This window comes from Mesorhizobium sp. M8A.F.Ca.ET.165.01.1.1 (assembly GCF_004792065.1).
Classification (GTDB): domain Bacteria; phylum Pseudomonadota; class Alphaproteobacteria; order Rhizobiales; family Rhizobiaceae; genus Mesorhizobium.
Genome location: NZ_SRTH01000011.1, coordinates 56,237 through 113,343 on the forward strand (window position 1 = coordinate 56,237; position 57,107 = coordinate 113,343).

The following is a 57,107-nucleotide window of genomic DNA, read 5'->3' on the forward strand; positions in this document are numbered from 1 at the left end:
TTTTGGCGGAATTGACAGTTTCTGTTTCGAGCCGTGTCAACTGCGTCTTATCACGCATGTGCAACTCCACTTTCCCAGCCAATGTCAGGGGCACCTGTCGTAAAGCCTCGCGGTAGGATAGCCTTGCCGGGTTGTGCAGATCGCATTAGGGATGGTGTCGAGGCCCGGCTCACGCCGGGCCTCGTCCGCTTGGCAGGGGGGACCGAAGAATAGGACTTCCATTCCTATTCTCCGCCGCCAAGCGAATGGACATAAACTGCAAGTTCCTTGACCTTGATCTCGCCGAGACGGCCAACCCAGGCCGGCATGACGCCCTGTTTTGGCGCACGGACCTGTGCGGCGATGGCTGTCTCACCGGATCCATAGAGCCAGATCGCATCGGTCAGGTCGGGGGCGCCGAATTCCCTGTTGCCTTTTGCATTGTCGCCGTGACAGGCGACGCAGTTCTCGGCAAAGACCTTGGCGCCGGGTTGGATCAGACTTGCATCGCGGACCTTGCCGGAAAGGCTGGCCACGTAGGCGCTGACTTGTGCGATCTGGTCGGCGGTAATGATGTCGCCGAAGGCCGGCATTTCCGACAGGCGCGTGTCCGGATCGGATGCGAAGCGGATGCCGTGCGTAATCGTCTGCTGGATCTGCTCGGCCTTGCCGCCCCATAGCCAGTCGTCGTCGTTGAGATTGGGAAAGCCCTTGGAACCTTGGGCGCCGGAGCCGTGACATTGTACGCAATTGACCTTGAAAGCGGCGCCACCGGCGGCGATTGCGAATTCGCGCAGGCCGTCGTCCGCGGAGATCTCCGAGACGCTCTTGGACTCCACCGCCGAGATATATTTGCCCTTGGCGGCCTCAGCCGCAGTCAGCTCGTTCCTGACCTCGTTGCGGCTGGAATAGCCGAGCACACCCTTCGTCGCCGAGTGCAACAGAGGCCATGCTGGATAGGCGATGGTGTAGCCTATCGCCCAGACAATGGTGACGTAAAAGGTGATAACCCACCATCTGGGAAGCGGGTTGTTTAGCTCCCGGATGCCATCCCATTCGTGGCCGGTGGTCGAGACGCCAGAGATTTCATCGATATGCTCGTCGCTCATGATCACTCGTCCTCGAGCGGAATGCGGGCCGCTTCGTCGGCCAGCCTTCGGCTGCCGGGGCGTAGGGCAAAGGCGATGCACCCCACGAAGAACAGCGCCATCGCAACCAGGCCCCAGCTGTCGGCAAACGCCCGCATCAAATTGTAGGTCATCAGCGTTCTCCTCAGCGGTAGCCGGCGGCTTCGTCGTAATTTTTGAAGTCGACCAGTGTGCCAAGCATCTGCAGGTAGGCGAGCAGGGCATCCATTTCGGTGACCTGTTGCGGGTTGCCGTCGAAGTCGCCGATCTTGGCTTTTGGGTAACGCGCCTCAAGGCCTGATGTGTCGGCATTGGGATCGGCCTGCGCCGCCAGATCCGCATTGGCGTGGACGATCATGTCATCGGTGTAAGGGACGGCTACAAGCCTGTTGGCGACCAGATGCGTTGAGAAATCCTTCACGTCGATCGGCGTGTCTTTCAGGAACCCATAGCTCGGCATGATCGATTCCGGCACCACCGAGCGCGGGTCGGTAAGATGCGCGACATGCCATGCATTCGAGTAGCGGTCGCCAACTCTGGCGAGATCCGGCCCGGTGCGCTTCGATCCCCACTGGAAGGGGTGATCGTACATGGACTCGGCAGCTAGGCTGTAGTGGCCATAGCGCTCAACTTCGTCGCGGAACGGCCTGATCATCTGGCTATGACAGAGGTAGCAGCCCTCGCGCATATAGATGTTGCGCCCGACAAGTTCGAGCGGCGAATAGGGGCGCATGCCTTCCACCTTCTCGATCGTATTGTCGAGATAGAAGAGAGGCGCGATCTCGACGATGCCGCCGACCGTCACCACGAGCAGCGAGCCAACGAGAAGAAGCGTGGCGTTCTTCTCGATGATTGCGTGTTTGTCCATCAAGCCCATTACCTGGCTCCTGATCGCGCAGGTCGGATGGCGACGGGGCTCGGCATCGGCTCCTCCTCGCGCTGGTGGCCGAGGATGGTCCTGGTGATGTTCCAGGCCATGATCAGCGCGCCGGAGAGGTACATGGCCCCACCGATGGCGCGCATGACATAGTAGGGGTGCATGGCGGCGACGGTCTCGGCGAAGGAGTAGACCAGGAAGCCCTGCTCGTCGTATTCGCGCCACATCAGGCCCTGCATGACGCCGGATACCCACATCACCGCGGCGTAGACAACGATACCAAGTGTCGCCAGCCAGAAATGCCAGGTGACCAGCCGCAACGAGTAGAGCCGTTGCCGGTTCCAGAGCTTCGGCACCATGTAGTAGATTGCGCCGAACGAGATCATGCCAACCCAGCCGAGCGCGCCCGAATGGACGTGGCCGATCGTCCAGTCGGTATAATGCGACAGCGAATTGACCGCCCGGATCGCCATGATGGGGCCTTCGAAGGTCGACATGCCATAGAAGGCGACGGCCATCACCATCATGCGTATGATCGGATCGGTGCGCAGCTTGTCCCAGGCGCCGGACAGCGTCATCAGGCCGTTGATCATGCCGCCCCAGGACGGCATCCACAGCATGATCGAGAACACCATGCCGAGCGTCTGCGCCCAATCGGGCAAGGCGGTGTAGTGCAGGTGATGCGGCCCGGCCCAGATGTAGAGAAAGATGATCGCCCAGAAATGGACGATCGACAGCCGGTACGAATAGACTGGCCGGTTCGCCTGCTTGGGCACGAAATAATACATCATGCCGAGGAAGCCGGCGGTGAGAAAGAAGCCGACCGCGTTGTGGCCGTACCACCATTGCGTCAAGGCGTCCTGGACCCCTGAAAAGGCGGAGTAGCTCTTGGAGCCCAGGAACGAGACTGGTATGGACAGGTTGTTGACCACATGCAGCATCGCGATGGTGACGATGAACGACAGGTAGAACCAGTTGGCCACGTAGATATGCGGTTCCTTGCGCTTCAGGATCGTGCCAAGGAACAGAATGAGGTAGGCGACCCAGACGATGGTCAGCCAGACATCCACATACCATTCGGGTTCGGCGTACTCGCGGCCCTCGGTGATGCCGAGCAGGTAGCCGGTCGCGGCCATGACGATGAACAGCTGGTAGCCCCAGAAGACGAACCAGGCCAGATCACGGCCGAAGAGGCGGGCGCGGCAGGTGCGCTGCACGACATACAGAGACGTGCAAAGCAGCGCGTTGCCGCCGAAGGCGAAGACGACACCGGATGTGTGCAACGGCCGCAAACGACCGAAATTGAACCAGGGCTGGATGTTGAGATCGGGGTAGGCGAGCTGCAGCGCGATCACCACGCCGACCAGCATGCCGACGACACCCCAGAACACGGTGGCGATCGCGCCGTAGCGGATCGGACCATCCATGTAAGCGGATGGGTCAATCGGAGCTGCTGGCTTGAACTCCGTGTTGCGCAACAGGATCGCAGTGAAACCAGCCACTGCGAAGAACAACACCCACATGTGTCGGCGGAAAGGTTCATCCACGCCGAAGCCGGCGGCCACCAGGGCCGCAAAAGCGAACACGCTTAGAAGGACGATCTCTGTGCCGAATTTCATTGCAGATCCCGATCTCGAATCTGGTGGATGCCAAATCCGCAGCGCACTAATCGCGCAGCCGCCGCCCCCTCGCCCTGATCTATGTCAGGCCGCAAGATTTTGTGTCGGCGGCGCAATCAGCAGGTGGCGAATGAACGAGGAACGCAGCGCGGGCTCACCCCCCTCATGGAAGGCGTTCCCTGGGTTGGGCGGGCGCAGACGCGATCGCTGAGGCGAAAGCTGAGGCCCTGCGCGCGTTGGATGCTATTGCCGATGCCCTGCCAAACGTTGTTCGGATCCCATTGGAAACGAACGCGATCGTTCCGCCGAGCCGTGGCAGATTAAGGACCATGCTTCGCCGGTATGTGCCGAAACACACCTGGCGATTGGTCACGTTCCTATCAAAGCCCGAAAGCTGTTTGTCTCGACCGTGACGCCGCTTCGTCGAAGGCGCGGCAACATCGCATTAAAAGGCAAACACGGCCCGCCCCGGAGTCATGCGACATGGCCTCGCCGCTTAGGGCCGCTCGCGTCCGCCGCCACAGCGCTTCTCCAGACGGCTTATGCTGTCCACCGTCACATGGCGTGCGTTCTCAATCCGAATCACCCCGTCAGCCCGCAATCGCGTCAGTTGGCGGCTCACGGTCTCGTTGGTGATTCCAAGGAAATCAGACATTTCGACACGCGTCAGCGGCAGATCGAAGGACGCCGACCCGGAAGCCGCATCGAGACTGGAATCGATATTCCGGGCCATCATGAGGAGAAAAGTCGCTACCTTTTCCGGAGCTGTCTTGCGCCCCAGCGTCACCATCCACTCGCGCGCCTCATCGAGTTCATTCAGCGTCTGTTTGAGCAGGCGATGCTCGAATTCCCGTGACGCCTTCATCATCCGTTCGACGGCCGCTCGCGGAAACGAACACAGCGTGACTGCTGTTGCCGCTTCCGCATTGATCGAGCTTTCCACCTTGAAAGGACGTCCCAGAAAATCCGGTGCAAACTGGAGACCGACGATCTGCTGGCGCCCATCCGACAGGCTCTTTGATAGCTTTACAACGCCTGAAAGCACGTTGGAGTAGCTGTCGACGTTCTGTGCCTCGCCGGTCAACTCCATTCCTGACTCGATCCGGCGACGCGAGCAAGTCTTGGCGAGCCCAACCAAATTGTCTGGATCGAGCGCACCGCAGACACCGCGACGCCGTGCCTCGCAAGGGAAGCAAAGAACAGGAATGCCGGAACTATGAATGTCTTGCCGAAAGGTCATGCGTTCGCCTTACCCGATCCTAACTGCCGGCAGGATACCCATCCAGGGTAGAGAAATCCTGCGGCGGTTTGTCCATGAGCGCGGCTGATCGAGATCAGGGTCTGCTTCAGCGATGCGTGCAGTGTTCCGGCGGGCAACACGGTGAACGCGAGATGCAATCGGAAATAGCTGTCAAACTCAGCGAGAACGTCCCACGCTACACCAGCTATCCGACGGCGCCGCATTTCCATTCGGGGATCGATGCTGCCATTTACCGTGGCTGGTTGGAGACGCTGGAAAGCGGCGACGAAATCTCGCTGTACCTGCACATTCCTTACTGCGACAAGCTCTGCTGGTTCTGCGCCTGCCACACCAAGCAGACGCACCAATATGAGCCGGTGGCCGCTTATCTGCGCTCGCTGAATGCCGAAATCGTCACGATTGCCGGTCTGCTGAGCGGCAAGGCACATGTCCGTGCAATCCACTTCGGTGGCGGTTCGCCAACTATTCTGAGGCCCGATGATATGGTTGCTCTTGGAGCGGCCTTGCGGGACAGCTTCGACTTTCTCCCGGATGCTACGGTCAGCATCGAAATCGAAACCAACGACATGGACAAGGCGCGCCTTGATGCACTTGCTCAAATCGGCGTAACCCGGGCGAGCCTCGGCGTGCAGGATTTCGATCCGCAAGTGCAAAAAGCAATTAATCGTGAGCAGAGTTTTTTGCAGACCAAGGCAGTCGTCGACGGGGTTCGTTCGCGGGGCGTCGAATCGGTCAATCTGGACCTGCTCTACGGGCTCCCGAATCAGACACGCGAGACGATCTGTTCCACGGTGGCGCAGGCACTGACCTTGGAGCCAGACCGGATGGCCCTGTTCGGCTACGCACATGTGCCCTGGTTCAAGAAGCATCAGACGATGATCGACGAGGCATGGCTGCCGAGTCCCACTGAGCGTTTCGCCCAATCTCAACTCGCGGCGCGGGCAATTGTCGCCAAGGGATATGAGGCAATAGGACTCGATCATTTCGCGAAGCCCGACGATGCGCTGGCCATAGCGGCCCGCGCAGGGGTTTTGCATCGCAATTTTCAGGGCTACACTGAGGATCGCTGCCCGACACTGATCGGACTTGGCCCTTCGTCCATCGGTCGTTTTCGCCAAGGCTACGTGCAAAACATGGCTTCGACTGCCGGGTACGGGCGCATGGTTGCGGATGGCGGGTTGGCTGCCGTCCGCGGCGTTGCCCTTTCCGACGACGATCGCGTCCGTGGCTGGATCATCGAGCGGCTGATGTGTGATTTTGCCTTCTCGGCAGTCGATCTGGTGGAGCGGTTCGGCAAAGCCGGCGAGCAGCTCCTTCATCGCTCGAGGTCCATCGCACTCCACGATCCTGCCCGAGCGCTTGAATTCGATGGTGACAGTTTCCTCGTACGGACTGAAAGTCGCCCCTTCATTCGAACCATCGCGGCCAAGTTCGATACATATTTCAAAGGGGGAACGGCGAGGCACTCGGTGGCGGTCTGAGCAAAGCACAGTGCGCTCGCCGTTTGGTCGATCGGCGAACCAGCTGCGTTCGTTTTGACCGCTCATAGGCGACTACCGCATCAAATCGAAAATGCAAACTTAGGCTGTTGCGCGGTATCTCCTTCCACATCCTCTCTTGCGCATACCTACATTCCAAGGGGTTTGATCCTATGCTTCGCGAGGAGCAGGTAGGTCGCGACAGCTAGGCAATGTTCCAGCTGCCCTAGCGGAGGAGTCACGATTTTCCGGCAAGCTCCGTCGGCAGACGTTCTTTTCTGGCCCTGGCAAAGGCTCGGTCGCCTTCCAGAAACGCCGCCAGCATGAAAGGGATGAGTTCTGCCACGGTTTCAGACTGACCATAGGTCTGACGGTAAAGTGCAGCATACTCCTTGAGTGTTTGGCTCAGCTCCGCGCTGACGGTAATGGTGATCTTCGAAGCTGTTCGGTCCGGAAGTTTTCCAAGTTTCAGGTCAGCCATGATAACTCCTGCTCAACTGGCGTATGGCCGCAGCACGATGTCCTTGTGCACGATGACGCGCAGTGGCCAACCTGGGCGGACGACGATGGTGGGCTGGATATTGAGGTTTTTTTCGGTGATGCGCTGGCCGGCTCGACTGGCGTTCTGCTGGGCTGATTCCCGGATCGCCTTGACCAGATCGCTCTCGTTTTCGCCGAGGCTGAATTCTGTGCCGACACCGAGCAATGTGGCAAGCGCCACTCCCTTGATCATCTGCCAAGTGTGGAAATCGACTTTGTCTTCCAGCCCTGCGTAGCCGGCGGTGTCGCTCGCGGGCAGATTGTCGATTTCGGCCGACGAGCCGTCGGGCAGCAGAATGCGCTGCCAGACCAGCAGCGCTCGCTTTTGCCCGAACGCGACGACGCTGTCGTAGACGCCGATAAGACGTGAGCCCTGCGGAATCAGCAATATGTTGCCCGTGACCGTGTCGTGCACATTTTCGGTGACTTGCGCGACGACAAGGCCCGGCAAATCGGAATTGATGCCGGTGATCAGGCTGGCGGCAATCACGCTGCCAGCCATCAGTTGATATGGCGAGATCGGCGTCTGAAGCGCATGCGGATTGTAGATCCCGCCAGTGCTCCGCTGGCTGAGAAAATCAAGCTTTCGCTGCTGATTGTTCTGGTCGCCTTCCGCCGCCGCCACCGAGGCTGACGCGCGTCCTGCTTCGGATTGGGGAAGCGCCTCAAATGGATGCTGAGCAGTTTGCACGCTCTCTCCGACATCTGTCTGTTGAGCTCGATTTTCGACGCGGAAAAGCACCCGCGATTCACGCGCTTCGATCGCCTGCTGCGCTAGACGCTGCTCCTCGGCCGAGATGTCTTGGCCCGGCACGATGCCGAGCTGGCGCTGCCGCTCGAGGATGGGGCGGCCGAGGTCGCCCGGCAAAGGTAGCCCAAGGACGGGAGGCTTTGGCTTCATGCCGGAATAGTCATGGGGAAGCGTATCGAGTCCCTCGGCGGTTGGTTTGCGCTCAGTGTTGTAGAGATCTTCCGCCTGATCCCTGATGCGAAGGGCCGGCCCCTGGAGGGCGATCATGGTAACGCCGAAGACAGCGCCGGATCCGAGCGCTGCGATAGCGATGATCACACCGCGCCTGAACCGCACCACGCGGCGGGGAGAGGCCCGAAGCTGCAGTTCCTCGGGATCCAGTTTCGGCGGGATGCCAGAGCGGGAATTTTCGATCATGAGCCCTCACCTCGCCGGCTGCCGCGAAAGAGCGAGATCCGCCGTTGCGGTTGCCTGCCGTCAATCCTGCTGATGCGGATCACCTGCTGCCGCTTGGTGCCGAGGCGAAGTTCGGCCGCGGCGAAGAGCCGATCGACGATGTAATAGTTGCCGCGCACGCGATAGTTGACGAGCTCGCTGCTCCCATCTGCGCCGACGATGAAGAGTGGTGGCGCCTCGCCCTGATCTATGCGACGAGGGAACTCAATATAGACCTTGCTGCCGTCGTCGAAGGCTCGCGTCGGTCTCCAGGGCGGTGTGTCGCCACTGATTGAGTAGCGAAAGCGAAGGTTTTCGAGCGCGATGTTCGACGCGACCGGTGTAACTGCCTCGGCTTGAGCATTGCGCTGGCGAAGCGCGATGATCTGGTCTTGGCTGTAGGTCCAGGAGATTGCCGCCATTGCGGTCTTCTCGGTGCTTTGAAGCTGCAAATGATAGGTCCGCCGGTCCGTCGTAATGACGACATTGGTGGCAAGACCCGGCGCGAAGGGTTTTACCAGAACATGGGTGCGCTGATTGTCACCGGTGCCGCTTGCGGTATCGCCAATGACCCAGCGCACGGTGTCGCCAGCCGACACGGCGGTTAGTTTCTCGCCCGGCTGCAGAGCGATGTCGGTCACGCGCTCCGGCGCGGCATAGAGTTGATAAAGCGCGCCATCGGTGAAGGGGTAGACTTGCACTGCATTAACATACCCGTACTTGGTGGGTTGCTGGGTCGCGGCTTTGTTGGCATCAGCGACGCGTTCTTCAGGAGGGCGCTTGTCCTCGGCCTTGCCGGGCTCGGGCTGCATTTGGCCAGGCAGCGGCAGTGGTTTTGGCACCTCGACAATTCTAATCGGCCTCTCCGGCGCTTTTTCGATCGCGGCCGGTTTGAAGTCGGCAGCGTCATAGGAAATCTCAGGCGGCGGCACCTTCTTCGATGCACAAGCGGAAACGACCGCTGCCGACACCGATAGGATCAGCACGGCACGAATCGGTGACATTTTACCTTTCATTGGTGGACTCCGTCGGAGAAAGGGGGGCTGGGACGGCGCTGTCGAGCTCGCGTGACCAGTCAATGGCATTGATGAAGACGCCGAGCGGATTCTTGCGCAGCTGATCCGTATTGCTTGGCGAGCGGATCACGATCGTGAGGATCGCAGTCCAGCGCATCGTGCTGGCAAGGCTTCCGCGCTCAAACACCTGCTCGGTCCATTTGACCTGGAATGAACTTTCGGAGGCTCTGACCACGCTGGTGACCTGTACCGAAACACTGCGCGTTCCGATCTGACCGAAGGGGTCGTTCGCCTTGGCGTATTCGTTGAGGAAGAGCGCTGCGCGATCGCTAGCAAAGTCGTACGCTGCCAACCAGTTCTGCCGAACCAAAACCGGATCGGTGGAAACGGAACGGACATTCTGGATGAAGCGGCCGAGATGCCAGGCGATCTGAGCATCCGAGGGCTCATAATTCCGGACCGCCGGCGCGACGGCGCGCGTCTCGCCGAAGCCATCGACCTCGACGACATAAGGCACGACACGGCTTTGCATCGACTGCCATACGAGTCCGCCGGAAAGCCCGGTCGCCAAGGCCAGGCAGCCAAGGGCCATGATCCGCCAGTTCCTGGCCTGCAGTCGAGATGAGCCGATGCGCTCGTCCCACAGTTGGGCGGCTTTTTGATACGGCGTGACCGGTTCGGGTGTTTTGCCGTAACGGTGCACGGGTCGCTTGAAGAGCATCTAGTCATCCTTGTCGTTGAGAGAGGGGTTGGCGCTGCCTCCCGGCCGGTCTCCGTCTCGGACAGCTTGCATGGCAGCGTGGCGATTTGCCCGGGCGGTCTGTTCAGAACGTAGGCGCCTTGCCCACGTCGGCGCCGAAACAGTGGCCGAACCGGCAGAGCGTTCGGTCATTGACGCTGTCGGCGCGCCGCCGGTCGCGGTCCACGCGGCATCGCGCCCGGCATCGGCGTTGCGCCCAACACTTGCAGTGGCGGATCGCGCTATGCGTATAGCGGCGCCGCCAGCTGCACTGGTTACACCATGCATTCCAGCAGCCACACCGGAGAGGCCAGCGTCGGGCGAGGTTGCGCGCCCGATCTGCCATGACGTGGAAGCAGCCGATCCCATTGTTGTGCCGGCTCGGATGGCGGCGAGACCGCCGCTGGTTGCCATACGCGCGCCAGCAAATGCTGTGCCTCCAGCAACGAGTGATACACCCGCTGCCGCCGCGGTCGTGCCGAGGGCGGCGCCCGCCCCAAGCTGCGGTGCGCCTGAGACAAGACCCGACGCGATCCCCGGCCCAAAAATGCCAAGGCCAAGCAGTGCCAGTGCGCCCAGTACCTGGGACATGGCACCGGCAAGATCCGGCTCCTTGCCTTGCAATGCGGAAGCGAACTCCCCGAAGAGCGTGGAGCCGATACCGACAATGACGGCGAGCACCATCACCTTGATGCCTGACGAGATAACATGGCCGAGCACGCGTTCGGCCAGGAACGCTGAACGGTTCCAAAGTGCGAATGGAACCAAAACAAAACCTGCCAGCGTGGTGAGCTTGAACTCTAGGATGGTGATGAAAAGCTGGATGGAAAGGATGAAGAAGGCGATGATAACCAGGAACCAGGCCATCAGCAGCACGAAGATGGTCAGTGCGTTGCCGAAGATTTCCGGGAAGCCCAGGAGCTGACTGGCTTGGTCAAGCATTGGCCAAGCACCTTCGAAACCGGTCGCGGCAATGCGGCCCGGGCGCAAGAGATTGTCTGCCGACAGATTGCCGGCCGACGCCTTAATCCCGAGACCGGCAAAAGAACGATAAACGATATCGGCGAGGTTCTTGAAATTGTTCAGAATGAAGGCGAAGACGCCAACATAGAGCACCTTGCGGACAAGCCGGCCGAGAACGCTGGTTTCGTCGCCGAGCGCCCACGCCAGGCCGGCAAGTGTGATGTCAATGCCGATCAGAATGGTAGTGAGGAAGGCGAGGTCGCCCGATAGCAGACCGAACCCGCTGTCGATGTAGCGGATGAAGGTCTCCATGAAGCGATCGATGACGCCAAGGTCGTTCATGCCGCTGCCTTTCTCGTCGTGATGAACTCGTGATTAATTGCCGGGATAAGCCGAGCCGGTACCCAAGAACCGCTTCGTCATCTCGCGGGCGGCTTCGTCTGACTGGGCCTTGCGGGCGGCATCCTCGGCCTCAGCTCGAAACTGCGTTGCGAGCAGCGTCTGGATCTGCATCTGCTGTTTTGTCGAAAGCGCCATCAGCTGGTTGGTGGCCTGGCTTGCCTGAAGCGCACCGGCCGCCCCTTGGCTGCGGTTGACGAGATCGGCGAGCAGATCGCCGTCGGCGCGGACGTTCTCGACGATTTGCGACTGGACACCCATGGTCTGGCGGAACGCCTGCATGGCGGTTTGCCAACGCTCCCGCGCAGCACTCGCCACATCGCTGACTTTGATCGTGGCGTCGTAGCTTTCCGGATATTGGCTGCGCCACTGGTCTTGAAGCTTGCCCAGATCAAAGCTGAGGCCACTCGCCTGGTCCATCAAGCCGTCGATGCGATGGAGCGAACCGGTGAGTTGGCCAACGGAAGAGAAATCCAGACGCTGAAGATTGCGCGCCATGTTCTGCAGCATGGTCGCCTGATTCTGCAGCGACTGGATTTGGTTGTTGATCTGCTCCAATGCGCGCGCGGCCGTCAGCACGTTCTGCGCATAATTGGACGGATCGAACACGATAAGGGCGTACGCGGGCTGCACATAGTCGGCCATAGGCTTGGCGATCAGGGAAACGGTGATCAGGCCGGAGAGAAGGCGTCGCCGCATCATGAGAATTGCTCCTTGTCTGGTTGAGGGAATTGCTTGAGAAGTTCGCCGGCCCAATCGAGGCCGCGCGCGATCAGGAACTGCGAGGCAAAGCTGCCTTGCCCGTCTTCGGACATGATCCTGTCGATCAGAGTCTGCGTGGCCGGATCGGAAGCACCGCAAAGCGCAAGAGCGATGGGGCCAAGCTCGAGCTCGAACAGACGGTTGCCGCGGCGCGATTGCAGATAATACTGACGCTTCGGCGTGGCGCGGGCGATCAATTCGATCTGCCGCTCGCTTAAACCGAAGCGCTCGTAGGCTGTGCGCGCCTGGGGTTCCACGGCACGATCATTGGGAAGGAAAATGCGCTGCGGGCAGCTTTCGATGATTGCCGGCGCTATGCCAGAGCCCGCGATATCAGCCAGCGACTGCGTAGCGAAGACAACCGACACGTTCTTCTTTCGCAGCACCTTCAGCCATTCGCGGATGCGGGCGGCGAACAGCGGATTGTCGAGATAGACCCACGCCTCGTCGAGCATGATCAGCGTGGGCCGTCCGTCGAACCGTTCCTCAAGTCGCTGGAACAGATAGGTAAGCACCGGCAGCAAAGCGCCTTGGCTGTGCATTAACTCCTCGGTCTCGAAACACTGCACATCCGACAAGGCCAGCCCATCATGATCGGCATCGAGCAGGCGGCCGAAGGGACCGTCGAGCGTGTAGGGCATCAATGCGGTCTTCAGCGCATTGGATTGAAGCAGGACCGAAAGACCGGTCAGTGTGCGTTCCTGCGCCGGCGCGGTGGCAAGGCTGGCCAGCGCTGACCAAATAGCCTCCTTCACCTCCGGCGTGACGGTGACGTTCTCGTGGGCAACAAGGCTGGCGATCCATTCGGCCGCCCAGCTTCGGCTAGCCTGGTCGTTGATGCTGCGCAGTGGCTGAAAGGCAAGGGAACCGTCCGCTCCTAGCGCGTGGTGTTCTCCACCCATGGCAAGTGTTGCAGCACGGGCCGAATTGCCTTTGTCGAAGACATAAACCTGGGCGCCGGCATAGCGCCTGAACTGCAGAGCAATCAGAGCAAGCAGAACCGACTTGCCGGCGCCGGTCGGACCAACAACCAGCATGTGGCCGACATCTTCGACGTGGGTGGAAAGCCGAAACGGTGTCGACCCACTGGTCTCGGCAACGAAAAGCGGTGGCGCTTCGGTTTGGGTGACTTTCGCGAGATGCTCGTTTGTCGCAGGACCGGCCCAAACCGACGACAGCGGCATGAGATGGGCAAGGTTCAATGTATGAACGAGCGGTTGGCGAACGTTAGCGTAGACATGGCCAGGCAATGAGCCGAGCCAAGCCTCGACCGCATTGACGCCTTCTCGGATCGTGGTGAAGCCGAGCCCATTGATGATGCGCTCGACCGCGCGAAGCTTCTCTGCAGCGGCTTGGCGATCCTCGCCCCACACCGTCACGGTGGTGGTGAGATAGCCGAAACTCACATGATCACCGCCCAATGCCTGAAGGGCTTCGTCGGCATCGAGCGCCTTGTTGTCGGCATCGTTATCGACAAGCGGGACCGGCTCGTTGGTAATGACCTCGCGTAGGATTGCCACGATCGATTTGCGCTTGGCAAACCACTGCCGGCGCAATCGCGTCAGCGTCTTCGTGGCTTCCGTTTTCTCGAGCGGAATGAAGCGCGTCATCCAGCGATAGGCGAAATCCTGATGATTGAGGGTATCGAGGATTCCGGGCCGGGTGAGGTTCGGAAAGCCGAGGATGGTCAGTGTGCGAAGATGCTGCTCACCCAGCATCGGCTCCAGGCCACCGGTAAGCGGCGCATCGACCAGGATTGCATCCAGATATATCGGCGTTTCCGGGGCCATGATAGGATGGCGACGAGGCGAAATCGTGCCGTGGAGGTAGGTCAACGTCTGAGCATCATCGAGGACGCGTACTTCGGACATGAAACCCGAGAAGAGATCGAGCACGCGGTTGGTCTCGTCACGGAACCTCGCCAGATCCTGGCGCCAGTCTCTTTCTCCTCGGGAATAATGAGAGTCGACGAGCGCGCTTTCTGCGCGCGCCTGGGCGTCCGGCGGTGGCATAAACACCAAGGTCAGATGATAGCGGCTCTCGTAGTGCGCTACCTTCCCCTCGAAAGCAGCGCGGCGTTCTTCGTCGACCAGCCACGACGCGGCGTCAGGAAAATGCGAGTTCGGATAGCCCAGCGCTTCTGTGCGCTCGGCCTCAAAGAACAATGCCCAGCCAGAGCCAAGGCGTCTGAGAGCATTGTTCGCCCGGGCGCAAATGCCGACGAGTTCAGCCTCCGTCGCACTTTCGAGATCCGGGCCGCGGAACCGCAACGTCCGCTGAAAGCTGCCGTCCTTGTTGAGCACGATGCCGGGCGCCACCAAGGCAGCCCAGGGTAGATGGTCGGCAAGCCGGTCGGCTTTGCTTCGATATTCCGAAAGGTTCAGCATGCAAGCCACCCCTTCAGACGTAGGTGGCGCACAAGCACGCTGGCGAAGTCCGGATCGCGTCTTGCGGCAAACACCGCTAACGAGTGGCCTGCGATCCAAAGCACCAGACCAGCAATCCATTGCTGCAAGCCGAAGCCAATGGCCGCGGCCACTGTACCGTTGAGGATCGCCACCGCGCGCGGAGCCCCGCCGAGCAGGATCGGCTCGGTCAGCGCCCGGTGGACCGGTACTGCGAAGCCCTCGATATGCTGCTCCCCGGCGGCCATCAGACGAGCGCCCCACCACCGAAGGAGAAGAAGGAGAGGAAGAAGCTCGATGCCGCGAAGGCGATTGACAGACCGAAGACGATCTGAATCAGGCGCCGAAAACCACCGGCGGTGTCGCCGAAGGCAAGCGTCAGGCCGGTGGTGATAATGATGATCACCGCAACGATCTTGGCGACCGGTCCCTGCACGGACTCCAGGATCTGCTGCAGCGGCTGCTCCCACGGCATGCCGGAGCCGGCGGCATAAACCGGGGCCGTGTTAAGAAACGCGAGCGCTGTGGACGAAAGAAAGCGAAGCTTCTTGCGCATGAGGAAGGCCTTTCAAAGCTGCTGGAGTTGCGAAAGCGTGAGCGGGGCAACGGCGTAATCGCCGCTGCCGTCGAGACCGGTGACCTCGGCGATTGCGTCGATGTGGCGCGACGAGCCGCGTCCCGCTATGAAGACGATCAGATCTATCGCCTCAGCGATGAGCCGGCGGGGAACGGTGACCACCGCTTCCTGGGCGAGTTGCTCAATGCGATAGAGAGCCGAGCGCGCGGAATTGGCGTGTACGGTAGCGATGCCGCCTGGGTGCCCGGTGTTCCATGCCTTCAGCATGTCGAGCGCTTCCGCGCCCCTCACCTCGCCCACGATGATGCGGTCCGGCCTGAGCCTCAGCGTCGAGCGCACGAGATCGGCAAGGGTGACCGAGCCCCGCCTTGTTCTCAGGGCAACGCAGTCCCTGGCCGCGCACTGCAGTTCGCGTGTGTCCTCGATCAGGATCACCCGATCGTCGCATTCGGCGACTTCAGCCAGCAGAGCGTTGGCGAGTGTTGTCTTCCCCGAGGAAGTGCCGCCGGCGATCAGCATGTTGCGCCGCTCGCGGACGGCCTTTTTCAGCGCATCGGCCTGCAGCGGCAGCATGATGCGTTCGGCAACATAGTCGGCCAGGGTGTAGACTTTCGCGGCGGGCTTGCGGATGGCAAAACATGGCGCCAACACCACAGGTGGCAGCAGGCCTTCGAAGCGTTCGCCAGACGGCAATTCGGCACTGACGATCGGGTTGTCGGCGTGCGCCTCGGCGCGCACGTGCGAAGCAACCAGGCGGATGATACGTTCTGCCTCGGACGGGTGCATGTGAACGTCGGTATCGACCCGACCTTCGCCTAACCGGTCGAGTCGCAGCGCGCCGTCGGGATTGACCATCACCTCGATGACGGACGGATCGGCCAGGGCTTCGGTGATTGCCGGACCCATGGCGGTGCGCAGCATGACACGCCGCCGGTGGTCGGCCTCGGGATGAGAGCTCATCCTTCCCCTCCCCCACCATTGTCTTTGCTAAGCGACTTTTTGCCGGAAGCGATCTGGCGGCCGACCTTCTCAACGAATTTCTCGAAACGCTCTTGGGCAATAGCCTGCGTTGCCCGATCCGGGACCGGCGTGTGGGCGTGAAGGGTGATCGAAAAGCGGATGAAGAGCGCCAGGCTCTCCAGGATCACCTCGGAATCGCGCCTGACGTGGGCAAGATCGCGGGAGAGCCGGTCAAGCCTTACGCCGTAGCGCCGATCGAACTCGCTCTCGCCACGCCGCTCGATGAACGCCTCGATCGCCTTCGCCACGATCGCTGATTTGGTCGTTGACGGATCGCGACTGAGGTTGTCCAGTTTCTCGCTGAGCTCCGGCTCAAGCAGAAACTGATGGCGAATGCGGTGCGGCTTCATGCGGCTCGTTCCGACGGCCCGGCGTTGCGCCGGCGACGGGAGAAGCATCGGCCAGACGCTCAAAATTGCTTATGGCCGTTATCTACGCTGAGGTGCGCTCTGCAACTCAGCGGACTTCAGAAGCCGGGAATGACATCGTCGCCCCTGCCCTCGTTGATACCGTAGGCGCGGGCCGCAGTGGAAATCCGATCCATGACACGCTTGTCCGCGAGCGCTTCGCTGTCATCGTCTGCGGGCTTGTACAGATCGGCCTGATCGGGCTCTTGAGAGACAACAACGTCTTCTTCGGGCAGGCTTGGATGGCGTTGCTGCTGAACGCCTCCCTCGTCTTCAACTGGCGCGTCGGCGCTTTCCTCGTCCGCAGCAAGTCGGCTATCGACGCTGCACACTTGTCCAGTCCAGCCGTCCGGGCGTGATGCAGGGCAGTCCGCATAGGGTCCGTCGTGCAGCACCGGCGCAGGCAGCACCCGATCTGTGAAATTCTGATCCTGATAATAGCGCAGCTTCTTGGCGCGGATCGGCGGCAACCCAGAAACCAGGACCAATTCGTCTGACGGCGGCAATTGCATCACCTCGCCTGGCGTCAGGAGCGGGCGCGCGGTTTCCTGGCGGCTCACCATGACATGTGAAAGCCAGGGCGCAAGCCGATGGCCCGCATAGTTGCGCATCGACCTAAGTTCGGTTGCGGTGCCGAGGGCATCCGAGATGCGCTTGGCCGTGCGTTCGTCATTGGAGGAAAAGGCAATTCGCACGTGGCAATTGTCGAGAATAGCATTGTTCTCGCCATAGGCCTTTGAAACCTGGTTCAAAGATTGTGCGATCAGATAGGAGCGAATGCCATAACCTGCCATGAAGGCGAGCGCCGTTTCGAAGAAGTCGAGGCGACCGAGCGCCGGAAACTCGTCCAGCATCATGAGCAGCTGATGCTTACGGCTCTTCTTCGGGTCCCCCTCCAGACGCTCCGTCAACCGCCTGCCGATCTGGTTCAAGATCAGTCGCACCAAAGGCTTGGTGCGCGAGATATCCGAAGGCGGCACGACCAGATAGAGCGACAGCGGTCGCTCTCCATCCACTAGGTCAGCGATGCGCCAGTCGCAGGACGAAGTGGCCGCCGCGACCGTTGGATCACGATAAAGCCCAAGAAAGGACATGGCGGTCGAGAGGACGCCTGAGCGCTCGTTTTCCGACTTGTTCAGGAGTTCGCGAGCCGCCGAGGCCACTACGGGATGGACCTGAGGGTTATGCCCCGTCCCGAGATGGTTTGTCGTCATCATCCGCCGTAGCGTTGCGGCAAACGAGCGTTGCGGGTCCGACAGGAAGGTGGCGACGCGGGCTAGCGTCTTGTCCTCTTCAGCGTAGAGCACGTGCAAAATGGCGCCAACTAGGAGTGAATGGCTGGTCTTCTCCCAGTGATTCCGTCGCTCCAGCGCGCCCTCGGGATCGACGAGGATGTCGGCGATGTTTTGAACGTCCCGGATCTCATCTGGGCCTTTGCGCACCTCCAGCAGCGGGTTGTAGCGTGCCGATCTCGGGTCGGTCGGATTGAACAGAAGGCAGTACGAGAATTTCGACCGCCAGCCGGAGGTCAACTGCCAATTTTCGCCTTTTATATCATGAATGATGGCAGACCCGGTCCAGGAAAGTAGCGTTGGAACAACCAGCCCCACGCCCTTGCCCGAACGCGTCGGCGCAAATGCCATGACGTGCTCCGGGCCGTCATGGCGCAGATAGCGATCGTTCAGCCTACCGAGGAAAACGCCCGCCGGCCGTAACAACCCTGCCGTCTCGACCTCATGAGTCGTGGCCCACCGTGAAGACCCATAGGTCGTAACCGACCCGCGCTGTCGCGCGCGCAAAAGCGAGCCTGCGATTGCGGCGGCACAGCCCAGGAATCCGCTGGCGCCTGCAAGCGTACCGGCTTTGTCGAAGACCTCCGGCGCATAAGCATCGAAGTGGAACCACCATTCAAACAGCTTCCACGGCTTGTAGATTGGCCAGCCGGCGAAGAGAAACCATGGTGCGCCGAGAGGCGTCTGGTAGGTCAGCATTTGAGCGCACCATTGGGTTGCCGTCCATACGCCGATAATGACAATTGCGCACACAACGGCGATCTGCCCGATCAGTAGCTTCGTAGGTGTCATCGGCTTGGCCCGCTGAACAACGCGACCTAGCATCGCGCGGTGCAGCCGGGACAGGAATGTTCCTCACATACGATTTGGGAGCAATGAACGACTTCCTACTATGCAGGTCGGTCAGCACGCGTGTTGCGCCTTCACGCGACACCATCCTCTCCATTCACCCTGAGGCCCGGCGCCGCCGACAGTTGCGTGACCGCTCCTCCGCAAAGTTATCTTCTGCGTTCAGGGAGCCAGGGCGCCTGGGCTGGCTGATGAACACCGTCCGCTCGCGCATGTGGGGTCGAATTGATTTGTGCCCAAGTGGAGGCAGGCTCATCATTCAACAGTTGCCGCAGTTCCCCTGGCTCGAACGCCATCATCGGTGGGGAAGCGGGTTCATCCTCCAACAGCTGCCGCAGTTCCCCTGGCTCGAACGCCATCATCGGTGGGGAAGCGGGTTCATCCTCCAACAGCTGCCGCAGTTCCCCTGGCTCGAACGCCATCATTGGTGGGGAGGCAGGCTCGTCCTCCAACAGTTGCCGCAGTTCCCCTGACTCGAACGCCATCATTGGTGGGGAGGCAGGCTCGTCTTCCAACAGTTGCCGCAGTTCCCCTGACTCGAACGCCATCATTGGTGGGGAGTCAGGCTCGTCTTCCAACAGTTGCCGCAGTTCCCCTGGCTCGAATGCCATCATCGGTGGGGAGGCGGGTTCATCCTCCAGCAGCTGCCGCGGCTCTTCCTCGTGCGGCAAGCGCCTCCTTAGCCGGTCTTGCAGCGCCTGCCGATCGGCAACGAGGTTGTCGAGGGGCAGCGGCTCGTGGTCTGGCCGCTGCCCTTTCACCAATCGTTCAACCAGCGCCCACGTGCCCTCCAGGACAAATACGCCGCAATCATAATGGTTCGTCTGTCTGGCCATGGGGGCTGGCGCCAAGGTAGCATTCAGCAGTCCTGCGAGCTGTTTTGCAGGCACGTCGTTATATCCCTCTCGCTGGAGGGAGTCGTAGTGATAGGCGAACCGCCTTTCGGGGTCGCGGCGATCAACGAGCAGCAGCGACCAATGGGTGCCGGGGCTAGTAGCCGTGCCATTATTCACTGGCAAGAACAGGAAGTCGGCTGTGGCGTTGTTTTGATTATAGATGGACTGCAATATGCCTCGAGCGTCTTGCGGCGACGTGTGTCGCAGTAGATGGGATACGGAAGGATCCACCAGCCGAGTCCGGGCAGCGAGCGCCGGATTGATCCCCTGCAGTTGCCGCTCCAGCAAATTGTAATCTCTCTGGACATGGGCGTCGCTCAGCCATTCGGCGGCGCCGAGCACCCGCCCCGTTGCAACGTTGGACGGGGCTGTCGGATCGAGCGCCCCGATCTGAGCCCCAGAGGAACTGGTCGTCAGTGTGGTCACATCAACCAGTGGAAGGCCGCGGTAGGTGCCTGGCAGCTTAGCGGTTGCTGGCGAGGCGGGTTGGGGAGCTCTTGCCGGTGCCGCTGGCCCAGCTTCAGCAGCGGCCCCAACGCGCCTGGTGACTGCGTCTGCCGGATGAGCAGCAAGGACAGTTTCGCGCCCGAGCACAATGCGCGGCAGGATATCCCGGAGGTGAGCCAATGCAGAACCGATACTTAGTCTATTACCATAGGAGACAGCCTTGAAGCTCTCAACATCTTTATCCAGCGATTTGTCGTGAATCCGAGCGGCAATCCCAGGCTTGTTATTTTGACGCAGATACTGGCTAAAATGTCTAAGAAAATTTGTATAGCCGCCCACGGTATCTGGATTCCGTCCGGTCGCAGGCGCTGCCAGGTACTCCTTGGTCGAAGCGGCTCTGTAATCTCTAATGAGCTCGGCATCGTCAGGATAGGGGATCACGAGAGGGCGACCCATAATCGGGGCTCCGCTTGTCGACTTCTTGAGGTAACGCAGTGCGCCAGCCACGGTGGAGGAACCACCCGTACTCTCGTACTCCTTGAGATCCTGATCCAGCGACGAATGGTAAAGCCGAGCAGCAAACCCTGGCTTGTTGTTTTGAAGGAGCCACCGACTAAAGCCGAAAAGAGAATTTACATTGAAAGTGACCGTGTTCGCGCTGGCCTTACCCGCGTGGAATGCTGCCCTCAGCCCTTCGATAGCGGTCGCATCGTTGGAATAGACAGGACGCTTGTCGGAACCGTTGGGGACTACAATTGGACGATCCGGCTGCACTGTCGAGGACATCGAACCACCACCTCCGGGATGCGGTGCTGGGGTGGATTCGTGTTCATCCCTCTGCCTGACGAGCTGCGCCTCAGATTCCGGTGTAGCCACCTTATGAGGATCCTGCATCGGTTCGATCCCCTCCATCTCCTGCTGCAACCAAGCCAAAGCTTGGCGAGCGGCGGCTTCATCAACCGCGGAGGATGTCTCCACACCTCTGGCGGACGCCGGCAGAGCCTGCTCCGCCCGCCGTCGAAAGAGCTCTGGCGAGGCGGATTTCTCCGCCCACAATCTGGGCTGCGTAGCGAGTCCCCGTCCAGATTTATGTGGCACCGCCTCGCTTGGCAGCGGGCTGCTCCTGTCCCGTGCAGCTACCAGCCCCTCCGGGGCGCCCTGGTCGCCGTGGCGCCAGTTCAAGTGAGGGACGGCCTCTCCAAAGTCGGGTGCTTGGTGTTGGTGCGCGGTTGGGGCGAGAGACAATGGTAGATCGGTGCCCTCCTTATAACCTACCGGCAGGAGCTCCTCTGGCCAATCGAATCCCTGCTGTGGTGCGGTATGCTGAGCAGCGTCGCCACGGGGACGAGCCTCCATGCTGACCGCGTTTTCCAGATGACTCCCGAGTATAACGCGCGGCGGGTGCTTGCGGATATAAACCAGTGCAGATTCGATCGGAGCTCCACGAGTAGAGGAGGCGGCCTTGTAGCTCTCAACATCTTTATCCAGCGATTCATCGTAAATCCGGCCCGCAATCCCGAGCTTGTCATTTTGACGTAGGTAATGACTGAAATGGTTAAGAGCAGTTGCGTAGCCGCTCGCGGATCTGAAATGTCTAGTGAGCGCGGCGTCGTCAGGATGGGGGTTCAGGACAGCGCGACCCACAATCGGGGCGGCTCCGCCTATCGGCTTCATCAGTTGACGCAGTGCGCCAGCCACTGTGGAGGAACCACCCCTACTCTCGTACTCCTCGAGATCCTGGCTCAGCGACGGATGGTAAAGCCGAGCAGCAAACCCTGGCTTTTTGTTTTGAAAGAGCCAACGACTAAAGCCGAAAAGAGAATTTGCGCTGCGAGTGACCGTGTCCGGCCTGGCTTTACCCGCAAGGAGTGCAGACTTCAGCCCTTCGATGGCGGTGGCATCGTTGGAATAAACAGGACGCTTGTCGGCACCGTCGGGGGCCACAATTGGACGATCCGGCTGCACTGTCGAGGGCATCGACCCATCGAGATGCGGCGCTGGGGTGTATTCGTGCTCATCCCCCTGCATCGCGAGCTGCGCCTCCCGTTCCGATGTACCCACCTGATGGGCAGGGAGTTGCATCATCGCGCGAGCGCCTGAGTCACCAACCTGACCTGGTTGCCGCTCAGTGACAGCATGCTGCAGATTGCTTTGGATCCTCTGCCTCTTCGTTGGTCTCAACTCACCTTTGCCATGCGAGCCATTGACGAGGACATCCTCGCCTGGTGCACTCATCAACTCATCCGCCGCCTGCAATTCGCCCAAGTGCTGCTCAAAACCGGCTTGGCCGGCTTGTCCGCTTGCTCGTGCGGTACGGCGTGCTGCACCTGCAGCCAAGCTGCTACGATGAATGTCCAGTTTGTACGGGTGCACGCTAGCCTCACTTCCACAGATCACATGAGCAACCTACTCAGGCAAGCTTTCGAAAGGCTGACGAGGTCCGCCGCCGCGGAAGGCGAAGGCTGGTTTTCTGCTCAGCGGTTGACGGCCTAGCGTGTTGCGGCCGCGCCGGGTATCACGCCAATCAATCTGAATAGTCGATGCGTCAAACGAACCAGGATAGGATTTTCGTAGCGGGGCTGCTCTACTCACTCTTGTCCTGAGGTAGAATTCAACCATATCGCCGAGCAACTGGATGCCGATTGGATACCCGATCCGGAAAGCTTCAGCTCATATGTGACGCGAGGATGAGAATCGTGGCAGCTCCAGACCGACGGGCTGCCACCCACAGCGGCGATGACCGACGAGGGTCTTCTATTGCCAAGGTAATCGTCCGTTCGGGGACCTATGTGTTCCTATGCTCGTCGAGCGGATCGGGTGGGCCGCACCGCCGTAGCGTTACGGCGAGCGGAAGCGGCGTTGGGTGCGGCTTTTCCCCTGAACGCTTCACACCAGGCTGATAGGGGATCTTGCAATCGCACACACGCGGTCTGCAGGCGTGCCTATCAAGCAGTTTGCTCAGACCAACGTCGCGGCGAGCCTATCCTCAATACGCAGCGCAAGTCCTAGACTCCACGATCGTCCTTCGGTGCAGATTTGCTCGCGCCTCGCCCTGATTACAGCCGATAAGGCGAGCTAACAATTGCAAGAGCCACAAGCTACTCCAGCTCGATCGGTTTGCTGTTCCAGTCGGGCGGGGTCTGACCGAGAATGTTGCGAACGAAGAAGTCTAGGAGTTTGCGCTCGGTGTAGGTGCCTAGAGTATGGTGATTGGCACCAGGAACGTAGACAATGTCAAAATCTTTTCCTGCCTTGATGAGTCGATCGGCAAGCTGGAACGAGCAAAACGGATCGACATTATCATCCATTTCGCCGACCGCGATCATCAGCTTGCCCTGCAGCCTGTGAGCATTGTCAACGGCGGAGGATTGCGAATATTCAATGCCGACCGGCCACCCCATCCACAGTTCATTCCACCAGGTCTTGTCTATCCTGTTGTCGAAGCAGCCGTTTTTGGCGACGGCGACCTTGTAGAAATCGGGGTGAAAGAGCAGCGCGCTGACTGCACTCTGGCCGCCGGCGGATGCGCCAAAAATGCCGACGTTGGATATGTCGTACCATGGATATTGCGCGGCCGCCGCCTTGTGCCACAGAATGCGATCGGGAAATCCTGCGTCCTTCAGATTCTTCCAAGCAACATCATGGAAGGCGCGGGAGCGGTTGTTGGTGCCCATGCCGTCGATCTGAGCAACGACGAAGCCCAGCTGCGTGAGCGGCTCTGTCCACCGCGAGAAGGATTTTGGGACGAAGGAGCCGTGGGGTCCAGCATAGATATTCTCCACAACCGGGTATTTCTTCGTCGGGTCGAAGTTGGCTGGCAGGTGGAGCACACCCCAGATGTCAGTTTTGCCGTCGCGCCCCTTGGAATGGAAACTGAGCGGCGGCTGCCAGCCTGCGGCGACGAGCTCGGAAATGTCGGCCGTCTCGATCTGCTGGAGCTTGGCATTGTCGCTGGCGCGGTAGAGTGCCATGCGCGGGGGCAGATCGATGCGTGACCAGAGATCGACATAATAGCGCCTGTCAGGCGAGAACTCGATATGGTGGTTGGCCGGTTCGGGCGTCAGTGCAGTCAGTCCCTTGCCGTCAAAGCCGATGCGGTAAGCATGGACCCAATAGGGGTCCTCCTGCGAGTTCATCCCGCTCGCCTCGAACCAGATCTGACGCTTCACCGGATCGACATGGTTGACCCTCCGGACGACCCACTCACCTCGGGTGATCTGGTTTTCGAGCGCGCCTGTCCGGCCGTTGAAAAGATACAAATGCTCATACCCGTCGCGCTCTGATGCCCAGATGATCTCCTTCCCGTCATCGACATCGTAACGGAAGATTTTTCCGGCATCCTCCTGGCCATGCCCCAGCGGCAAATAATCCACGAATGTCTCGCTGGTCTCATCGATCAGGGAGCGCCCGCGGCCCGAGGCGGCGTCTACCTCGACCAAGCGATAGAGCTGATGCCCGCGCTGGTTATATTCGAAAGTGAAGCCGCGGCTGTCCGCCCACCACCGGAGAGGGGAAAGTTCGAAGACGTTCGAGAAGAGGGCACCGTCAATCACGATCTGGCGCCGGCCGGCAATGTCGAACAGGACTGGTTGGGGCAGCGGAAGGACATCGCCCGGCCTGGGATAGAATATTGTTGAATATTCCCGCTCCAACTGGTCCGTCGATGAATTGAGGTAGCGGACCTCTCGCCTATAGCCGGGGCGAACAAGGTAAGCGGCGAGGTGGCGCGAGTCCGGCGACCAGCTCAGCGTCGAAAAGACGTAGCAATTGCCTTCGGCTCCGTCCCGGCTCAGAGGAACATCCTGCAATCCGTCCTCGCTGCGCAGGAAAACGTTGCAGTTCTTGATATAGGCGATCCATTTGCCGTCGGGCGACGCGTTGCTCTTGTCGGGGTTGTTCTCCGCTGGCGGCGTGTAGCGGTGGCTGAGCTCCCTACGGTCCCCTTTCCTTGCATCGAATGTGGTGCTGGTACAGTCATAGCTTGCAAGGTCGCAGCTCCACCGGGTGTCTTCAATCTGGAAGTCGAGCCTGCGACCATCCTCACTCAGTTCGAAACGGTCGAACGGAAGATTGCCGGCTTGATAGCTCTCATGGCTCACCTTGTTTAGCGCTGCCGCCAGACGCGCCTGATCGAAAGCGGGCCGCTTGAAACCCGTGGCAGCATCGACCTGCATGAACTGCTGCTCGCCGTGGCTAGTCCGGCGGTAGACGAAGGCTTCACCCCCGGTCAGCCAGAAAGGCATTTTGGGGACATTGACAGTGAGCCCGCCATATCGATCGTTGATCGTAAGTGCGCGCTTGAAATCGGCCGGCGCTAGCGTCGGGTGTAAACTTTTCGAACCCTTGGCCAGCGTCTGAGTTGCCGATCGCCATGCCGCGCGCGTCAAAGCGCCGATCCTGGACATACCTGTTCACTTCTTTCGGTTTTCGGAATGCTAATTTTGAAGTTGGGTTCTCGTCGCCGGTCTGCAGCAGCGCCGAGCGTCGCCTTGGAGGAGAGCCAGCACGCGGGTGCAGCCAGGCACGCGCAACAGGGGCGCTCCTTGGACATCCAGGCACTGGTTCGGGTGCCGATTGAAGAGTTGGCGTCCGTCGCCGAAACAACCAGGAAAGAGCGTCCATGCAGCCCTGACGCGACTATTTCCCCGCGAGTATGGCCGCTTGCTTTTCTGCATCATCTGAAAGGTCCTGCTCTAGTCGGGCCGGATGTCACCCCGGCAGATTGTGCTATTTCGACAATCTCCGAGCGATTGCCGCCGGCCCATGACGAGGTTTACCGATAGGGCGCAATATGCGTGCCAAAGGAAAAGCGGTTTAATACACGGCAATCCGCCTATGTCGCATCCCCAACATCGTCGCACACCGGACAATGCCGGACGATATTGTCCCGGGGCGTCAAATTGGTTTGATGGTGACCCAACAACTGGCGGATGACGATCTCGAAATGCGCGACAACGGCCTCGGTGGACACTGTCGCCGCGCCCAGCACGCTGGCCGCCTGCCCGGCGATGTCCGCGCCCAGGCGGATGGCCTTGGCCACGTCGACGCCATCGCGGATCCCGCCCGACGCGATCAGCTTCACCGTTGGCAGCGCCCGACGCACCGCCTGCACGCTGGTCAGGGTGGGAATCCCCCAATTGGCGAATGACATCGCCACTGCACGGTCGGCGGCATTGCGGGCGCGCTCGCCCTCCACTGCGGCCCAACTGGTGCCGCCGGCGCCGGCGACATCGATTACCGCCACGCCCGCCTCGACGAGCGCACAGGCCACCGAGGCGGACAGGCCGCCCCCACTTCCTTGGCCACGATCGGCACGCCCACGATGCGCGCGGCGCCAGCGATCAGCGCCAGGACGCCGCGCCAGTCGCGGTCGCCCTCCCGGCTGTACCGCTTCCTGCAGCGGATTGAGATGGACGATGAGCCCATCGGCCTCCAGCGCGTCCACCGCGCGACGCGCCAGGTCCAGGCCGTCGGCCTCCCGCAGTTGCGCGGCGCCGATATTGGCCAGCAAGGGAATGTCTGGCGCCAGGCGGCGCAGCGCGCGCGTTAGCCCCTGGGAGTTACGGGATTGCAGGCTCACACGCTGCGAACCGCACATGGCGATCCGCAAGGCTTGCGCTGCCTCGCTCAAATGCCGGTTGATGGCCTCGGCCCGTGGCATGCCGCCGGCCATAGAGCTGATCAGCAGCGGCGCGCGCATAGCCTTGCCCAGCAGCGAGGCGCGCAGGTCGATCTGCGTCAGGTCCAACTCGGGCAGTGCGCAGTGTTCGAAATGGATGTACTCCCAGCCAGCGGCCACCGTGGCCGGCGCCGTTCGCCGATCCAGCACCAGCGAAGCGCGCAGCTGAGCGCAGCCCTCGAATCCGGAGAGAACGCACGGTACGCCGTGCCCCAGCGCCTGCTCCACGGCGGCGAGCTGCTCCGGCGCGATCAGGCCAACGTCGTTGCAATCGTCTAGCCAGAACAGCAGCGCCAGTTCGCGATAGAACGCCACGATCAGCGTTTCGTTCTGCGGATCACGGCCGGTGCGGGCGCTGGTGTCGCGCAGGCTCGGGTGAATGCGTTGCAGGATTGGGGGACGCGTGACGCAGTCAAAGCTCCCCTTGCCAAGCACGGAGCAGGCGAGTGAGAGAGCAGATGAATAGGCGTGTCGCCAATATTTTCGCATTGCTATAATCGATTATAGTTGTGAGGAGCAATTTGAGACCATTTACTTGCGGCTCAAGTCACCCATAAAAGAAGGCAAGCACCGATTCGGTAGCTTATCCCCTGTCTTTCGCGTACTCGCGGCCGTGGCGCCGGGTGAACGATTGAAGACCGCCGGTCTCACTCGCAGGTGGGCGCCAGGGCGTGGGACGGTTGGCAAGCCACAGGAGTAGGACAATGTCGAAGGATTCGGGTAAGGGCGATAATCACGGCGGCGGGCCGGGCAAGATCGAGATCACGATGGTGGTGAACGGCCAGCCCACGCAGGTCGAAGCCAATCCCAACCAGCCGCTTCACGTCATTCGTACCAAAGCCCTTGAGAACACGCAGAATGTCGCCCAACCAGCCGAGAATTGGGAATTGAAGGATGAGGCCGGCAACTTGCTCGACGTCGACAAGAAGCTTGGCGATTTCGGTTTCCCGAATACTGTGACCCTGTTCCTCAGCCTGAAGGCGGGCGTCGCAGGTGCCTAAACCCCAAAGTGTGGATCCGGAGGTCTCCCGAGCGAAGTTTGATCGGGAGATCGGCCGGTTCCGGCCATATGCTGATGTCTATCGGGCTCAGGGCTGCTTCTTGATCGAGGCGACCTTTCCGCGCGCTTTCTTCATTTTCGCAAGCCTCAAGTTAAAACCACGGGTGATCAGCGCAGCGAGCGAGGTCGACTTCACCGACTACGACTTAAGACCACCGTCCGTGGTCTTCGTCGATCCGTTTACGCGTCATCCGATTGCCCGGAAAGATCTATACCTGAAAATGCTTAGACGTCCGCCGCTGCCCGGAACGCCGCCGGAGATGATAGGAGCTCTCATCCAGCAGAACGCCGTGCCGCTGACGGACTTCATCCAGGCCAACAGTCCCGAGGACGAACCATTCCTGTGCATGGCGGGCGTCCGGGAATACCACGACAATCCAGCCCATTCAGGTGATCCATGGCTACTTCATCGGGGTTCTGGCGAAGGCTGTTTGGCCTTCATCCTGGACAAGATCATCAAGTACGGAATCATTCCTATAGAGCAGTTGCAGATTCAACTCCCACCGGCAATCGTAGGAATGGTGGTATCCCCTCAGGCGATACAAGAATGACTGGTTTGAGAGATGTAACGATCGTGACTCTCCCGCGCGGCTGCATCTCGACCACGCATGGGCATCTGCGCTCAGTTGGTCGCGAAGGCAATGAGGGGATGGCGCTCTGGGTCGGCGTTCAGCAAGACCGGCACTTTGCCGTAACAGAGACGGTTATCCCGGCGCAGCGTCACATTCGGACAAACGATGGCGTTTGCGTGATCGTTGCGGCCGAAGAACTGCACCGGCTCAATGTCTGGCTCTACAAAAGCGGCCTGAAACTCTTGGCCCAGATTCACAGCCATCCGGGCCGCGCCTACCATTCGACGACGGACGACGCTTATGCGGTTGCTACCACGGTTGGGTGTCTGTCGCTGGTAGTGCCGAATTTCGCCCGCGAGCCTTTCGATTTTGCTCGGGTCGCCGCCTATCGGCTTGACGAAAAGGCCAAATGGAATGCGCTCCCTCCCGCGGCACTGTCGCGAATGATCATGATATCGAGTTGAACAATGGCATTCGCTAACTTCATCGATCGTGCCGCCACGGCGGCATCTCAGGTCCTGGCCGATTTTCATCTGGGAGACTTCAAAGCAGCTCTTGAAAAGCAGGTCGTGGCAGTCGCCTTCGACCATCAGGCCGCTTCCTGCGCCGAAGGCCAGGCGACACTAGATCTTGCGGTGAGATTGCTCGCTAGGCTCTACCCGGTTCTGGCGATACTCCCGCTGGACAGCGCGGCGAGCTCTCAAGCCCAAGCGCTGGAGCGCTTGGCAAAGTCGATCAATCCAAAAGTCGGCATCCGGCGTTCCGGCAAGTCTGCCACCGTCTGCGTCGTTGCAGGGGTAACGCGCCCATCACTCCGGTGCCCGATCTTTTTCGTGGGATCGGACGGTTGGGCGGCAAAGCTGTCGCGTACGGACCCGGTGGGCTCTGGCCCAAGTCTGCTGCCTTTTGGAGCTGGCGCCGCCAGTTGCTTCGGCGCCGCCAACGTCTTTCGAACTATCTTCGCCGCCCAGTTGACCGGCGCCGAGTTGGACGAAACCATCGACCTCTCGCTATGCAGCTACGACAAGACCAAAGCCGGGGAGGCTGGCCCGATCGACTTCCCAGTCGACCTTGGCGAAACCCACCTCGTTGGGCTCGGTGCGATAGGCCATGGCTCGCTTTGGGCGCTAGCGAGACAACCCGATCTCAAGGGTCGTCTGCATGTAATCGATCACGAAGCGATCGAACTCTCAAACCTGCAGCGCTACGCATTGGCCGGCCAGGCGGAGATTGGTATGTCCAAGGCGGTTCTTGCAGCCACCGCCCTTAGATCGACTGGCCTTGAGGTCGAGGCGCACCCTCTGACGTGGGCAGAATATGTTGCGCGCCGGGGCAATTGGGTCTTAGACCAAGTGGGTGTGGCGCTTGACACCGCCGCCGACCGTCTGGCTGTCCAAGGTGCACTGCCGCGATGGATCGCAAACGCTTGGATGCAGGAGCACGATCTCGGTATCTCCCGGCATGGTTTCGATGACGGCCAGGCTTGCCTTTGTTGCATGTACCTGCCATCCGGAAAATCCAAGGACGAGCACCAGCTGATTGCCGAGGAACTCGGAATACCGGAAGCACACGAGCAGGTGAAAACGCTCCTGCAGACAAATGCCGGAGTTCCCAACGACTTTGTAGTTCGCGTGGCTACAGCGATGGCTGTGCCGTTTGAACCGCTAGCCCCGTTTGTCGGCCAGCCCCTGCGCTCCTTTTATCAGCAGGCTATCTGCGGCGGTCTGGTGTTCCAGCTTAGCGAAGGAAGTCGCCGCGTTCGAACTGTGGTTCCGATGGCCTTTCAGTCGGTGCTTGCCGGGATTATGCTTGCCGCGGATTTGGTCAAGCATAGTGCGGGGTTTCCCATGAGCCCGACGACGAGCACTCGGGTGAATCTTCTGCGCCCCCTTGGCTCTCACTTGCACGATCCGAAGGCCAAGGACTCCAGCGGCCGCTGCATCTGTAGCGACGACGATTTCATTGCCGCTTACAGGCGCAAATACGGAGCGCGTTGATCAGGTAAGCGATGTCTCGGCCGCCTAAGCAGACGCGCACCTCTCCGTAGACGCAGGGGGCGCGGCTTGTGGGCGTGACCATGGGCGCCATTATGACACGCTTGGCCCGCTCCTTTGCCGGCCTATCGTCCTCCGCGCATGATCCCGTGCCGACGTGATGATCCAGCACCAGCCGCCATGGCACCAGAGGCTGGTCAAACCTCCGTTGTTGGCCGGTTTGGACAGTGCTGCATCAGGTCTCGACCGACGTCTCGACAGTCAGGGCTGCTTCGACGGGTGTGAAGATGTCAACATCGACCCCAGGCGCCCGAATCGTCACAATCAGGGCGTACCGAGCCAGAGCGTCGACGCGTTCCAGGTAAGGCTTCTCCTTCCACCAGCCCCCGACCGGGAACACGCCGATCGCGTCACGCTCGGCGAGATCGGCGGCGCTGCCCGACCAGAAATCGGCGTGCAACGAGCCGCGATCGCGGAAGGTGCCGAGCAGCCACTCTTCTCCGCCTCCAGCAGGCGCCCCTTCCTCCTCGTCCCGAGCGGCCTGATTGATGCGGGCTCGGAATTCGTCGACTGTCTCGGTCGCTGACTTTACTCTGAACCGAAGACCATGGGACGCGTAACGATGCCGGCGGGTCCATCCGCGTTCACCGGGGTTGGGTTCGATGAAATAGGACAGCGTGACGCGGAGCTCGACCTGGGCAGCGCCGAGCGCCGCGAGCTGCTCCTTCGGCCAAGGCAGGCGATGCAGCTTCATGTCACGCGTTTTGGCAGCCGCGCCGCCCTCGCGCTGGAAAGGCTGAAGCTCATCTTCAACGATAAGCGTGAGGTCGTTCACCGTTGACAGAAGCGCGCGCCCAAGATCTGGCACGCCGTAACCATAGCGCCGCACGAGCGCCTGGATCTCGCCCTTCGCTCCGTTGCACGCATCGATGCGTGCGCGCATCGCCGGAGTCCATTCGGCCGAGTGGACGATCAGGGCGCGAACCGATTCAGGCCACAGCTCGGGGCGCGCTGATAGAATTAGTCCCGCCATCCGTGCGGCATGGGCCGTTGCCGCGCTCGTATCTCCGAGGGTGGTGAAGTGGCGCAGTTCGGGTCGACAGAAAGTGGTCAATATCTGCAGATCGTCGATCGGCTCGCCGGGCAACACACCGTCATGGGCGAGATTGCCGCCTTCGAAGACGACCTCGGGCTTCACCGGCCACTGCCTGTCCCAAACGACCGAAGTGCGACTGCGCGGCGAGAGCTCGCCGACCGGCGCGATCGGAGCGTAGCCCGAAAAGTCGGTGTCAATGATATCGACCTTTTCTGTGAAAGCGCCGACCGTCAGCGCATTCCAGGCCTGAGAAGGATCATCGACTGCTTCCAGATCGTTGCGCGTCAAATGCTCGGCCGGCATGAGGTCATCGCCGATGTTGCCGGCAGAGAGAACGATCAAGCGTCGCTGTTCCTCTTCGAAACAGAGTTGGTCGATAGCGGCAGACCACGATGTGGGCCTTCCACGCGCCGGACTGGCGCTTGTCACAGCCATTGCGATCGCGCGGCGGCGCTCCGGCGCCTGCACCTCGGCGCGGGCGATCGCTTCCGCGGTGATCGCGCCATAGAGTTCTGGATCGTTTGCCTCGTCTTCTGGCGGAAGGATACGAACACTCTCCAGCCGAAAGGGCAATGGAACTGGATCGCCTCCGACCAGGAGCGGGACCAGATCACCGTACAGGCCGACACCTGCCATTCGCGTCCCGTGGCCGCTCCACGCAGGTGTGTCGTCGCTGCCCCATGCCGGTTTGACGGTGTGCCAGTCTTAAACGGCAAGTGCGGGTTCGATCAACGGGTGGGTGCGACGCACGCCGCTGTCGAGAATGCAGACCGCAATATCGGATTGAGGCGGTCTGACGCGCCCGAGAAGCTCGTCGCTCCAGTCCCTTTGCTCCGCGCCGCCAAGGCCCAGGAAGAAGGACGGCGTATCCTTCGCGCGCCGCAGCTCGGCGACGACATCGCTGTGCGCAATCATGCGGTCGAGCATTGCCGTGCTGGCGAGGGCCAGCATGACCACCCGCTCCGGAAACCTAACCGCATGCGTGCGCAAAGTGATGTTCAGGGCTTCGGCAATGTGCTCGAAGTTCTCGCGGCGACCGTCGCGCAGCCAGACTTCCCACCACACCTGCTCGTCAGCGGCCTGGGGGAAGAGGTCGTCGTGGTCGGTAAACAACGATCGTGCAGTCGCCAGCCTGACTGTCTCCATGCGGGAGACGAGCGGCTCGTTGCGCGGTCTGCCGCGGTCAGTATCAACGTCTCGATACGCCTCGACTTTCCGCAAATAATAGGCTTGCGCGCTTTGCGGCAGGAACACCGACGCTGTGATGGGAGCACCGGGTTGAGTTGGCTCATGGACGGCGACCAGCTCCATGTGCTGGCGACGATCGGCCAACTGGTCGAGGGCCGCCCGTCCGGACATGGGCAGATCGATCGCGAGGTAAAAGCCAGGCGTGCCGACCGACAGCTGGGGGTCACGCGCCGCAATCTGCTGGCGTGCACTTTCGACCGCTTGTTCGATGGATTGCGTCAAGGCCGCAGCATGCGACGCCCGATCACGCGCCGGCAGCGGCGGTGCATGTATAAGTTGGTTGGGCCGCCGATAGGCTTCCCGAATGCCGTTGTTGCGAAGGTGGATATGGGCGCGGTCGCGCGGAAAATCGTCTGCCATTATGATCTGTGCTGTCGCTACTCAAACAGCGACGCCTGCCGGCGTTCCTTCAGAGCGTCGATGAGCGCTTCCGAGGTGATCCGCTTCCCCCCCCGCAATATGATGGTTTTTGCAGCGTCGTCGGCCGCGCGCGTGATCTCGGCCTGCGACAGTCTCTCTGCCTGAGAGATCGCCTCGTTCCAGGCAAGCCCTCTGGTGTCGAAGCGGTCGAGTCGAGCCCGAAGCAGCGCCTCTATAATCGGCCGATCGGGCACGGCGTATTCGATGACATCGTCGAAACGGCGGAACAAAGCTCTGTCGAGCAGCTCGGGATGATTTGTTGCCGCAATAATCAGGCTGTGGCTGTCGTCTTGCTCGAGAAACTGCAGAAACGAATTCAGCACGCGCCGAATCTCGCCAACATCCTGGCGTTCGCCTCGACGCGCGCCGATGGCATCGAATTCGTCAAAGAAGTAGACGCCCCGCGTCGCCTGCATTGCATCAAAAACAAGCCGCAGCTTTCCGGCAGTCTCTCCCATGAACTTGGTGATCAAACCATCGAGGACGATCGTGAAAAGGGGCAGATGAAGCTCCCCGGCCAATGCCGATGCGGTCATCGTCTTGCCTGATCCTGGCGGGCCGACCAGAAGCAGTTTGCGACGGGGAACAAGCCCGTGCTCGCGCAAGCTTGCTTGTTGGCGCTGCTCTCCCAGCACGCGGTGCAGGCGCGAGCGCAGACTGTCCGGCAAAATCATGTCGGTCAGTCGCAGGTCCGGATAGCGCACATGCAGGAGCCCTGCGAGCTCGCCCTTTGGCTGAAAAAGGGGAACCGGCCGACTGCTCTTGACAATCCGGGCGTCCCTGCTCTTGGCTGCGTCGACCAGATCCTTGAGCTCCTGAGCAAGCTTACCATGGCCTTGACGTGCCTCATGCGCAGCAAGCTGCATCGCGATAGAGAGGAAACGATCCTCGTCGCCGGCAATGTGGCTTTTAAGCAGCGTCACGATATGGCGGGCCGTGGTCATGGCTCTCTTCTGGGGTATCCGTTTACTTGGCGAAGCGCATGCAACCTAAACGCTTTCAACGGCGATTTGTATCGCGCAATGGTGTTTTTTCTCTTGTCGATGTTCGCCCGTGGCAACTTCAGCGGTGAACTGTTGCGCCGCGGTCATAGGCCAGCCGGAATAACGCCGGCCAGCAGACAACAGTCCGCATCTTCGAGCGCTCGAAGTCTGGCCACTCACGCAGCGTGTCGGGTCCGAACGCTCCAAAGCCGCCCCGCCTGGCAGGTCCATGCGACCGATTGCGGGCGTGCGGCCATAAGGTCTACGCGGGCTCGCATGGCTGCCCGCGCCGCTGGCTAAAAAGCTGTACACCATCTCACGAAACACCAGGTCCGCTCCTTTGCCGGCCGACGGTCCATGAAATCCCCTCCCCACTTACGACACCGGAGACCTCCTTGCCCACATGGCGCTCAAGCACCGGCCGCCATGGCACCAGCGTGAACTCGCGCGACTTTTCAACGACGGCATATTTTCCGCTGGCAAGCTCGACGGAGCGGCGGAGCGTACCCTCTACTCGTCCTCCGGATCGCGCTTCGGCATAGGGCAGGCCAAGTTCCTCCGACAGTTGGCCAGCAACACGGTTCAGTTCTCGCTGGCGCAGGATCGAAAGCATGTTGGCTCGATAGACGATCCCATCCTGTTCTTTATGCGCGAGGCCTTGCGCGATCAGCCACTGCCGCCGGCGAGCTTGCGCCTCTCTCACGTCGCGGCCGAAGCCGGATCCGTGCAAAGGCTCGGGTCTATCGGCAACCAGCTCCCGGTCGAGCCAGGTGGCGCCGTTGAAGCTGACCTGTCGCTCCAGCGCCATTGAGGAGAGCTTGTCGGCAACGACAGGCTCGGCCCTGGCCCGCTGGCCCTCATAATTCGCGACGCGATCGAGATGGTCCGGCGCGATGAGCCAGGTGCCGTTCGGCTCTCGCTCGACGCCGCCGGTCGCGCGGCGGATCGCCTCCAGCCGCCGCACATGCGTTCGCGCAAAGCTCTCGGTGGCGGATGGGTCATGCTTCAGGTGCATATCGACGTCGTAACGGCCGCCATGCGCGGCGGCGATTTCGGCGATGGTACGATCGACCTGCCTCGGCTCGGTGTTCCTTGGCGCGACACGCACGATGCAGCCATTAGGCATCGTTTCCATCGCCTCGCCTCTACCGATGTTGATCCAATGGCTCTTACCGTCGACGGCGTCGACGATCATGTAATGGCGGTCATTGATCTCGTCGGCCAGTCCACGCGCGACAACGCGACCGACGAGAGACTGGACGGGCTCGCCGGATCGATCGTGGATCACCCAGTCGGCGGCCCTGCGGGCAAGCCCCTTGCCGGTCAGTTCGCGGTGCATGGTCTTGATGATGTCGCCGCGTTCGCCGGTGCGGCGCAGCGTGGCTTCGAGCTCATCGTCGAGGCGCCAGGAGCCAGCGCCGACCTCCGCGGCCAGACCCATCCGCTCGAGCTTGCGCAGCCGTCCCTGGTGCAGCGTCTGGCGAATGGCGTCGGGACCGCCCGGCGAGACCAGGCCGTCATCATCACGCATGCTGAGCAGCCGACGGTCGATGCTGGTGAAGCGTTCCTGCTCCATTTCCCGGCGCAGGCGAAGCTCAATCTCGCGGTCGGTTCGCGGACCGAGATCGAGGCTGACCAGCTCGGCCGCCCGCTCGCGGATGCCAGATGAGATATATTCGCGCGCGATGACCAGGTTCTCGCCACGGTCGTCCCTGCCACGGACGATGATGTGGCTGTGCGGGTGGCCGGTGTTGAAATGATCGACCGCGACCCAGTCGAGCTTCGTGCCGAGGTCTTCCTGCATCTGCGCCATGAGCCGCCGCGTCAGCGCCTTGAGGTCGTCGTACTCGATGCCGTCTTCGGCAGCGACGATGAAGCGGAACTGATGGCGGTCGCCGTCCGCGCGATCGATGAACGCCTTGCCGTCGACGCGGCCGCTGTCGGCGCCGTAGAGCTCGCCAGGTTCACCTTCGCGGGTGACCCCGTCGCGCTGAAGATAGCGTAGATGGGCACGCGCCCCGTCCGCGCCCTTGCCGGCGAGCTTGACGACCCGCGCCTTGACGATCACCCGGCGCTGGCGGAAGGCGGCATACCGGTCGCGCGATTTCAGCAGTGCGGCGGCCGCCCCGCCGCGCCCTGTCCGGCTTCCTGTGAAGCGACCACCGCGTTGCGGCCGGCCGCCAGCCCGGTTGATCGCCGCACGAACCTGGCCGGCATAGCGTTTGCCGGCCTTCGAGCCGCGCGACCCGATTTTGCCGAGCTTCGGCCTGAACTCGTCATCCTTAATGCGAGCCTCCCAGACATATCAAGCAAAATCAGACACTTACACGTCAAACCCTCTTGGCACCGGCGGCAGCCTCCCGGAAAAACGATGTGCAGACAAAGATTTAACCGCCTCCTGGAGGCGGTACCTTTATCTTGCCTTCCGCGCCCAGCCCCGCCAGACGCGCCCCCGTCCGCCATGGCTAACGCACCGGCTCCTTCGGCTGCGCGCCGTCCTTGCCGAGCGGCACGAAGAGATCGCCGTTTCGCACGCCTGAGTGAACACCGTCATGAATGAAGAACAGCGACCGTCCGAGAGGAGCGATTTGCGCCTTTGGAGCGACAGATTGGCTTTCGAACGCCTCGATGTCGGCCGCCGAAACTCCGGCCGCCTTGAGTTGGTCGAGGTACTCGACGGTCTCTTCTGGCAGCGGTTTGCCACGCTTCAAATGCTCGTCGTAGCGCTCGGGACCGGCATTGTAGGCGCCAAACAGGCCAGGAAATCCGAAGCGGTCATACATGGCACTGAGATAGGCCGTGCCGGCCAGGATATTGTCGCGCGGATCGTGGGGGTTAGGCCCAAGGCCGTGTTCGACCCGCATCTCTTCATAGGTGCCGGGCATCACCTGCATGAGGCCCATGGCGCCAGCGGGGGAGGTGATGGGGCGGCCGCCGCGCATTGTCTTGCCGCCGCTTTCGGCAGCCATGACGGCATAGATCCAGGCTTGGGGAATATGGAAGCGCCGGCTTGCTTCCGATACCAACGTCTGCCACTTTCGCAGCTGCGGACTTTGGGAGATGGCGACCGGCTCAGCGCCGGTCGAGGCGGAACAGGCGCATGGCGCAATGGCGATCATGCCCAACAAGAGGAGGGTCACTCGGTCCATAGTGGTACGAGCCTCCCGATGACATTTTGAGTGGGAACAGGCCCGAAATAGCGGCTGTCGAAGGAGCGGTTTTTGTCGCTGCCGAGCAGGAAAACCTCGTTATCCCCGAGCGCTCGGCAGCCGTTCCACCATGGCAAAGGTCGGCCTTCGGCGTCGATTTTGAGCCGGCGCGCGACGATGTCGCCGCCGATGATGATGGCGTCATTGAAGGCGCAGACATTATCGTCCGGCAGCGCTGCAAGACGTTTTGCCAGCGGCACATTGCGAGGCAGATAGCTGCGCTCGGCGGCGAGATACGCCGCGTATTCAGGCGGGCGCACGAGCACGAGATCGCCACGCGCCAGCGCTCCCGCAGCGATGCGGTAAAGGCCGATCGGCGCGCTGGCCGAGGCGTTCCAGACCAGCCAAGGGGCGGGCTTTCCCAGCGCCGTGAAGCCCAAAAGACCGAGACCGGCCGCGGCCAAGGCGACCGTCTTACGGGCTCGAACACGCCTCAGGCGGCTGCCGATCAGATGGATGGAAGGGCGCCGCCTCATGAACGGCCTCCCGTGCCGCCCTGGCCGGAACCGGCCTTGCCATCGCCGGCGATGGAGTGCTGCGGGTGTCCTTTCGACCAATGGTCGAGTTCGTCGATGTGATAGCGGACATAGCGGCCGTGCTTGCGGAATTTCGGGCCGCCGCCCTTGAGCCGCATCTTTTCGAGCGTGCGCTGGGAGAGCCCGATATAGAAGGCGGCTTGGGCTGTGCTGAGAAACGGGCTGCCCTTTTTCGCGCGGGCCGCGCGTTCGTTTTCGTCGTCCATGATGATCCTCGTTTCGCTTCGGACAAGCGAGGGCGAGGATGGGCGAGGGAGATCGTCTCGGGGACGGGCGAAGAGTCGGGGGAGAGTTTTCGCCGCCCTTTAGGGCGGACGGGGTTTGGGTGGAACTCCTGGGAATGAGCCCCGCGCCGGGGCTGCGGCGCGAGGCTCTTATCTCGGCCGGTCAGTCGGCCGGGTTCCAGATGATGGCGTAGGTGTCGTGATCGTCCTGGCCGGCGGCTCGGCCGAGATTGGCGTAGAGCTTGCGCGGTCCGAACTCCGGCGCTGCAATCGACAGGCTCACATAATCCTTGCCGGAAGTCTCGCCGGTGCGGATCCAGCCAGCGCCGACTTCGACCCCTTGCGTAAGCACCCGGAAGTCGGGATGGTTATCGGCGCTCTTGGCCTGGTTGGGGACGATATCGATGTCGGCGCGGACGCTGAGCGTCTTGAACTGGCCCTTGTAGGCGCCGTTTTCCTGCTTGTTGACGTAACCGATCGCGGTCATTTCGAAGTCTCCTTTTGTGGTTTCGCCGGGGACCATCCCCTGCGATGGCGCACCGTAATGGGCGCGTCAGGACCGCCTGAATCCGACAGGGCCGCAGCGACAGTGAAGGACCCGAGCGGGCAGCTTTTTTGTGAGCGAAGCGGCGCGAGGAAGCCGCCGCAGGCGGCGGGGAAAAAAGCTGATGGCGCGAGGGTTTCGGGCGGCCGGACCCGCCCATAGGTCGACAAGCCAGCCGCAGGGATGGTCCTTGGAGAGAGCATGGAGACCGCTCGCCAAGTGCGGTCTGTCAGCCAAGCAGGACGCCGGGATGAAACGGCCTGCAAAGATGCTGCGCCCTTATGCCGGATCGAGATCGTGCCAGCGGGTCGGGCGCCAGAGCAGACATCCGGCATGGTGCGATCTATGAAAGCAGGGCTCGCCAGCGGGAATTTGATACGCGAGGGGGCCAAAGTAAGGCTGGATGAGAAGCCGGTGCTACCTGCAGGTCCAGTGTCATGTGGCGGCGCTCGGGAAACCGCTACGCAATGTAACGCGCTCTTATGAGGCGAACAGACCGGCCCCAAAACCGATCGACCGGTGGTCGGCGCGAAACGCGTCATGCCTGTCCGAAAGCTGACAGTGGCAGAAGACGCATGTCGGGTTCCGCACAATTGACCATGCTGGATTTGTGAGGTTTTCAGGGAGAGCCATGCGTTCACTTCCCAGTGAGCTTTGGCACGGCATTTGCTCTTGATGTGGCAACACGGATCGAAGGTTGACTGCATGCACAAGCGCGAGATGAGCAATGCTCTCCTTTCCTGGAGGCTTGGCAGCAGATTCGATTTGACGTTGCGAGGAGCTTCAGCCGCTCGCGGCGGAAGTGATCTCAAATCTGAAGGCACCGTTGGGGCCGCAGCCATCAAACACATCTTTCTCTTTTTCGCAGCTCGTCTTCAACGCGATGCGGACTTCTTCGCGTCGACGGCGGCCGAAGGTGGAGAAGGGGCTCGACTTGCAAAAAGGAGTTGTCAATGACGTCTTACGTTCGCACCAACAGCCCGGCGCAGGTGCGCTCACTGTCCACCTTTGGCAAGCATCTGCAAAGGAGCGTGCTGACGGCGACGCTGCTTGCCGCGGCTTCGACGGGAAGTGAAGCGCAGCCCTATGTTCGTGCTGACGGCAGCACGACTGACGACTTGGAAGCGGCGCGAGCAAGTTGGCGTCATGACGCCGAATTCAATGGAAATGTGGGGCTCGCAGCCATCAACGCGGATGCCGCGTATGCGTTGGGTTCCACCGGGGAGGGGGCCAGAGCTCCTCGCCTGCCCTCGTCCGTCTTGACGAGTGCCCGCTTACAGCCTACCTCACTATCGCGTTAGCACTCGTCCATCGCGAGTGCTAACAAAAACCCCTCAACAGCGCACCAGGGAAAAATCCGAAAATGGCAAAGTCGAAGTTCCGCCCGCTGCATGACCGCGTGGTCGTTCGCCGGGTCGAATCCGAATCCAAGACCGCTGGCGGGATCATCATCCCCGACACGGCAAAGGAAAAGCCGCAGGAAGGCGAGATCATCGCTGTCGGCTTCGGCGCTCGTGACGAAGCTGGCAAGCTGGTCCCGCTGGACGTCAAGGCCGGCGACCGCATCCTGTTCAGCAAGTGGTCGGGCACGGAAGTCAAGCTCAATGGCGAAGACCTTCTGATCATGAAGGAATCCGACATCATGGGCATCATCGGCTCATATCAGGCCCTTTCGTCAACTGAATTCCCGGGCTCGATTGAAGCCCCTGCCAGGAGCTAAAAATGGCTGCCAAAGACGTAAAATTCTCCCGCGATGCCCGCGAGCGCATGCTGCGCGGTGTCAACATCCTCGCTGACGCGGTGAAGGTCACGCTCGGCCCCAAGGGCCGCAACGTGGTCATCGACAAGTCGTTCGGCGCCCCGCGCATCACCAAGGACGGCGTCACCGTCGCCAAGGAAATCGAGCTTGAGGACAAGTTCGAAAACATGGGCGCGCAGATGGTCCGCGAAGTTGCTTCGAAGACCAACGACATCGCTGGCGACGGCACCACGACCGCGACCGTTCTGGCGCAGTCGATCGTCCAGGAAGGCCACAAGGCCGTTGCCGCCGGCATGAACCCGATGGACCTGAAGCGCGGCATCGACCTCGCGGTAACCGACGTCGTTGCGACCCTGATCAAGAACGCCAAGAAGATCAAGACCTCCGAAGAGGTTGCCCAGGTCGGCACCATCGCCGGCAACGGCGATGCTTCGGTCGGCAAGATGATCGCCGAAGCGATGCAGAAGGTCGGCAACGAAGGCGTCATCACGGTTGAGGAAGCCAAGACCGCCGAGACCGAACTCGAAGTCGTCGAAGGCATGCAGTTCGACCGCGGCTACCTCTCGCCCTACTTCGTCACCAACGCCGACAAGATGGTTGCCGAGCTCGAGGACGTCTACATCCTCCTGCACGAGAAGAAGCTGTCCAACCTCCAGGCCATGCTGCCGGTTCTCGAAGCCGTCGTGCAGACCTCGAAGCCGCTGCTCATCATCTCGGAAGACGTCGAAGGCGAGGCTCTGGCCACGCTGGTCGTCAACAAGCTGCGTGGCGGCCTGAAGATCGCCGCCGTCAAGGCGCCGGGCTTCGGTGATCGCCGCAAGGCCATGCTGGAAGACATCGCCATCCTCACCGGTGGCCAGGTCATCTCGGAAGACCTCGGCATCAAGCTCGAGAACGTCGGCCTCAACATGCTCGGCCGCGCCAAGAAGGTGTCGATCTCCAAGGAGAACACCACCATCGTCGACGGCGCCGGCAAGAAGGCCGAGATCCAGGGCCGCGTTGCCCAGATCAAGCAGCAGATCGAAGAGACCACTTCGGACTACGACAAGGAGAAGCTGCAGGAACGTCTGGCGAAGCTCGCCGGCGGCGTTGCGGTGATCCGCGTCGGCGGTGCGACGGAAGTCGAAGTCAAGGAAAAGAAGGACCGCGTCGATGACGCCCTCAACGCGACCCGCGCGGCCGTCGAAGAAGGCATCGTTGCTGGTGGTGGCGTCGCGCTGCTGCGCGCTTCGGCCAACATCAAGGCCACCGGCGTCAATGCCGACCAGGCCGCCGGCATCAACATCGTGCGTCGTGCGCTTCAGGCTCCGGCCCGCCAGATCGCGGCCAACGCCGGTGCGGAAGCATCGATCGTTGCCGGCAAGATCCTTGAGAACAAGGGCGCGACCTTCGGCTACAACGCCCAGACCGGCGAGTATGGCGACATGATCGCCATGGGTATCGTCGATCCGGTCAAGGTTGTCCGTACGGCTCTTCAGGACGCGGCCTCGGTCGCCGGCCTGCTGGTCACCACCGAAGCCATGATCGCGGAGGCTCCGAAGAAGGAGTCGGCTGGCGGCGGCATGCCTGGCGGCATGGGCGGCGGCGGCATGGGCGGCATGGGCGGCATGGATTTCTAATCCAGCTCTGGCAGCTTTCGCAACGAGAGGGCGGCATCAATGCCGCCCTCTTTTTTTGCGAACCTCGGTCCGATGAACGATCGACGCCAACGCCGGCCATCGGCGTTAGGGCAACCTCAAAAGAACTGTCGAGTTGGTTGCGCGCGGCTTTGCGTCATCAGAGGCGCAAGGCGGTCGCGTGTGAGGATTGCGCGCTCCCATAGGCGGTTTCGGCATGTGCCTCGCCTTCGACATCGACATTGCGGCCAAGCAGGAAATCGGCGGCTTTCGAGGCATGGCTTGCGGCGCGGAAGATGGCGCGGTTGTCCTCGCGCAAAACCGTCAGCCATGAGCCGATGTAGTCGGCATGGCGCACGCTCGGCTCGATGCCGAGACTGCTGCAGATGAAGGCTGATGCGATTTCGGCGACCAGTTCCTCGCGCGCATAGGTGTTGGACCCGAAGGAGCCGGACAGGTCGCGCGCGAGTCGCCTCGGGTGGCCGGTCCAGTGTCCAAGCTCGTGAAAGCAGGTCCGGTAATAGTCGATCTGGTGGAAGAAAGCCGGCTGCGGCGGCACCTGTATGGTGTCGCTGCCGGGCATGTAGAAGGCGCGCTCGCCGCCGATGCGAAAATCAGCGCCGGTTGCATGAATGAGCGCCTCGGCCTGCGGGACCATCTCGCGCTCAGGCAGAGGCTCGCCGGCGGCGTAAAGATGTTCGGGCAGATTATCGCACTGCGCGACATCGAAGACGGTGAAGCGCTTCAGGAAGGGCACCGCCTGCGGTTCGTCGCCATCGGTGTCGGCGCGTTGCTTTTCGTTCTTGGGAACAAAGCGGTCAGCGTGAACGATGGTGGTGCCGTGCTCGCCCTTCCTGACATTGCCGCCAAGCGAAAGCGCCTGCCGGAAGGTGAGCCAGTTCTGGCTGGGGAAACCGCGCTCGATGACCGCGCCCCACAGGATCAGGATATTGATGCCGGAATATCGGCGCTGGGTGGCCGCATTCCGCGGCAGGCCGAGGCCTGTCCTTGCCCTGCCCCACGGCTTGACCCATGGCACGGTGCCGCGCTCCAGTTCGGCAATGATGCGGTCGGTGATTTCCTGATAAAGGCTGGCGCCGGTGCGCCCGCCACTGTCTGCGCCAGCCTGTCGGCTGCCGCAACGTTTGTTGTTTGCACGCATCGTGATGTCCTCCGCTCTACAATCGCGCGCCCTCCCCGGAAGCGGGGTGGGCGGCAAAAGCGACCGGAAAGGCCCGCCGTCGGAGGCGGACTGCATCAGCAGGACCGGAACGGAGTGGAGGACCCGAAAGCGACAAGCGAAGGGTTGCGGGACGCCGCGGCGGGCCTAGAAGGGAGTGCTGCCCACCCTGCGCCAGGGGGAAGGCCACAATAGAAAGACGCCGGCCGACAGGCCGGCGACCGTCAGCAGCCGAAGGCTGCCCCGCGCCAGGGGGCGATGCCGCAGGGCCAAGACCGCCTGAGCTTGCCGAAGAAAAGCGGGCTCGGTTCACGAGCACCCGGCCAGCGACTTCAGGCGCGGGCGCTCAGGATTGTTGTTGGCGCCCACGGCAGCTGGATGACCGCAACAAGATTACGAGGAGCGACAGCAAAGCCAGCTGCCACAAACGGCACGCTCCGGCAACAACAGCGTGGCCGGTCTACAGATGCTGCCCCGCACGAGAGCCAGCACGCTTTGAGCGCGCATCGGCGATGCAAGCGTTGCAAGCTGGCCATGTCCACAAGGTCGGCGACCACTATATCGCCGACCACCAACGCGGGCGTACCGTCTAAGTGCAGACCTTTCGCGAGTGCGCGGACCGCGCATTTCATCTGCGATGGCCGGATCTTGCATTCCCGCTTGAGCTGCTCAACGTCAAGGCCTACACGCGCTGCGATCTTGAGAGTGACCCTTCAACTGGGGGAAATCATAAGGGCGCGGTGGAATTCGTCGAACTTTCCCTGTTTTCTCGAGGCGAGTGCGGCGAAGGCTGGGAATTGGGAATCCGGTCCCAGGACCGGGAACTGTTTGATCACAAGCTTCAGATTGGGTTCATGCTTGAAGGCTTTTTGGTAGTTGATATCAGCCAGTCTGCAATGCGGACAGTTGTGGTAGTCATTGAATATGACCAGAACGGCATCGCCTTGCGGGTTGCCGGCGATTGGCGAAGGAGATCGTTGTCGAATGCGCCGCTCCACTTTTGCCTGTCGGTCGACCACGCCTGCCGGTGCAGGTTCGCGCTATATTGGCTCGCCAGCAAGGCGAGGAGTAAAAGAAGAGCTGCGACAGTGATGGCAGTCGGCTTAGACATGAGTCTCCAATCCATGGACGGCGTGGCAGCAACGGCCGCCTTTTTGGTGTAAAATGGGTCAGTTTTGATCGTGCCCCGCAGTTGCTACAGGCGCACAGGTGCCGGTGCGATCTGGCGGTTTCTCAAATACGGCTTTGCGCCATCGGGTCCACCCCAATAGCTGAGCGTCGTTCGCACGGGGAATTGTGTTCACCACGCCGGGCGACTTGACCGTCCACCGCCGGAGCGCTGAACGGTCCGCTAGTGAGGCGCTCCCCGAATCGTCGTTTATCCCGCTCGCCCCGGACCGGGTGACAGCCAGCGTTGCCGCTACGCTGCGGAGAAAAACCGTCAGCGCGTGGCATTCGGACATAAGCTGATCGACGCCAAGAATAAGCCCCACGGAGGTGACCGGTGCGGCCGGAACAAGAAAGAGCGTTGCAGCCATTGTGACGAGGCCTGCACCGGTAATGCGGGTTGTTCCGTTCGAAGGGAACAATGCGACAAACAGCATGAGGATCCGGCAGCCGATCGGGAGATCAGTTTTCGTCGCTTGGGCGATGAAAAGGGCGGCGAGCATCATATTCGTGCCGTCCAGATTGAATGGAATGAGACCCACGACCGAATGCGTGGCGCCGGCCCTTTCCATCTTCTCCATGAGCGAGGCCAGCGCGGCCTCTGAGGAGGACATTGCGAGCAGCAGCTCGTCCTTGATGTATCGGACGAGAGAGAAGAGCGAGCGGCCGTTGTAGCGGCAGACCGCGCCGAACAGGACCGAGAGGAACAAGACTTGCAGGATGTCGCCTTCCGCGAAGGCATTGGCAATCGTTGACGGGATGATGTTCATCAGGAAGCTGGTCACGGACTGCTCGTGAGCCGTGGCCACATAGCCCTTAACGGCTTGGACATCGAGCGAGGCCGGATCGATGTTGAGGCCGGCGCCAGGCTGAACGATATTCGCGACAATCAGCCCGACAACAAAAGCGAGCGTCGAAAAGGTGAGAAAATAGACCATCGCCTTGGCGGCAACTCGGCCGACCTTCTGCAGATCGCTCATGCCGGCAATGCCGGTCGCCATTGTCAGGAAGATGACAGGTACGGTGATTATCTTGACGACATCGACGAAGGCATCGCCGAGCGGCTTCAGGCTGTGGCCGGTCTCCAAATGGAAATAGCCGATTGCGGCACCCAGGATTATGGCGGCAAGTACCTGCACGTAGGTCCGGGCAAAATGGCGCTTGCGGGGCGCTGCGATCGCGCGGGGAACTCTTGGAACCAACACCGTCTCTCTCCTTGACCGGATCGGGGTGGGGCTCCTCCCTCTCCCATGCAGTGCTCCGGTCGAACGCTGCGCCCACTTCGGCGCAAACGATGTGCCAAATAGCAAAGAGGGGAAAACGCGCAGGACCTCACGCAATGCTTGCGATTCGCTCTCCCACACTCGTGCAGTGGTTGCCTGTCGCAACTATGGAAGGGTCGATTCTTGGGAACTCCAAAGGCCGCTCTTTGCGTCGAGCAGCTTGGCTGCCTGGAAGGTTCCCTCTTTGCCTTGCGGTCTGCGAGCTGAGTCCAGATCGTCATCATTTGGCTGCGCGCCGCACGGGGCTCGAAAGATTCAATCGAGGACGGGTCCTCTTGGAAAACGGGGGCAGCGTTGGTCAAGCCCTTCCACCCTGCTGTCCCAATGGTGTTCAGAAGCTCAGTTCACGATCAAGCGATGGATCAGCGTCATCTGGCGTTTGCGCCATCGCGGCGGCGTTGCAACGGGTCTGCCAAAGATGAGAAGGCCGCGAGGCAGGGTCCGAGACCTAGACTCCAACCTCATAGCGCGCTCGGCTCGCGTTCGGAAGGTTCGAACCGCAGCACGATCAGGTGGCGACACCGTTGGTCGGAACCGGAACCCGACGAATGATCGTTCGTGACCGACATCTGTGAACAAGCAGTATGTGTCATTGCAATCACCACCCGTTGCGCGGAAATGCCCATATGGCCGTGAATGAACTGGATTTGGTGATTTTCCAGATGGCGGTGGAAAGCGTCCGCTTGCTCTCTTCAAGCTTTGATGAGAAGGCGGCTGAGATAGCCACGAGGAGCCGTGGTAGCCTTCTTTTTGACGTGCGGGTGGACGGTGACCTGGAGGTCCAGCGAGTCGCAGCCATTGGATATCCAGGCGACAAGATCGGTGTGGTGGCATTGGACCGAGAGGGCCTTGTTAGCTGTTGTTGCCTAGTCAATGGCACCTTCTCACCTTTCATTGCACCGTTGGAGAACTGGACCAGCATGCCCCTTTCGATGCAGGCCCAGATCGATGTCACAGGCTATGCGAGGCTCCTTCTGGCCGCCTTGCGAAATGCTGGACATATGCTGGACAGGTAGCATCGCGATGATGTCTGTGATGAGATGGTGCAAACGGCTGGATGAGGCGATCGCTTGCTGGCAGCTTTGGCAACAAAGCGATCGGTGAGTTCGCAATGCTGGAACACGTCCTTTAGACTCTGCAGTTAAGTTAGCGGACTACCATCTGACGAATGCCCTCTGACAGTCTGCATGGCGCGGCATGCCCTCTTAGGAATGCAGCCGTGGTTCTACACCATCGGCTGTTTTTGTGTCGAAGGCGACGGGCACGCCATGAACGAAGGAAGCGGCCGCCAACAGTTCCTCCAACTCGCGGTCGGTGGCCTTGCATGCCGGCATTAGTGTTCGGATGGCGCGGATCGCCTGCGCCATGGAGAGAAAGCGGACCCTTCCCCTGGAAAGGACATAGGCTTCTGCGGCTTTTTCGACGGTGACGGTGTGAAACGAATTGGTCATGACGAATTCCTCCCTGAACCCTGACCAACCCGACTTATGGCACGAATTCGACCGCCTTCAAGCCTATGTCCGATTGCGGACAATAGCTGCGATTCGTTCAAAACCGCTGATGCTTTTGGGCGACCTGGTGAGGGGCAAGGAGACGTCGGCTGAACCCGTTTCAACCGACATGCTTCAGGCAGCGGCCAGGCCGAAATAACGCTGCTCCTCCTTGTCATAAGCGCCATGTGTGAGCTTTATCAATCCGGCACGGTCGATGATCGTGATCTCGCCGCGCTTGGCGTGCACCAGTCCTCGATACTCAAGCATTTGCAGGGCCGTGGTGACCCCGGGCGGTGGGCGCGAGCATGGTCGCCAGAAATTCATGCGTCGGGAGGATCTTATCTCCTTCCGCACGGTCGTGGACCATCAGCTGCCAGCGGGCCAGCCGTTCTTCGATCTTGGAGTGGCCATTGACCAGTGCCGTCCGGCATGATTGGACGAGGAACGCGTGGGCATAATCCAGCACTGAGGTGCGAAGCGACGGGCTAATCGCAGGGCGAAGGTTTTCAACCGGCAGGCGCCAGGTAGTGCTTTCCTTTCCGAGAATGACGGCAATTCCTTTCATCCCGTCATAGCCGACAATGCCGACTTCACCTTGCCGCCCGCCGGTCATGGTGGCGACCACCGACGCGATGCCCCTCTCGGGAAAATATACGTTCTTGATCGGCTGATGCGCGACCTCCAACTGGTCCTTGATGCCCGGTTCGACGTGATGCAGCGATGGTCGCAAAAGCGCGAAGTCCTGCGGGGTGAGGGCTTCAGCACCTGGTCGCGAAAGAGGGATCGGGCAAGGCTCTCTTCCAACGGGGCAAGAGCGCGTACGTCTTACTGTCGGCTGCACCGAAGTAAATGCCGGCCGATGCCAAAGCATAGGCTTCGAAACGCGCGATTGCAAAGCCCTGTCGGGGCAGTGCAGTCATGCTAGAAGTCGCGCCGCCTACGATAGGCAGCGGATGACATGATTCCCTTCTGCGGCGGCCACCAAGAACGGCTCGGGCACGCTTTAATCGTTCATACACAAGCTCGCAGGAATGTAAGCAGCGGAACAATCGGGTGATTCGTACCGCCCTGCCCTTTCAGAGATCAAGTCATTGGACGTCAATTCGGCTGGAACGCCTCGTCGAACGGCCCAGGAAAATGCAGCCGGATGAGCAATGGTGGTTCACCTTATGTGCGGTCCCGGATATGCGGTCCGGCGGCTCATCTCCCAATAGCTTGTCGATGGGGAAGTGGAACTCGTCATGTCGCCGCGAACCGTCACCGCGCTAGCGGGGCTCTTTTGAAGACGCCGGTGTTTTTCTTTGTGGAACTGAATCTGTGAGGTGATTGATGCATGAATCAAACATTTGCGTATTTCCGCTGCATCGGCGACGTATATTGGTCGAAAGTATCGCCCAGGCCCTCGAGACCAAGAACGGCGAGGCGGCGAGTGCGTTCTGGCGCTGTGCTGCCAAGAAAATGCTCATTCAATTGTCCGATGTAGGAATTGCGCCAGAGCTCGCTGCGCAGGAGGTTGGAAGCCTTCTTCATGCGGTCTTGGACGACATGGCCAACCGAACGGTAATGCACAAAGCATAGGCTCGGGCGCTGTTGGACCGCGCGTCAGCTCGGGTCCTTATCAGGGGACTGCTCCGACTGGCCGACGGTCCGGCCAAACCGGCATACCGGCAAAGGTTTGAGGTTGCGATCGCTCACGGCGGCCGGTCCAATATTCTAAGACGACCTCAGAAGCCACGTTGGCTTCTTTGGACGAAGCGGAGGGGCGCCATTTTGGCGTGCTCACGCTGGACTGCGGGTTGCGCCTACGGAAATCCAAAGTCCGGCCGCGCGAGCCAATCGACCGGAACAGTCGAAAGCTCGTGGGGGCGGGTCCGCTCACCCTCACGGCGGCGGTGGCGGCCGTGAGCAGACTTAACTCAAGTCACGGCTGAGCATCCGCAGGCGCTATGCCGATTGGATGAGAACTGGTTGCCACAACACCGGCCCGTTGAGGCGTCCCCTCCAGCGGATGCGCAAGAGACTGGCGTAGGAAATATCGAGGAAGCCGGCGACTGCCTCGGTGTTGCCGACCTGCTTGGGCTGTCCGATACGTGACAACGGCCAGGTGGCGAGACGAAGGATCCTTTCGATGCGCGTATCTGTCACCGTTACGATCCCGGAGAGATTGTTGGCCAAGCCGAATTCGATGATCCCCGCGAAGAGCTCGTAGGTTGCTTGGGCCAGGCCGCCAGCTGCCTTCGGCGCTGTCGCAGGGAGATCGAGCGCGAAACGACTACTCTCCCAGATATCGGCACTCGCAGGGACCACCATCTCATCCAGCAGCGTCGGAAACGTATCGCGCAACATTGTCGGTCCGGTGGTCGGCAAAAGGCGGACGCAGCCGCAAGTTCGCCAATCGGACCCCTTGAGAAGCAGGTAGACGGGGTTCAGGCTGTCAAACGGGTCCGTTTCCATTTCGCCTTCGGTCTGCACTTCCCAATCGAGCCGCTTCTTGAAAACCCGATACCTAAGTCCGTGCATTTCCTTGAGTTCGCTCGCAAACTCGGCGTAGCAGTCGGGTGTTATCAGCTGCATCATTGTCGTCTCCGTGCGGGATGTGTCCACGCAATCGAAGGGCAAAGCCGTCATGAATGCAGCCTGTAGACCTTTACAGCTAGACTTGGAGAGGATCAGGATCTCGCCCGAGCAGCCATCCGCACTACGGCCTGGTTGATGGTTCGCACGCCAAGCTTCGCCTTGGCGTTTTCCTGATGGAAGGTCACGGTGCGTTTCGAGACACCGAGAATCTGGCTGATATCCCAGGCCGACTTGCCGCACGCCGCCCATTTCAGGCACTCGAACTCCCGCCGGGTGAGCGTTATGCCATCTACCACGCAATCTTCGGCGAGCCTGCGCCGGGCATGGATATGAACGTTGATCGCAACCAGTTGCATTGCTTTTTCGTAGCGCGTCAGCGACCTCAGAAATGGCGGATGCGCCTCGTTGGAGGCGAAGGTCAGTGCGGCGAACCGGCCGCGATGATCATGCATCGACATGGTCAGTCCGCCGCGAATGCCGAACTCAGCTGCTTTTTCCAGGACTTCCTGCTGAGAGGTCGGCAAATAACGGTGATCGCGGTCCACACCCCAGTCGAAGGTATCCCAGCCCCGCAGTCCCCGCAGGATCACGGGATCCACGCTGTGGTAGCGCTGTTGCAGGTAATGTGATGTCCATGATGATGGATAATTCGAGATCAATCGCGGCCTGTCGCCGGAAGCGGATGGGTAGGTGAAATAAGCGAAGAGCGGAAAGTCGAACCCGGCTGCGGCGGACGCCATTGCCTCATGGAGATCGACGGCATCGACGCTTGCAGAGAGTTGCTCGACCAAGGTTTCAAATACGCGATGCATCTGCGCTTAGCGTACCTCGCGGAGGTTGCTGGAAGCCGACGGAGACGTGGTTCTAAATGATGGCCTGTCCCTGCAGGGCATACGACGCGCCGCCGTCATCACCGCAATTGCTGTGCTGCTTCCGATTGGAGAGAGCTCCGCCCACCTGACCAACTACCGATGGGTGATATTGCGACGTTATCGATGAGCCGCGTGTCGCCAAGCCAAGCCGCAGCAAGCAAGCGTGCCGGTCGGTCAAGGCTTGCTAACGATTGCAGGTCTGTTTCTCCGCGCAGCTCCAGGTATTCGAGCTCGCGATAGCCGGCAGCCAGAATTGCTGCACGCGCTTCATCAAGCGTAGGCAGGATGGGGGAGCCGCGTGCAAGCCGCTCGGCCGTATCGAGCAGGACCGATGCTAGTTTTGGGGCAATGGCGCGTTGGGCTGGGGAGAGCCGCACGTTACGCGACGATAGCGCAAGACCATCGGCTTCGCGGACTGTCGGACAGGGCACAATAGTGATCGGAATGTCGAGATCCCGGACCAAGCGCCTGACAAGCTGAAGTTGCTGAAAATCCTTTTCGCCAAAAAAGGCGAAGTCAGCGCCGGCCTGCAGGAAGAGCTTGGCCACGACCGTCGCCACGCCATTGAAATGGCCGGGCCGGAATGCGCCGCAAAGGCATTCGCTGATGCCGGACACTGAAACGGCCGTGGCGAAGCCCACCTGGTACATTTCCTCTGTGTCCGGCACATAGAGCAGATGCGTGCCCAGCAGAGCGAGCTTGGCAGCATCGTCGCTTTCCGTCCGAGGGTAGGCAATCAGGTCGGCGGGGCTGTTGAACTGCTTGGGGTTTACGAACAGCGTCACGATCACCCGCTCGGCCCTTTCGAGCGCCTTCCGCACGAGGCTCAGATGCCCGTCGTGCAAGGCTCCCATGGTCGGCACAATACCGATCGTGGCACCCGAGCGACGCCATTGCGCAACGACGCCGCGCAGCTCGCTCACGGTTCGAGCGATCGGCACGCTCATGTGAAGTCACCGGCCTTCAAGGCGTTGACATAGAGATGTTCGACCGCCGGAAAGTGCCGGTTCCGCACATCGGTGGCGTAAGCGGCGATTGCCGCCTCAGCCTGCTCACCGAGCTCGGCATAGCGTTTGACGAACTTCGGCCGAAATGAGGTGAAGAGCCCGAGCATATCGTGGCTCACCAGAATCTGGCCGTCGCAAGCTGGCGAGGCACCGATGCCGATTGTGGGTATGTCGATATCGGCGGTTATCTGCCGTGCAAGCTGCTCCGGTATCTTTTCCAGCACCAAGGAGAAGGCGCCCGCTTCGGTTACCGCCCTGGCGTCGCGCCTGATCCGCTCTGCATCGGCTCCCCGGCCCTGCACACGATAGCCTCCAAACGTGTTTACCGCCTGCGGCGTCAGGCCCACATGGGCCATGACAGGTACGCCGCGCGCGGTAAGGAAGCGGATGGTTTCCGAGATGGTCTCGCCGCCCTCGATCTTTACCGCTGAACAACCGGTCTCACCCATCACGCGCGCAGCGTTGCCGAAAGCGTGCTCTGGGCTTTCCTCGTAGGAACCGAAGGGCAGGTCGACGACCATCAGCGCGTGTTCAAGGCCGCGGCGAACGGCCTGTCCGTGCATGATCATCATGTCGAGCGTGACCCCCAGCGTCGACGACAGGCCGTGCAGCACCATGCCGACGCTGTCGCCGACAAGAACGATGTCGCAGTGGCGATCGAGCAGCCTCGCGACCGGCGTGGTGTAGGCCGTCAAGCATACAAGTGGCGTCTGGCCTTTTCGCGATCGAATATCTGGAGGAGTCATCCCTTTTATCTCACCAGCCGCGCTCAACCGAGGCCCCTTCCCTTACGTTACCAACAGCGGGTGTCGCGTTTGGCATATTTTTGTGCGACTGCGAAGAGCTAAAAACAGCGCTTGAGTACTCTGGTGTTGACGTGCTGGCTTCCAAGGTTACATTCAATCGATTAAGGCGCTCCGTTGGGCCAACCCGCTTTCGCAAACATGGATCCTCAGACAAGAAGAACCAAGAAAGGCAAAGCCGCCGTCAAAGCTGACGAAGCCAAAGTGGACCTGACTGCCGTCGTGGTCGCCGTAAACGACAGTGAGCCCTGTGTCCTCACAGTCGGTCATGCGGACACCCTCCCTTCTGGACCTTTTGCCCTTGAGCATCGATCACTGCAGTCGGGTTTGAGGGGGTGGGTGGAGCAGCAGACCGGCCATGCACTTGGATACATCGAGCAACTCTACACCTTCGCCGATCGCGATCGCATCGGCACTGAGCGCCACCAGCGCGTCATCTCAATCAGCTATCTCGCATTGACCAGGAAGGAACAGGCAACGAACTCGGCCGCGTGCGGCTGGCAAAGTTGGTACGAATATTTTCCCTGGGAGGACCACCGCTTCGGCACGCCGCCTGTGCTGCTCGATAGATTGCGGCCCCGCCTGATTGAGTGGGCCGGCGGCGCCAGCGAGCCGACCACTCAACGCGAGCGCCGGCAGCGCGCTGCGATAGCCTTCGGCTTCGACGACCGCCATTGGAACGAGGAACTCACGCTCCAACGCTACGAGTTGCTCTATGAAGCTGGTCTGATTGAGGAGGCCGGTGGCGGCAGGGACGCGATTGCGGCCGCGGCTGGCAAACCAATGGTCGCTGACCACCGTCGTATTCTGGCAACCGGGATCGCGCGGCTGCGTTCGAAGATCAAATACCGGCCGGTCGTGTTCGAGCTTATGCGGCCTTCCTTCACGCTGCTGCAACTGCAGCGAACCGTGGAAGCTTTGGCTGGCAGGCTGATCAACAAGCCGAACTTCCGGAGATTGGTCGAGCAGCAGGAACTTGTTGAGGAGACCGGGGAGACCTCCCTCGACACGGGCGGCCGACCGGCGAAGCTTTATCGCTTCCGGCATGCCGTCCTCGACGACAGGGCTATCGCCGGGACAAAATTACCGCTGGCGCGGGCTTGACATACTTATAGTCAAGGTAGATATATTCCCTTATTGTCAAACCGAATATAATCGAGGCGCCAATGACTGGGGCGTTACCTATGGCTGCGTCCCTGTATGAGCGTGTCCGGCGGGTGATCCCACCCGTTGAATGGCTCGCGTTCGCCGGCGATATTGAAGCCATCTTAGCGCTGAAGCGTGAGCGCAATGCGGTGGTGCTGGCGCACAATTACCAGACGCCCGAAATTTTTCATTGCGTGGCAGACATCGTCGGCGACAGCCTGGCGTTGGCCCACAAGGCGGTGACGGTCGACGCCGACATCATCGTGGTTGCCGGCGTTCATTTCATGGCCGAGACGGCAAAACTGCTCAATCCGAACAAGACCGTGCTCATCCCGGATCTCCGCGCCGGCTGCTCGCTGGCCGAATCGATCACGGCAAACGACGTGCGGCTAATGCGGCTGCGGTATCCGGGGGTCCCCGTTGTTACTTACGTCAACACTTCCGCCGCCGTAAAAGCGGAGTCCGACATCTGCTGCACGTCCGGCAACGCCAAGGCGGTGGTGGAATCGCTTGGCGTGGCGCGTGTGCTGATGCTCCCGGACGAATATCTGGCGAGGAACGTGGCAGCCGATACAGACGTCGAGATCATCGCCTGGAAAGGCCATTGCGAGGTGCATGAGCGCTTCACCGCAGCAGACATCCGGGAACTGCGCGATGCCCATCCAGGCGTCATCGTGCTGGCCCATCCAGAATGCCCACCAGACGTTGTCGCGGAGGCGGAGTTCTCCGGCTCGACCGCGGCGATGTCGGATTATGTCGAGCGTGAGAAACCGACGCGTGTCGTCCTTCTGACCGAATGTTCGATGAGCGACAACGTCGCGGTCGCGCATCCCGACGTCGAGTTCGTTCGCCCATGCAATCTGTGCCCGCACATGAAGCGCATCAACCTGGCCAACATTCGCGCCGCACTCGAGCAGAACCGGCATGAGGTCCGGATTGATCCCGAAATTGCCGGCCCCGCCCGCCGCGCGGTCGAGCGCATGCTTTCCCTATGAGTCTGGAGGTTCGCGACATCGCCGGGGCGCCGGTCGTCATCGGCGGCGGCATTGCCGGCCTGATGACGGCGCTTCATCTGGCGCCGGAACCGGTCGTGCTTTTGACCAACGCGCCGCTTGGAACCGGAGCCTGCAGTGAACTTGCCCAGGGCGGTCTTGCGGCAAGTCTCGGGGGCGACGACGGCCCAGATTTTCACCTTTGCGACACGATAGCTGCCGGCGACGGACTCTGCGATGAGGCCACGGTGCGGCGAGTGGTACGAGCTGCACCCGAAGCGATTAGGACGATCCAAAGGTTCGGCGTCGACTTCGACCAGCACCCTGACCGCGCGTTGCGACTTGGGCTCGAGGCGGCACACTCGCGACGGCGAATTGTGCATGCAGCCGGCGACGCCACCGGTCGCGAGTTGGTGCGCGCGCTCGTCGCCGCGGTTCGGCGTACAGCCTCGATCACCATTATCGAAAATGTGGAGGTCCGCCGGCTGGTCGTGCAGGACGGGTCGGTCATCGCCGTGGTCGCAGCAGGACGAGCCGGCGCGCTCGCTCTGCCCACGCGTCGCGCGGTGCTGGCGACCGGCGGCGTCGGCGGGCTGTTTTGCGACACGACAAACCCCGCTGGCTCATGGGGTCACGGGCTGGCGCTCGCCGCATGGGCGGGGGCGGAACTCGCCGACTTGGAATTCATACAGTTCCATCCAACTGCGCTCGACGGTCCGCGCCGGCCGATGCCGCTGGTGAGCGAAGCCGTGCGTGGCGAAGGCGCGGTGCTCATCGATGAGCGAGGAGAGCGCTTCCTCGCCGACACACCTGGCGGTGAACTTGCGCCTCGCGACGTCGTAGCGCGCGCCATTTGGCACCAGCTTGCCGTTGGACGCCGCGTATTCCTGGACGCACGGCAAAGTCTCGGCCCGAGATTTGGCAAGCGTTTTCCAGGCATCGCCGAATTGTGCCGGAGCGCAGGAATCGACCCCGCGACCGACCTGATCCCGGTGCGCCCGGCGGCACATTATCACATGGGCGGCGTCGCCGTAGACAGCGCCGGCCGCAGCTCCATCGAGGGATTGTGGGCCTGCGGTGAGGTGGCCTGTACCGGCCTGCACGGCGCCAACCGCCTGGCCAGCAACTCGCTCACCGAAGCGGCGGTCACCGCGAGCTGGGTTGCCGAAAGCGTTGCCGGCACGTCGTATACCCGGCGACCGCGCAGATGCTCCACATTCGTCCCTCCACGACCAGACGCTTCCGTGGTCCGCCCGATTGTCTCCGCCGCCCTGGGTATCATCCGCGACGGCGAGGCAATGCGCGAAGCGGTGGCGACCCTGCTGCCGATCGCAGCCAATAGTGTCGCTGCCTCTGGTCCGGCTTTGGTCTCACTGATGATCGCCGCGGCGGCCCTGAGGCGGGAAGAGAGTCGAGGCGCGCACTGTCGGTCCGATTTCCCGCTCCACGATGCCAACGTGCGCCCATCACGGCTGACACTGCACAGCGCAATGCGGGCCGCGGCCGCACTCGATTGCCGGGCTACCATACGGAGCACTTGATATGACTTCATTCTCCCCCCTCCCCGCGACCCTGATCGAACCGATTGTGCGCGTTGCGCTCCTCGAAGACCTGGGCAGATCCGGCGACCTGACCACCGATGCGGTTATCCCGTATGATTGCACTGCCACGTTGGTGCTCAAAGCGAGGCAGGCGGGCGTCGTTGCCGGGCTCGATCTGGTCTCGTATGCCTTCCTTCTCGTGGAACCGGCGATCAACATCCAGATCTGGCGCCCTGATGGCAGCGAGGTTGGGGCCGGGGAAACCATTGCAAGATTGTCCGGACCCGCACGAGGCCTGCTCACGGCCGAACGCACGGCCCTCAATTTCTTATGCCGGCTGAGCGGCATTGCCACTGCCACAGCGGCCATGGTTGAGGCCGTGCGCGGTCACAAGGCGAGGATTGTATCGACGCGAAAGACGACGCCCGGGCTGCGGGCATTGGAGAAATACGCCGTGCGCGTCGGCGGCGGTGCCAATCACCGGTTCGGCCTCGATGACGGCGTGCTCATAAAGGACAACCACATCGCGATCGCCGGCGATATCCGCACAGCAATAGAGCGGGCGCGCGCCGCAGCAGGGCATATGGTGAAGGTCGAGGTCGAGGTCGACACGCTGAAGCAGCTCGATGCAGCGCTCGCGATTGGTGTTGACGCGGTGCTGCTCGACAATATGTCGGTCGAGGATCTTGCCCGCGCGGTTTCTATAGTGGATGGCCGTACGATCACCGAGGCGTCCGGTCGGGTGATGCCGAAAACGGCGGCGGCGATTGCGGCGACCGGTGTCGATCTCATCTCCATGGGTTGGCTGACGCACAGCGCCCCGATCCTCGACATCGGCCTGGACATGCCGGACCACCAGAACATCTGCAAGCACTTGAACTGAGGATTACGGCGTGAGGAGCAACATCAGCTCGGCAGGCGTAGGAGGTGCTGGAAAGACGTGCCGCAGCTCGCCTTTAGCGAGTGCGCCCCAAAGCCAAGAAGGCGTACCGGACTAGCAAACAAAGGTTTGACGATGACGATTGGAATGAACTCGGAGTTCGACGTGAACCAGACCATGCAATCGGTCGATGGAACGCCTCCGCGATGGAACCGCAAAGAGGCCGAGGCCATCTACGGCATGCCATTCAACGATCTGCTGTTCCTAGCTCAGACGATCCACCGCCAGAACTTCGATCGAAACCGAGTGCAGCTGTCGCGGCTCCTTAGCATCAAGACCGGCGGGTGCCCCGAAGATTGCGGCTATTGCAGCCAGTCTGCGCATTAC

General features: G+C 61.1%; 50 protein-coding genes and 4 pseudogenes (2 of these 54 running past the window's edge). 16 read left to right on the top strand and 38 right to left on the bottom strand.

Annotated features, from left to right (window positions below; all coding sequences use genetic code 11):
- From ccoG to EN808_RS24890, 6 genes are all read right to left on the bottom strand, one after another.
- Positions 1 to 58 carry the 5' portion of a cytochrome c oxidase accessory protein CcoG gene (ccoG, locus tag EN808_RS24865; protein WP_126057791.1) on the bottom strand. The gene continues 1,502 nt to the left of window position 1, outside the view, so 58 of the gene's 1,560 nt are visible here — the first part of the coding sequence; the start codon lies at positions 56 to 58; its stop codon lies beyond the left edge, outside the window.
- Positions 59 to 224: 166 nt separating this feature from the next.
- A complete protein-coding gene (gene ccoP, locus EN808_RS24870) occupies positions 225 to 1,088 on the bottom strand; it encodes a cytochrome-c oxidase, cbb3-type subunit III (RefSeq protein ID WP_126057790.1) in 864 nt (287 codons plus the stop codon).
- A 2-nt stretch (positions 1,089 to 1,090) separates the two neighbouring features.
- Complete coding sequence (locus tag EN808_RS24875; RefSeq protein WP_024502864.1) at positions 1,091 to 1,240, bottom strand: cbb3-type cytochrome c oxidase subunit 3; 150 nt, start codon at positions 1,238 to 1,240, stop codon at positions 1,091 to 1,093.
- Positions 1,241 to 1,251: 11 nt separating this feature from the next.
- On the bottom strand, positions 1,252 to 1,983 hold the full coding sequence (gene ccoO, locus EN808_RS24880; RefSeq protein ID WP_126057789.1) for a cytochrome-c oxidase, cbb3-type subunit II: 732 nt from the start codon (positions 1,981 to 1,983) through the stop codon (positions 1,252 to 1,254).
- Positions 1,983 to 3,602, bottom strand: a complete 1,620-nt coding sequence (gene ccoN / locus EN808_RS24885; RefSeq protein WP_126057788.1) for a cytochrome-c oxidase, cbb3-type subunit I — start codon at positions 3,600 to 3,602, stop codon at positions 1,983 to 1,985. The genes ccoO and ccoN overlap by 1 nt, the downstream gene beginning before the upstream one ends.
- Positions 3,603 to 4,098: 496 nt before the next feature.
- The gene (locus EN808_RS24890; protein WP_126057787.1) at positions 4,099 to 4,842 is read right to left on the bottom strand and encodes a Crp/Fnr family transcriptional regulator; all 744 of its coding nucleotides are present in this window, start codon (positions 4,840 to 4,842) and stop codon (positions 4,099 to 4,101) included.
- A 152-nt stretch (positions 4,843 to 4,994) separates the two neighbouring features.
- Between EN808_RS24890 and hemN the strand changes: the two genes are divergently transcribed.
- Positions 4,995 to 6,344 (top strand): oxygen-independent coproporphyrinogen III oxidase, encoded by a 1,350-nt coding sequence (gene hemN / locus EN808_RS24895; protein ID WP_126059321.1) that lies wholly within the window; start codon positions 4,995 to 4,997, stop codon positions 6,342 to 6,344.
- Positions 6,345 to 6,579: 235 nt separating this feature from the next.
- Here hemN and EN808_RS24900 read toward each other — a convergent pair whose 3' ends face one another.
- The 16 genes and pseudogenes from EN808_RS24900 to EN808_RS36795 form a co-directional block, all read right to left on the bottom strand.
- The gene (locus EN808_RS24900) at positions 6,580 to 6,822 is read right to left on the bottom strand and encodes a DUF2274 domain-containing protein (protein WP_126057786.1); all 243 of its coding nucleotides are present in this window, start codon (positions 6,820 to 6,822) and stop codon (positions 6,580 to 6,582) included.
- A gap of 12 nt (positions 6,823 to 6,834) precedes the next feature.
- Positions 6,835 to 8,049, bottom strand: a complete 1,215-nt coding sequence (locus EN808_RS24905) for a TrbI/VirB10 family protein (protein WP_126057785.1) — start codon at positions 8,047 to 8,049, stop codon at positions 6,835 to 6,837.
- On the bottom strand, positions 8,046 to 9,071 hold the full coding sequence (trbG, locus tag EN808_RS24910; protein WP_127232321.1) for a P-type conjugative transfer protein TrbG: 1,026 nt from the start codon (positions 9,069 to 9,071) through the stop codon (positions 8,046 to 8,048). The genes EN808_RS24905 and trbG overlap by 4 nt, the downstream gene beginning before the upstream one ends.
- A 1-nt stretch (position 9,072) precedes the next feature.
- Complete coding sequence (trbF, locus tag EN808_RS24915) at positions 9,073 to 9,804, bottom strand: conjugal transfer protein TrbF (protein WP_126063930.1); 732 nt, start codon at positions 9,802 to 9,804, stop codon at positions 9,073 to 9,075.
- A complete protein-coding gene (trbL, locus tag EN808_RS24920; RefSeq protein ID WP_126057783.1) occupies positions 9,805 to 11,127 on the bottom strand; it encodes a P-type conjugative transfer protein TrbL in 1,323 nt (440 codons plus the stop codon).
- A gap of 33 nt (positions 11,128 to 11,160) precedes the next feature.
- Positions 11,161 to 11,886, bottom strand: coding sequence for a P-type conjugative transfer protein TrbJ (gene trbJ, locus EN808_RS24925; protein ID WP_024502854.1), 726 nt, complete (start codon positions 11,884 to 11,886; stop codon positions 11,161 to 11,163).
- A complete protein-coding gene (gene trbE, locus EN808_RS24930) occupies positions 11,883 to 14,333 on the bottom strand; it encodes a conjugal transfer protein TrbE (RefSeq protein WP_126057782.1) in 2,451 nt (816 codons plus the stop codon). Before trbE ends, trbJ begins: the two co-directional genes overlap by 4 nt.
- Positions 14,327 to 14,599, bottom strand: coding sequence for a VirB3 family type IV secretion system protein (locus EN808_RS24935; RefSeq protein WP_024502852.1), 273 nt, complete (start codon positions 14,597 to 14,599; stop codon positions 14,327 to 14,329). Before EN808_RS24935 ends, trbE begins: the two co-directional genes overlap by 7 nt.
- On the bottom strand, positions 14,599 to 14,907 hold the full coding sequence (locus tag EN808_RS24940; RefSeq protein ID WP_126057781.1) for a TrbC/VirB2 family protein: 309 nt from the start codon (positions 14,905 to 14,907) through the stop codon (positions 14,599 to 14,601). Before EN808_RS24940 ends, EN808_RS24935 begins: the two co-directional genes overlap by 1 nt.
- Positions 14,908 to 14,919: 12 nt before the next feature.
- Positions 14,920 to 15,888 carry a P-type conjugative transfer ATPase TrbB gene (gene trbB / locus EN808_RS24945; protein ID WP_024502850.1) on the bottom strand — a complete coding sequence of 323 codons (969 nt, stop codon included), beginning with the start codon at positions 15,886 to 15,888 and terminating at the stop codon, positions 14,920 to 14,922.
- A complete protein-coding gene (locus tag EN808_RS24950) occupies positions 15,885 to 16,298 on the bottom strand; it encodes a CopG family transcriptional regulator (RefSeq protein ID WP_095488561.1) in 414 nt (137 codons plus the stop codon). Before EN808_RS24950 ends, trbB begins: the two co-directional genes overlap by 4 nt.
- 116 nt (positions 16,299 to 16,414) lie before the next feature.
- Positions 16,415 to 18,439 carry a conjugal transfer protein TraG gene (locus tag EN808_RS24955; protein WP_024502848.1) on the bottom strand — a complete coding sequence of 675 codons (2,025 nt, stop codon included), beginning with the start codon at positions 18,437 to 18,439 and terminating at the stop codon, positions 16,415 to 16,417.
- Between the two features lie 206 nt (positions 18,440 to 18,645).
- Positions 18,646 to 22,104 carry a Ulp1 family isopeptidase gene (locus tag EN808_RS24960; RefSeq protein WP_245525122.1) on the bottom strand — a complete coding sequence of 1,153 codons (3,459 nt, stop codon included), beginning with the start codon at positions 22,102 to 22,104 and terminating at the stop codon, positions 18,646 to 18,648.
- A gap of 833 nt (positions 22,105 to 22,937) precedes the next feature.
- On the bottom strand, positions 22,938 to 25,244 hold the full coding sequence (locus EN808_RS24965) for a S9 family peptidase (protein ID WP_126080685.1): 2,307 nt from the start codon (positions 25,242 to 25,244) through the stop codon (positions 22,938 to 22,940).
- Between the two features lie 515 nt (positions 25,245 to 25,759).
- A pseudogene (fni, locus tag EN808_RS24970) lies at positions 25,760 to 26,683 on the bottom strand (type 2 isopentenyl-diphosphate Delta-isomerase); the annotation flags it as partial.
- Positions 26,672 to 26,911, bottom strand: a pseudogene (locus EN808_RS36795) (hypothetical protein); the annotation flags it as partial. The pseudogenes EN808_RS36795 and fni, both read right to left, overlap by 12 nt.
- Positions 26,912 to 27,222: 311 nt before the next feature.
- Here EN808_RS36795 and EN808_RS24975 point away from each other — a divergent pair.
- Genes EN808_RS24975 through EN808_RS24990 form a run of 4 tightly spaced genes read left to right on the top strand, consistent with a single transcriptional unit; the run spans position 27,223 to position 30,147 of the window.
- The gene (locus EN808_RS24975) at positions 27,223 to 27,519 is read left to right on the top strand and encodes a DUF2604 domain-containing protein (RefSeq protein ID WP_126057779.1); all 297 of its coding nucleotides are present in this window, start codon (positions 27,223 to 27,225) and stop codon (positions 27,517 to 27,519) included.
- A complete protein-coding gene (locus tag EN808_RS24980; RefSeq protein WP_126057778.1) occupies positions 27,512 to 28,129 on the top strand; it encodes a putative metal-binding protein in 618 nt (205 codons plus the stop codon). Before EN808_RS24975 ends, EN808_RS24980 begins: the two co-directional genes overlap by 8 nt.
- Complete coding sequence (locus EN808_RS24985; protein WP_126057777.1) at positions 28,126 to 28,614, top strand: Mov34/MPN/PAD-1 family protein; 489 nt, start codon at positions 28,126 to 28,128, stop codon at positions 28,612 to 28,614. The genes EN808_RS24980 and EN808_RS24985 overlap by 4 nt, the downstream gene beginning before the upstream one ends.
- 3 nt (positions 28,615 to 28,617) lie before the next feature.
- Complete coding sequence (locus EN808_RS24990; protein WP_126057776.1) at positions 28,618 to 30,147, top strand: E2 ligase fold family C protein; 1,530 nt, start codon at positions 28,618 to 28,620, stop codon at positions 30,145 to 30,147.
- Between the two features lie 232 nt (positions 30,148 to 30,379).
- Here EN808_RS24990 and EN808_RS24995 read toward each other — a convergent pair.
- The 7 genes and pseudogenes from EN808_RS24995 to EN808_RS25025 all read right to left on the bottom strand — a co-directional run bounded on the left by EN808_RS24995 (position 30,380) and on the right by EN808_RS25025 (position 38,347).
- Positions 30,380 to 32,848: pseudogene (locus EN808_RS24995) on the bottom strand (S8 family peptidase).
- 17 nt (positions 32,849 to 32,865) lie between these two features.
- Positions 32,866 to 33,852: an ATP-binding protein gene (locus EN808_RS25000; protein WP_126057775.1), complete on the bottom strand. Its 987-nt coding sequence runs from the start codon at positions 33,850 to 33,852 to the stop codon at positions 32,866 to 32,868.
- Positions 33,853 to 34,207: 355 nt separating this feature from the next.
- Positions 34,208 to 36,178 (bottom strand): relaxase/mobilization nuclease RlxS, encoded by a 1,971-nt coding sequence (rlxS, locus tag EN808_RS25005; RefSeq protein WP_024505648.1) that lies wholly within the window; start codon positions 36,176 to 36,178, stop codon positions 34,208 to 34,210.
- A gap of 178 nt (positions 36,179 to 36,356) precedes the next feature.
- The gene (locus EN808_RS25010; protein WP_024505647.1) at positions 36,357 to 37,040 is read right to left on the bottom strand and encodes a lytic transglycosylase domain-containing protein; all 684 of its coding nucleotides are present in this window, start codon (positions 37,038 to 37,040) and stop codon (positions 36,357 to 36,359) included.
- Positions 37,028 to 37,576, bottom strand: a complete 549-nt coding sequence (locus EN808_RS25015) for a S26 family signal peptidase (protein ID WP_024505646.1) — start codon at positions 37,574 to 37,576, stop codon at positions 37,028 to 37,030. The genes EN808_RS25010 and EN808_RS25015 overlap by 13 nt, the downstream gene beginning before the upstream one ends.
- Positions 37,573 to 37,842, bottom strand: coding sequence for a helix-turn-helix domain-containing protein (locus EN808_RS25020; protein ID WP_024505645.1), 270 nt, complete (start codon positions 37,840 to 37,842; stop codon positions 37,573 to 37,575). The genes EN808_RS25015 and EN808_RS25020 overlap by 4 nt, the downstream gene beginning before the upstream one ends.
- A 181-nt stretch (positions 37,843 to 38,023) precedes the next feature.
- Positions 38,024 to 38,347 carry a DUF736 domain-containing protein gene (locus tag EN808_RS25025; protein WP_024505644.1) on the bottom strand — a complete coding sequence of 108 codons (324 nt, stop codon included), beginning with the start codon at positions 38,345 to 38,347 and terminating at the stop codon, positions 38,024 to 38,026.
- A 1,010-nt stretch (positions 38,348 to 39,357) separates the two neighbouring features.
- Between EN808_RS25025 and EN808_RS25030 the strand changes: the two genes are divergently transcribed.
- From EN808_RS25030 to groL, 3 genes and pseudogenes are all read left to right on the top strand, one after another.
- On the top strand, positions 39,358 to 39,705 hold the full coding sequence (locus EN808_RS25030; RefSeq protein WP_063169239.1) for a hypothetical protein: 348 nt from the start codon (positions 39,358 to 39,360) through the stop codon (positions 39,703 to 39,705).
- 62 nt (positions 39,706 to 39,767) lie between these two features.
- Positions 39,768 to 40,061 (top strand): annotated as a pseudogene (groES, locus tag EN808_RS25035) (co-chaperone GroES); the annotation flags it as partial.
- A gap of 65 nt (positions 40,062 to 40,126) precedes the next feature.
- Positions 40,127 to 41,782, top strand: coding sequence for a chaperonin GroEL (gene groL, locus EN808_RS25040; protein ID WP_126057772.1), 1,656 nt, complete (start codon positions 40,127 to 40,129; stop codon positions 41,780 to 41,782).
- 157 nt (positions 41,783 to 41,939) lie between these two features.
- Here groL and EN808_RS25045 read toward each other — a convergent pair whose 3' ends face one another.
- A complete protein-coding gene (locus EN808_RS25045) occupies positions 41,940 to 42,941 on the bottom strand; it encodes a zincin-like metallopeptidase domain-containing protein (RefSeq protein WP_126059319.1) in 1,002 nt (333 codons plus the stop codon).
- Positions 42,942 to 43,552: 611 nt separating this feature from the next.
- Between EN808_RS25045 and EN808_RS37135 the strand changes: the two genes are divergently transcribed.
- Positions 43,553 to 44,122, top strand: coding sequence for a hypothetical protein (locus tag EN808_RS37135; RefSeq protein ID WP_245454735.1), 570 nt, complete (start codon positions 43,553 to 43,555; stop codon positions 44,120 to 44,122).
- Between the two features lie 6 nt (positions 44,123 to 44,128).
- Here the strand turns inward: EN808_RS37135 and EN808_RS25055 are convergent, their stop codons facing one another.
- Complete coding sequence (locus EN808_RS25055) at positions 44,129 to 45,328, bottom strand: cation:dicarboxylase symporter family transporter (RefSeq protein WP_306462679.1); 1,200 nt, start codon at positions 45,326 to 45,328, stop codon at positions 44,129 to 44,131.
- A gap of 707 nt (positions 45,329 to 46,035) precedes the next feature.
- On the opposite strand from EN808_RS25055, the gene EN808_RS25060 reads away from it, so the two are divergent.
- Entirely contained in the window at positions 46,036 to 46,425 is a 390-nt protein-coding gene (locus tag EN808_RS25060; protein WP_024505560.1) for a hypothetical protein, read from the top strand.
- 189 nt (positions 46,426 to 46,614) lie between these two features.
- Here the strand turns inward: EN808_RS25060 and EN808_RS25065 are convergent, their stop codons facing one another.
- The 3 genes from EN808_RS25065 to EN808_RS25070 form a co-directional block, all read right to left on the bottom strand.
- Positions 46,615 to 46,860, bottom strand: coding sequence for a hypothetical protein (locus EN808_RS25065; protein ID WP_063169243.1), 246 nt, complete (start codon positions 46,858 to 46,860; stop codon positions 46,615 to 46,617).
- Positions 46,861 to 47,034: 174 nt separating this feature from the next.
- Positions 47,035 to 47,169, bottom strand: a complete 135-nt coding sequence (locus tag EN808_RS37660; protein ID WP_256754986.1) for a hypothetical protein — start codon at positions 47,167 to 47,169, stop codon at positions 47,035 to 47,037.
- Entirely contained in the window at positions 47,162 to 47,632 is a 471-nt protein-coding gene (locus tag EN808_RS25070) for a hypothetical protein (RefSeq protein ID WP_245454734.1), read from the bottom strand. The genes EN808_RS37660 and EN808_RS25070 overlap by 8 nt, the downstream gene beginning before the upstream one ends.
- A gap of 599 nt (positions 47,633 to 48,231) precedes the next feature.
- Here EN808_RS25070 and EN808_RS37140 point away from each other — a divergent pair.
- Positions 48,232 to 48,480 carry a DUF6074 family protein gene (locus tag EN808_RS37140; RefSeq protein ID WP_063169245.1) on the top strand — a complete coding sequence of 83 codons (249 nt, stop codon included), beginning with the start codon at positions 48,232 to 48,234 and terminating at the stop codon, positions 48,478 to 48,480.
- 366 nt (positions 48,481 to 48,846) lie between these two features.
- Here EN808_RS37140 and EN808_RS25080 read toward each other — a convergent pair whose 3' ends face one another.
- From EN808_RS25080 to panB, 4 genes are all read right to left on the bottom strand, one after another.
- Positions 48,847 to 49,479, bottom strand: a complete 633-nt coding sequence (locus EN808_RS25080; protein WP_126057769.1) for an acyl-homoserine-lactone synthase — start codon at positions 49,477 to 49,479, stop codon at positions 48,847 to 48,849.
- A gap of 92 nt (positions 49,480 to 49,571) precedes the next feature.
- Positions 49,572 to 50,291, bottom strand: a complete 720-nt coding sequence (locus EN808_RS25085; RefSeq protein WP_126057768.1) for a LuxR family transcriptional regulator — start codon at positions 50,289 to 50,291, stop codon at positions 49,572 to 49,574.
- Positions 50,292 to 50,389: 98 nt separating this feature from the next.
- Entirely contained in the window at positions 50,390 to 51,298 is a 909-nt protein-coding gene (gene panC, locus EN808_RS25090) for a pantoate--beta-alanine ligase (protein WP_024505565.1), read from the bottom strand.
- Complete coding sequence (panB, locus tag EN808_RS25095; RefSeq protein ID WP_126063927.1) at positions 51,295 to 52,131, bottom strand: 3-methyl-2-oxobutanoate hydroxymethyltransferase; 837 nt, start codon at positions 52,129 to 52,131, stop codon at positions 51,295 to 51,297. Before panB ends, panC begins: the two co-directional genes overlap by 4 nt.
- Positions 52,132 to 52,302: 171 nt before the next feature.
- Between panB and EN808_RS25100 the strand changes: the two genes are divergently transcribed.
- From EN808_RS25100 to bioB, 5 genes are all read left to right on the top strand, one after another.
- The gene (locus EN808_RS25100; protein WP_126063926.1) at positions 52,303 to 53,265 is read left to right on the top strand and encodes a hypothetical protein; all 963 of its coding nucleotides are present in this window, start codon (positions 52,303 to 52,305) and stop codon (positions 53,263 to 53,265) included.
- Between the two features lie 62 nt (positions 53,266 to 53,327).
- Positions 53,328 to 54,302, top strand: coding sequence for a quinolinate synthase NadA (gene nadA / locus EN808_RS25105; protein ID WP_126063925.1), 975 nt, complete (start codon positions 53,328 to 53,330; stop codon positions 54,300 to 54,302).
- A complete protein-coding gene (locus EN808_RS25110) occupies positions 54,299 to 55,840 on the top strand; it encodes an L-aspartate oxidase (RefSeq protein WP_024505569.1) in 1,542 nt (513 codons plus the stop codon). Before nadA ends, EN808_RS25110 begins: the two co-directional genes overlap by 4 nt.
- Position 55,841: 1 nt before the next feature.
- Positions 55,842 to 56,723 carry a carboxylating nicotinate-nucleotide diphosphorylase gene (gene nadC, locus EN808_RS25115; RefSeq protein ID WP_024505570.1) on the top strand — a complete coding sequence of 294 codons (882 nt, stop codon included), beginning with the start codon at positions 55,842 to 55,844 and terminating at the stop codon, positions 56,721 to 56,723.
- 174 nt (positions 56,724 to 56,897) lie between these two features.
- Positions 56,898 to 57,107, top strand: the start of a protein-coding gene (gene bioB, locus EN808_RS25120; RefSeq protein ID WP_245454882.1) for a biotin synthase BioB. 759 nt of this gene lie beyond the right edge of the window; the window shows 210 of its 969 coding nt (coding positions 1-210); its start codon is at positions 56,898 to 56,900; its stop codon lies off the right edge, out of view.

What these genes read in the sequence shown, in the direction of transcription:
- EN808_RS25015 (WP_024505646.1), bottom strand. Translation starts at nt 37,576, where the DNA reads ATGAGGCGGCGCCCTTCCATCCATCTGATCGGCAGCCGCCTGAGGCGT.
- groL (WP_126057772.1), top strand. Translation starts at nt 40,127, where the DNA reads ATGGCTGCCAAAGACGTAAAATTCTCCCGCGATGCCCGCGAGCGCATG.
- hemN (WP_126059321.1), top strand. Translation starts at nt 4,995, where the DNA reads ATGCAATCGGAAATAGCTGTCAAACTCAGCGAGAACGTCCCACGCTAC.
- EN808_RS37140 (WP_063169245.1), top strand. Translation starts at nt 48,232, where the DNA reads ATGCATGAATCAAACATTTGCGTATTTCCGCTGCATCGGCGACGTATA.
- EN808_RS25025 (WP_024505644.1), bottom strand. Translation starts at nt 38,347, where the DNA reads ATGACCGCGATCGGTTACGTCAACAAGCAGGAAAACGGCGCCTACAAG.
- EN808_RS24940 (WP_126057781.1), bottom strand. Translation starts at nt 14,907, where the DNA reads ATGCGCAAGAAGCTTCGCTTTCTTTCGTCCACAGCGCTCGCGTTTCTT.
- trbL (WP_126057783.1), bottom strand. Translation starts at nt 11,127, where the DNA reads ATGAACGACCTTGGCGTCATCGATCGCTTCATGGAGACCTTCATCCGC.
- EN808_RS25085 (WP_126057768.1), bottom strand. Translation starts at nt 50,291, where the DNA reads ATGCATCGCGTATTTGAAACCTTGGTCGAGCAACTCTCTGCAAGCGTC.
- EN808_RS25100 (WP_126063926.1), top strand. Translation starts at nt 52,303, where the DNA reads ATGGATCCTCAGACAAGAAGAACCAAGAAAGGCAAAGCCGCCGTCAAA.
- panC (WP_024505565.1), bottom strand. Translation starts at nt 51,298, where the DNA reads ATGAGCGTGCCGATCGCTCGAACCGTGAGCGAGCTGCGCGGCGTCGTT.
- trbE (WP_126057782.1), bottom strand. Translation starts at nt 14,333, where the DNA reads ATGCTGAACCTTTCGGAATATCGAAGCAAAGCCGACCGGCTTGCCGAC.
- trbJ (WP_024502854.1), bottom strand. Translation starts at nt 11,886, where the DNA reads ATGATGCGGCGACGCCTTCTCTCCGGCCTGATCACCGTTTCCCTGATC.
- EN808_RS24935 (WP_024502852.1), bottom strand. Translation starts at nt 14,599, where the DNA reads ATGGCCGCCGGGGAGCAGCATATCGAGGGCTTCGCAGTACCGGTCCAC.
- EN808_RS24890 (WP_126057787.1), bottom strand. Translation starts at nt 4,842, where the DNA reads ATGACCTTTCGGCAAGACATTCATAGTTCCGGCATTCCTGTTCTTTGC.
- ccoN (WP_126057788.1), bottom strand. Translation starts at nt 3,602, where the DNA reads ATGAAATTCGGCACAGAGATCGTCCTTCTAAGCGTGTTCGCTTTTGCG.
- EN808_RS24905 (WP_126057785.1), bottom strand. Translation starts at nt 8,049, where the DNA reads ATGATCGAAAATTCCCGCTCTGGCATCCCGCCGAAACTGGATCCCGAG.
- EN808_RS37660 (WP_256754986.1), bottom strand. Translation starts at nt 47,169, where the DNA reads ATGCTTGAGTATCGAGGACTGGTGCACGCCAAGCGCGGCGAGATCACG.
- EN808_RS25020 (WP_024505645.1), bottom strand. Translation starts at nt 37,842, where the DNA reads ATGGACGACGAAAACGAACGCGCGGCCCGCGCGAAAAAGGGCAGCCCG.
- EN808_RS25045 (WP_126059319.1), bottom strand. Translation starts at nt 42,941, where the DNA reads ATGCGTGCAAACAACAAACGTTGCGGCAGCCGACAGGCTGGCGCAGAC.
- ccoP (WP_126057790.1), bottom strand. Translation starts at nt 1,088, where the DNA reads ATGAGCGACGAGCATATCGATGAAATCTCTGGCGTCTCGACCACCGGC.
- EN808_RS24990 (WP_126057776.1), top strand. Translation starts at nt 28,618, where the DNA reads ATGGCATTCGCTAACTTCATCGATCGTGCCGCCACGGCGGCATCTCAG.
- EN808_RS25010 (WP_024505647.1), bottom strand. Translation starts at nt 37,040, where the DNA reads ATGGACCGAGTGACCCTCCTCTTGTTGGGCATGATCGCCATTGCGCCA.
- EN808_RS25030 (WP_063169239.1), top strand. Translation starts at nt 39,358, where the DNA reads ATGACGTCTTACGTTCGCACCAACAGCCCGGCGCAGGTGCGCTCACTG.
- trbG (WP_127232321.1), bottom strand. Translation starts at nt 9,071, where the DNA reads ATGTCACCGATTCGTGCCGTGCTGATCCTATCGGTGTCGGCAGCGGTC.
- EN808_RS24975 (WP_126057779.1), top strand. Translation starts at nt 27,223, where the DNA reads ATGTCGAAGGATTCGGGTAAGGGCGATAATCACGGCGGCGGGCCGGGC.
- ccoO (WP_126057789.1), bottom strand. Translation starts at nt 1,983, where the DNA reads ATGGGCTTGATGGACAAACACGCAATCATCGAGAAGAACGCCACGCTT.
- EN808_RS25000 (WP_126057775.1), bottom strand. Translation starts at nt 33,852, where the DNA reads ATGACCACGGCCCGCCATATCGTGACGCTGCTTAAAAGCCACATTGCC.
- EN808_RS24950 (WP_095488561.1), bottom strand. Translation starts at nt 16,298, where the DNA reads ATGAAGCCGCACCGCATTCGCCATCAGTTTCTGCTTGAGCCGGAGCTC.
- EN808_RS25110 (WP_024505569.1), top strand. Translation starts at nt 54,299, where the DNA reads ATGAGTCTGGAGGTTCGCGACATCGCCGGGGCGCCGGTCGTCATCGGC.
- trbB (WP_024502850.1), bottom strand. Translation starts at nt 15,888, where the DNA reads ATGAGCTCTCATCCCGAGGCCGACCACCGGCGGCGTGTCATGCTGCGC.
- EN808_RS25060 (WP_024505560.1), top strand. Translation starts at nt 46,036, where the DNA reads ATGGCCGTGAATGAACTGGATTTGGTGATTTTCCAGATGGCGGTGGAA.
- nadA (WP_126063925.1), top strand. Translation starts at nt 53,328, where the DNA reads ATGACTGGGGCGTTACCTATGGCTGCGTCCCTGTATGAGCGTGTCCGG.
- EN808_RS25080 (WP_126057769.1), bottom strand. Translation starts at nt 49,479, where the DNA reads ATGATGCAGCTGATAACACCCGACTGCTACGCCGAGTTTGCGAGCGAA.
- EN808_RS24900 (WP_126057786.1), bottom strand. Translation starts at nt 6,822, where the DNA reads ATGGCTGACCTGAAACTTGGAAAACTTCCGGACCGAACAGCTTCGAAG.
- EN808_RS25065 (WP_063169243.1), bottom strand. Translation starts at nt 46,860, where the DNA reads ATGACCAATTCGTTTCACACCGTCACCGTCGAAAAAGCCGCAGAAGCC.
- EN808_RS24985 (WP_126057777.1), top strand. Translation starts at nt 28,126, where the DNA reads ATGACTGGTTTGAGAGATGTAACGATCGTGACTCTCCCGCGCGGCTGC.
- EN808_RS24875 (WP_024502864.1), bottom strand. Translation starts at nt 1,240, where the DNA reads ATGACCTACAATTTGATGCGGGCGTTTGCCGACAGCTGGGGCCTGGTT.
- nadC (WP_024505570.1), top strand. Translation starts at nt 55,842, where the DNA reads ATGACTTCATTCTCCCCCCTCCCCGCGACCCTGATCGAACCGATTGTG.
- trbF (WP_126063930.1), bottom strand. Translation starts at nt 9,804, where the DNA reads ATGCTCTTCAAGCGACCCGTGCACCGTTACGGCAAAACACCCGAACCG.
- EN808_RS24965 (WP_126080685.1), bottom strand. Translation starts at nt 25,244, where the DNA reads ATGTCCAGGATCGGCGCTTTGACGCGCGCGGCATGGCGATCGGCAACT.
- EN808_RS24955 (WP_024502848.1), bottom strand. Translation starts at nt 18,439, where the DNA reads ATGACACCTACGAAGCTACTGATCGGGCAGATCGCCGTTGTGTGCGCA.